The 55361-nt window shown below is 71.9% G+C and carries 57 protein-coding genes and 2 pseudogenes (1 of these 59 only partly in view); 22 read left to right on the top strand and 37 right to left on the bottom strand.

Going from position 1 to position 55361, the window contains the following annotated elements:
• Positions 1-1180, bottom strand: partial view of an ATP-dependent Clp protease ATP-binding subunit gene (locus ABZ818_RS15255; protein WP_141359575.1) — the beginning only. It extends 1346 nt beyond the left edge of the window; the window shows 1180 of its 2526 coding nt (coding positions 1-1180); it begins with the start codon at positions 1178-1180; its stop codon lies off the left edge, out of view.
• Between the two features lie 554 nt (positions 1181-1734).
• Here ABZ818_RS15255 and ABZ818_RS15250 point away from each other — a divergent pair.
• Positions 1735-2313, top strand: a pseudogene (locus tag ABZ818_RS15250) (SCO3374 family protein); the annotation flags it as partial.
• On the opposite strand, the gene ABZ818_RS15245 reads toward ABZ818_RS15250, so the two are convergent.
• From ABZ818_RS15245 to ABZ818_RS15200, 10 genes are all read right to left on the bottom strand, one after another.
• On the bottom strand, positions 2292-2627 hold the full coding sequence (locus tag ABZ818_RS15245) for an Lsr2 family protein (RefSeq protein ID WP_141359577.1): 336 nt from the start codon (positions 2625-2627) through the stop codon (positions 2292-2294). The pseudogene ABZ818_RS15250 and the gene ABZ818_RS15245 overlap by 22 nt on opposite strands.
• 217 nt (positions 2628-2844) lie before the next feature.
• On the bottom strand, positions 2845-3378 hold the full coding sequence (locus ABZ818_RS15240) for an amino-acid N-acetyltransferase (protein WP_361414316.1): 534 nt from the start codon (positions 3376-3378) through the stop codon (positions 2845-2847).
• A gap of 9 nt (positions 3379-3387) precedes the next feature.
• Positions 3388-3888 (bottom strand): BlaI/MecI/CopY family transcriptional regulator, encoded by a 501-nt coding sequence (locus tag ABZ818_RS15235; RefSeq protein ID WP_361414314.1) that lies wholly within the window; start codon positions 3886-3888, stop codon positions 3388-3390.
• Positions 3889-4014: 126 nt separating this feature from the next.
• The gene (locus ABZ818_RS15230; RefSeq protein ID WP_361414312.1) at positions 4015-4203 is read right to left on the bottom strand and encodes a hypothetical protein; all 189 of its coding nucleotides are present in this window, start codon (positions 4201-4203) and stop codon (positions 4015-4017) included.
• A 53-nt stretch (positions 4204-4256) separates the two neighbouring features.
• Positions 4257-5039 carry a hypothetical protein gene (locus tag ABZ818_RS15225; protein ID WP_361414310.1) on the bottom strand — a complete coding sequence of 261 codons (783 nt, stop codon included), beginning with the start codon at positions 5037-5039 and terminating at the stop codon, positions 4257-4259.
• Between the two features lie 76 nt (positions 5040-5115).
• The gene (locus ABZ818_RS15220; RefSeq protein ID WP_361414308.1) at positions 5116-5913 is read right to left on the bottom strand and encodes a type III pantothenate kinase; all 798 of its coding nucleotides are present in this window, start codon (positions 5911-5913) and stop codon (positions 5116-5118) included.
• Positions 5914-5918: 5 nt separating this feature from the next.
• The gene (nadC, locus tag ABZ818_RS15215) at positions 5919-6896 is read right to left on the bottom strand and encodes a carboxylating nicotinate-nucleotide diphosphorylase (RefSeq protein ID WP_361414306.1); all 978 of its coding nucleotides are present in this window, start codon (positions 6894-6896) and stop codon (positions 5919-5921) included.
• 5 nt (positions 6897-6901) lie between these two features.
• Complete coding sequence (locus ABZ818_RS15210) at positions 6902-8632, bottom strand: L-aspartate oxidase (protein ID WP_361414304.1); 1731 nt, start codon at positions 8630-8632, stop codon at positions 6902-6904.
• Positions 8629-9639, bottom strand: coding sequence for a pantoate--beta-alanine ligase (gene panC, locus ABZ818_RS15205; RefSeq protein ID WP_361414345.1), 1011 nt, complete (start codon positions 9637-9639; stop codon positions 8629-8631). The genes ABZ818_RS15210 and panC overlap by 4 nt, the downstream gene beginning before the upstream one ends.
• A gap of 8 nt (positions 9640-9647) precedes the next feature.
• Positions 9648-10580, bottom strand: coding sequence for a DUF2520 domain-containing protein (locus ABZ818_RS15200; RefSeq protein ID WP_225076894.1), 933 nt, complete (start codon positions 10578-10580; stop codon positions 9648-9650).
• 193 nt (positions 10581-10773) lie between these two features.
• Between ABZ818_RS15200 and ABZ818_RS15195 the strand changes: the two genes are divergently transcribed.
• Complete coding sequence (locus ABZ818_RS15195) at positions 10774-11979, top strand: aminotransferase class I/II-fold pyridoxal phosphate-dependent enzyme (RefSeq protein ID WP_361414301.1); 1206 nt, start codon at positions 10774-10776, stop codon at positions 11977-11979.
• A gap of 310 nt (positions 11980-12289) precedes the next feature.
• The gene (locus tag ABZ818_RS15190) at positions 12290-13396 is read left to right on the top strand and encodes a DUF5937 family protein (protein WP_361414299.1); all 1107 of its coding nucleotides are present in this window, start codon (positions 12290-12292) and stop codon (positions 13394-13396) included.
• A gap of 221 nt (positions 13397-13617) precedes the next feature.
• Here the strand turns inward: ABZ818_RS15190 and ABZ818_RS15185 are convergent, their stop codons facing one another.
• The 3 genes from ABZ818_RS15185 to ABZ818_RS15175 form a co-directional block, all read right to left on the bottom strand.
• Complete coding sequence (locus ABZ818_RS15185) at positions 13618-14286, bottom strand: AAA family ATPase (RefSeq protein WP_361414297.1); 669 nt, start codon at positions 14284-14286, stop codon at positions 13618-13620.
• Positions 14287-14318: 32 nt separating this feature from the next.
• Complete coding sequence (locus ABZ818_RS15180; RefSeq protein WP_361414295.1) at positions 14319-14990, bottom strand: response regulator transcription factor; 672 nt, start codon at positions 14988-14990, stop codon at positions 14319-14321.
• 97 nt (positions 14991-15087) lie between these two features.
• Positions 15088-16293, bottom strand: coding sequence for a sensor histidine kinase (locus ABZ818_RS15175; protein WP_361414293.1), 1206 nt, complete (start codon positions 16291-16293; stop codon positions 15088-15090).
• A 267-nt stretch (positions 16294-16560) separates the two neighbouring features.
• On the opposite strand from ABZ818_RS15175, the gene ABZ818_RS15170 reads away from it, so the two are divergent.
• Entirely contained in the window at positions 16561-17541 is a 981-nt protein-coding gene (locus tag ABZ818_RS15170; RefSeq protein ID WP_361414343.1) for an SAM-dependent methyltransferase, read from the top strand.
• On the opposite strand, the gene ABZ818_RS15165 is transcribed toward ABZ818_RS15170, so the two are convergent.
• Complete coding sequence (locus tag ABZ818_RS15165) at positions 17506-18657, bottom strand: NADH-quinone oxidoreductase subunit D (protein ID WP_361414291.1); 1152 nt, start codon at positions 18655-18657, stop codon at positions 17506-17508. The genes ABZ818_RS15170 and ABZ818_RS15165 overlap by 36 nt on opposite strands.
• A 31-nt stretch (positions 18658-18688) precedes the next feature.
• Between ABZ818_RS15165 and ABZ818_RS15160 the strand changes: the two genes are divergently transcribed.
• Positions 18689-19195, top strand: coding sequence for a PH domain-containing protein (locus ABZ818_RS15160; RefSeq protein ID WP_361414289.1), 507 nt, complete (start codon positions 18689-18691; stop codon positions 19193-19195).
• Positions 19196-19293: 98 nt separating this feature from the next.
• Entirely contained in the window at positions 19294-20631 is a 1338-nt protein-coding gene (locus ABZ818_RS15155; RefSeq protein WP_361414341.1) for a PH domain-containing protein, read from the top strand.
• A 97-nt stretch (positions 20632-20728) separates the two neighbouring features.
• On the opposite strand, the gene ABZ818_RS15150 is transcribed toward ABZ818_RS15155, so the two are convergent.
• Together ABZ818_RS15150 and ABZ818_RS15145 are read right to left on the bottom strand one after the other, a co-directional pair.
• Complete coding sequence (locus tag ABZ818_RS15150; RefSeq protein ID WP_361414287.1) at positions 20729-22114, bottom strand: hypothetical protein; 1386 nt, start codon at positions 22112-22114, stop codon at positions 20729-20731.
• Positions 22115-22298: 184 nt separating this feature from the next.
• Positions 22299-23426 carry an alpha/beta hydrolase-fold protein gene (locus tag ABZ818_RS15145; RefSeq protein WP_361414285.1) on the bottom strand — a complete coding sequence of 376 codons (1128 nt, stop codon included), beginning with the start codon at positions 23424-23426 and terminating at the stop codon, positions 22299-22301.
• A 228-nt stretch (positions 23427-23654) separates the two neighbouring features.
• Between ABZ818_RS15145 and ABZ818_RS15140 the strand changes: the two genes are divergently transcribed.
• From ABZ818_RS15140 to ABZ818_RS15115, 6 genes are all read left to right on the top strand, one after another.
• On the top strand, positions 23655-25466 hold the full coding sequence (locus ABZ818_RS15140) for a phosphatidylglycerol lysyltransferase domain-containing protein (RefSeq protein ID WP_361414283.1): 1812 nt from the start codon (positions 23655-23657) through the stop codon (positions 25464-25466).
• Between the two features lie 101 nt (positions 25467-25567).
• Positions 25568-26524: a dihydropteroate synthase gene (gene folP / locus ABZ818_RS15135; protein ID WP_361414281.1), complete on the top strand. Its 957-nt coding sequence runs from the start codon at positions 25568-25570 to the stop codon at positions 26522-26524.
• The gene (locus tag ABZ818_RS15130) at positions 26521-27024 is read left to right on the top strand and encodes a nuclear transport factor 2 family protein (RefSeq protein ID WP_361414279.1); all 504 of its coding nucleotides are present in this window, start codon (positions 26521-26523) and stop codon (positions 27022-27024) included. The genes folP and ABZ818_RS15130 overlap by 4 nt, the downstream gene beginning before the upstream one ends.
• 248 nt (positions 27025-27272) lie before the next feature.
• Complete coding sequence (gene folB / locus ABZ818_RS15125) at positions 27273-27632, top strand: dihydroneopterin aldolase (RefSeq protein WP_141359598.1); 360 nt, start codon at positions 27273-27275, stop codon at positions 27630-27632.
• Positions 27629-28240, top strand: a complete 612-nt coding sequence (folK, locus tag ABZ818_RS15120; RefSeq protein WP_361414277.1) for a 2-amino-4-hydroxy-6-hydroxymethyldihydropteridine diphosphokinase — start codon at positions 27629-27631, stop codon at positions 28238-28240. Before folB ends, folK begins: the two co-directional genes overlap by 4 nt.
• A gap of 65 nt (positions 28241-28305) precedes the next feature.
• The gene (locus ABZ818_RS15115) at positions 28306-28794 is read left to right on the top strand and encodes a DUF3180 domain-containing protein (protein WP_361414275.1); all 489 of its coding nucleotides are present in this window, start codon (positions 28306-28308) and stop codon (positions 28792-28794) included.
• Positions 28795-28848: 54 nt separating this feature from the next.
• Here the strand turns inward: ABZ818_RS15115 and folE are convergent, their stop codons facing one another.
• From folE to dacB, 6 genes are all read right to left on the bottom strand, one after another.
• Entirely contained in the window at positions 28849-29454 is a 606-nt protein-coding gene (folE, locus tag ABZ818_RS15110; RefSeq protein WP_361414273.1) for a GTP cyclohydrolase I FolE, read from the bottom strand.
• Positions 29455-29574: 120 nt separating this feature from the next.
• The gene (gene ftsH, locus ABZ818_RS15105; protein WP_361414271.1) at positions 29575-31614 is read right to left on the bottom strand and encodes an ATP-dependent zinc metalloprotease FtsH; all 2040 of its coding nucleotides are present in this window, start codon (positions 31612-31614) and stop codon (positions 29575-29577) included.
• Between the two features lie 185 nt (positions 31615-31799).
• Positions 31800-32360, bottom strand: coding sequence for a hypoxanthine phosphoribosyltransferase (hpt, locus tag ABZ818_RS15100; protein ID WP_361414339.1), 561 nt, complete (start codon positions 32358-32360; stop codon positions 31800-31802).
• A gap of 76 nt (positions 32361-32436) precedes the next feature.
• On the bottom strand, positions 32437-33630 hold the full coding sequence (gene tilS, locus ABZ818_RS15095) for a tRNA lysidine(34) synthetase TilS (protein ID WP_361414269.1): 1194 nt from the start codon (positions 33628-33630) through the stop codon (positions 32437-32439).
• 202 nt (positions 33631-33832) lie between these two features.
• Entirely contained in the window at positions 33833-34981 is a 1149-nt protein-coding gene (locus ABZ818_RS15090; protein WP_361414267.1) for a zinc-dependent metalloprotease, read from the bottom strand.
• A gap of 102 nt (positions 34982-35083) precedes the next feature.
• Positions 35084-36700 (bottom strand): D-alanyl-D-alanine carboxypeptidase/D-alanyl-D-alanine-endopeptidase, encoded by a 1617-nt coding sequence (dacB, locus tag ABZ818_RS15085; protein WP_361414265.1) that lies wholly within the window; start codon positions 36698-36700, stop codon positions 35084-35086.
• A 79-nt stretch (positions 36701-36779) separates the two neighbouring features.
• Between dacB and ABZ818_RS15080 the strand changes: the two genes are divergently transcribed.
• Both ABZ818_RS15080 and ABZ818_RS15075 read left to right on the top strand, forming a co-directional pair.
• Entirely contained in the window at positions 36780-37271 is a 492-nt protein-coding gene (locus ABZ818_RS15080) for an inorganic diphosphatase (protein WP_141366388.1), read from the top strand.
• A 120-nt stretch (positions 37272-37391) separates the two neighbouring features.
• Complete coding sequence (locus ABZ818_RS15075; protein ID WP_361414263.1) at positions 37392-39131, top strand: threonine/serine exporter family protein; 1740 nt, start codon at positions 37392-37394, stop codon at positions 39129-39131.
• Positions 39132-39154: 23 nt separating this feature from the next.
• On the opposite strand, the gene ABZ818_RS15070 is transcribed toward ABZ818_RS15075, so the two are convergent.
• On the bottom strand, positions 39155-40117 hold the full coding sequence (locus tag ABZ818_RS15070; protein ID WP_361414261.1) for a VTT domain-containing protein: 963 nt from the start codon (positions 40115-40117) through the stop codon (positions 39155-39157).
• Positions 40118-40278: 161 nt separating this feature from the next.
• Between ABZ818_RS15070 and ABZ818_RS15065 the strand changes: the two genes are divergently transcribed.
• Positions 40279-40644, top strand: a complete 366-nt coding sequence (locus ABZ818_RS15065) for a YbjQ family protein (RefSeq protein ID WP_361414259.1) — start codon at positions 40279-40281, stop codon at positions 40642-40644.
• Between the two features lie 41 nt (positions 40645-40685).
• On the opposite strand, the gene ABZ818_RS15060 is transcribed toward ABZ818_RS15065, so the two are convergent.
• Positions 40686-41447, bottom strand: a complete 762-nt coding sequence (locus tag ABZ818_RS15060; RefSeq protein ID WP_361414257.1) for a MerR family transcriptional regulator — start codon at positions 41445-41447, stop codon at positions 40686-40688.
• Between the two features lie 109 nt (positions 41448-41556).
• On the opposite strand from ABZ818_RS15060, the pseudogene ABZ818_RS15055 reads away from it, so the two are divergent.
• Positions 41557-42787: pseudogene (locus ABZ818_RS15055) on the top strand (ion channel protein).
• Positions 42788-42931: 144 nt separating this feature from the next.
• Positions 42932-44344 (top strand): glutamate decarboxylase, encoded by a 1413-nt coding sequence (locus tag ABZ818_RS15050; RefSeq protein WP_361414255.1) that lies wholly within the window; start codon positions 42932-42934, stop codon positions 44342-44344.
• Positions 44345-44370: 26 nt separating this feature from the next.
• On the opposite strand, the gene ABZ818_RS15045 is transcribed toward ABZ818_RS15050, so the two are convergent.
• From ABZ818_RS15045 to ABZ818_RS15035, 3 genes are all read right to left on the bottom strand, one after another.
• The gene (locus ABZ818_RS15045) at positions 44371-45012 is read right to left on the bottom strand and encodes a PadR family transcriptional regulator (RefSeq protein ID WP_361414253.1); all 642 of its coding nucleotides are present in this window, start codon (positions 45010-45012) and stop codon (positions 44371-44373) included.
• A 242-nt stretch (positions 45013-45254) separates the two neighbouring features.
• Entirely contained in the window at positions 45255-46715 is a 1461-nt protein-coding gene (locus ABZ818_RS15040; RefSeq protein WP_361414251.1) for an aldehyde dehydrogenase family protein, read from the bottom strand.
• 147 nt (positions 46716-46862) lie between these two features.
• Positions 46863-47687, bottom strand: a complete 825-nt coding sequence (locus ABZ818_RS15035) for a helix-turn-helix transcriptional regulator (protein ID WP_361414337.1) — start codon at positions 47685-47687, stop codon at positions 46863-46865.
• 354 nt (positions 47688-48041) lie between these two features.
• On the opposite strand from ABZ818_RS15035, the gene ABZ818_RS15030 reads away from it, so the two are divergent.
• Positions 48042-48518 carry an ATP-binding protein gene (locus tag ABZ818_RS15030; RefSeq protein ID WP_361414249.1) on the top strand — a complete coding sequence of 159 codons (477 nt, stop codon included), beginning with the start codon at positions 48042-48044 and terminating at the stop codon, positions 48516-48518.
• A 94-nt stretch (positions 48519-48612) separates the two neighbouring features.
• Here the strand turns inward: ABZ818_RS15030 and ABZ818_RS15025 are convergent, their stop codons facing one another.
• The 8 genes from ABZ818_RS15025 to rpmG form a co-directional block, all read right to left on the bottom strand.
• On the bottom strand, positions 48613-48831 hold the full coding sequence (locus ABZ818_RS15025; RefSeq protein ID WP_361414335.1) for a DUF397 domain-containing protein: 219 nt from the start codon (positions 48829-48831) through the stop codon (positions 48613-48615).
• A gap of 195 nt (positions 48832-49026) precedes the next feature.
• On the bottom strand, positions 49027-49491 hold the full coding sequence (locus ABZ818_RS15020; RefSeq protein WP_361414247.1) for an SRPBCC domain-containing protein: 465 nt from the start codon (positions 49489-49491) through the stop codon (positions 49027-49029).
• A gap of 68 nt (positions 49492-49559) precedes the next feature.
• A complete protein-coding gene (locus tag ABZ818_RS15015; RefSeq protein ID WP_361414245.1) occupies positions 49560-49907 on the bottom strand; it encodes a metalloregulator ArsR/SmtB family transcription factor in 348 nt (115 codons plus the stop codon).
• Between the two features lie 28 nt (positions 49908-49935).
• Entirely contained in the window at positions 49936-50310 is a 375-nt protein-coding gene (locus ABZ818_RS15010; protein ID WP_361414243.1) for a VOC family protein, read from the bottom strand.
• Positions 50311-50393: 83 nt separating this feature from the next.
• Positions 50394-50627 (bottom strand): 30S ribosomal protein S18, encoded by a 234-nt coding sequence (rpsR, locus tag ABZ818_RS15005; protein WP_361414241.1) that lies wholly within the window; start codon positions 50625-50627, stop codon positions 50394-50396.
• A 4-nt stretch (positions 50628-50631) separates the two neighbouring features.
• Positions 50632-51816 carry a GTP-binding protein gene (locus tag ABZ818_RS15000; protein WP_361414239.1) on the bottom strand — a complete coding sequence of 395 codons (1185 nt, stop codon included), beginning with the start codon at positions 51814-51816 and terminating at the stop codon, positions 50632-50634.
• On the bottom strand, positions 51813-52067 hold the full coding sequence (locus ABZ818_RS14995; protein ID WP_141359621.1) for a type B 50S ribosomal protein L31: 255 nt from the start codon (positions 52065-52067) through the stop codon (positions 51813-51815). Before ABZ818_RS14995 ends, ABZ818_RS15000 begins: the two co-directional genes overlap by 4 nt.
• A gap of 8 nt (positions 52068-52075) precedes the next feature.
• On the bottom strand, positions 52076-52240 hold the full coding sequence (gene rpmG, locus ABZ818_RS14990) for a 50S ribosomal protein L33 (protein ID WP_122616828.1): 165 nt from the start codon (positions 52238-52240) through the stop codon (positions 52076-52078).
• A 62-nt stretch (positions 52241-52302) separates the two neighbouring features.
• Here rpmG and rpmB point away from each other — a divergent pair, with 62 nt between their 5' ends.
• The 4 genes from rpmB (at position 52303) to ABZ818_RS14970 (ending at position 54140) form a co-directional block, all read left to right on the top strand.
• Complete coding sequence (gene rpmB / locus ABZ818_RS14985) at positions 52303-52539, top strand: 50S ribosomal protein L28 (protein WP_361414237.1); 237 nt, start codon at positions 52303-52305, stop codon at positions 52537-52539.
• Between the two features lie 69 nt (positions 52540-52608).
• Positions 52609-52914, top strand: a complete 306-nt coding sequence (gene rpsN, locus ABZ818_RS14980) for a 30S ribosomal protein S14 (RefSeq protein ID WP_361414333.1) — start codon at positions 52609-52611, stop codon at positions 52912-52914.
• Between the two features lie 75 nt (positions 52915-52989).
• A complete protein-coding gene (locus tag ABZ818_RS14975) occupies positions 52990-53517 on the top strand; it encodes a hypothetical protein (RefSeq protein ID WP_361414235.1) in 528 nt (175 codons plus the stop codon).
• 89 nt (positions 53518-53606) lie between these two features.
• On the top strand, positions 53607-54140 hold the full coding sequence (locus tag ABZ818_RS14970; protein WP_361414233.1) for a DUF4232 domain-containing protein: 534 nt from the start codon (positions 53607-53609) through the stop codon (positions 54138-54140).
• Positions 54141-54150: 10 nt separating this feature from the next.
• Here the strand turns inward: ABZ818_RS14970 and ABZ818_RS14965 are convergent, their stop codons facing one another.
• Positions 54151-55266 carry a DUF2786 domain-containing protein gene (locus ABZ818_RS14965; RefSeq protein ID WP_361414231.1) on the bottom strand — a complete coding sequence of 372 codons (1116 nt, stop codon included), beginning with the start codon at positions 55264-55266 and terminating at the stop codon, positions 54151-54153.
• Positions 55267-55361: the final 95 nt, after the last annotated feature.

Here is a 55361-nt window from a genome sequence, read left to right as displayed (position 1 = left end):
TGTCCGGCAGGAAGCGGTCCGAGATGTACCGGTCGGCCAGGGTGGCGGCTTGGACCAGCGCCTCGTCGGTGATGGAGACGCGGTGGTGCGCCTCGTACCGGTCGCGCAGGCCCTTGAGGATCTCGATCGTGTGCGGCAGGGACGGCTCGGCGACCTGGATGGGCTGGAAGCGGCGCTCCAGGGCCGCGTCCTTCTCCAGGTGCTTGCGGTACTCGTCCAGGGTGGTGGCACCGATGGTCTGCAGCTCACCACGGGCCAGCATCGGCTTGAGGATGCTCGCCGCGTCGATGGCGCCCTCGGCGGCACCGGCACCGACCAGCGTGTGCAGCTCGTCGATGAACAGGATGATGTCGCCGCGGGTGCGGATCTCCTTGAGCACCTTCTTCAGGCGCTCCTCGAAGTCACCGCGGTAGCGGGAGCCGGCGACCAGGGCACCGAGGTCCAGGGTGTAGAGGTGCTTGTCCTTGAGGGTCTCGGGCACCTCGCCCTTGACGATGGCCTGGGCGAGGCCCTCGACGACGGCGGTCTTGCCGACGCCGGGCTCACCGATCAGCACCGGGTTGTTCTTGGTACGGCGGGACAGCACCTGCATGACCCGCTCGATCTCCTTCTCGCGCCCGATGACCGGGTCGAGCTTGGACTCGCGAGCGGCCTGCGTGAGGTTCCGGCCGAACTGGTCGAGGACCAGGGACGTCGAGGGGGTGCCCTCGGCAGGGCCGCCGGCGGTGGCGGTCTCCTTGCCCTGGTAACCGGAGAGCAGCTGGATCACCTGCTGCCGCACCCGGTTGAGGTCTGCGCCCAGCTTGACCAGGACCTGGGCGGCGACGCCCTCGCCCTCGCGGATCAGGCCGAGCAGGATGTGCTCCGTGCCGATGTAGTTGTGGCCCAGCTGAAGGGCCTCCCGAAGCGACAGCTCCAGGACCTTCTTGGCACGGGGGGTGAAGGGGATGTGGCCGGAGGGCGCCTGCTGGCCCTGGCCGATGATCTCCTCCACCTGCTGGCGGACCGCCTCGAGCGAAATCCCGAGGCTCTCAAGGGCCTTGGCGGCGACACCCTCACCCTCGTGGATCAGGCCCAGGAGGATGTGCTCAGTGCCGATGTAGTTGTGGTTGAGCATCCGGGCTTCTTCCTGAGCCAGGACGACAACCCGCCGCGCGCGGTCGGTGAACCTCTCGAACATCGTTAATCGCTCCTCAGAGCGGTCAGGCAGTGGGGGGAACTTCCCCTCCCTGTCCTTCCGCAGCTTAGTCCCGCAAGCGGGGACCGCTCATTCCAACTGCCGACACCGGACCGAGAACCAACACTGCCTCCTGACCCCGAACGCCGACATCTGCTCCAACCCGATGGTGCGAGACGATGTTCCCGCAGGCCAGGCAGTTACCCCAGTCGCCAGTACGCCGATGGCGAACGTGAGACTCCGCTGCCCGGGTGCCGCCTGCGTGTCGCCCCCTCCCACTAGGCATCTCTTACCCGCACCAACCGACCATGCATGCCGCGTGACCGGGTTCCCTCAGCTATGGGCGAACAACCTTGCGCCCTTTCCCGCCCCCGTACGCCCTTCTTGCCCACGACATTTCGCACACACGCTGATACCGAGCGTAACTCCAACGCGTTTCGGGCGGTTTCTCAGGCATGGTCGGCAGCCCTTCCACGGTCCCCGTTCCGGTCCCCGCTCCTCGTCGGGCGCCGGCCCCTGGTGACGGGGGGCGGCTGTCGCGGCGCCGGCGGTACTGGCGCCACTGGTACGAGAACGAACTGGGCTGGGCCACGGTGCCCGGGGCACCGGTACGACTTGTGGTGGGCCGCCGCTTCGACGTCCTGGACGTGCCCGCCGAGGCCGGGCGTGCGGCGCTGCGCCATCTGGGGCCCGGCTCTCCGGTGGCCCTGCGGGGGGACCGGATGCGGCTGCTGATGGCGGCGGGCAGCGCGGAGGAGCTGCCGGGGCTGCTGGAGTGGCTGGAGTGGGGCCCGTCGGTGCTGGGCCTGGACCTGGTGGCCCTGGGCGCGGGTGCGCTGATGGACGCGCCGCCGCCTCCGGGCGCCGGTCCGCTGGGGCCGCGGCCGGTCAGCCCCGGCCGCTCCGGTTCACAGGGGGCCGCCGTGTGGCTGCGGCCCCCAGGGTCTGGGTGCGAGGCCTCGCTGCCGACGCTGTCGGCCGTGGGGGGCGGTGGGGGCACCCCCGATCTCGTACGCCTGGTGGACACGGTGGCGACACACGTCCACCGGATCCGGCTGCGGCGCGCGTGCGCCCAGCCGTTCCCGTTCCACGAGGGCCCGGTACAGGCCCCTGATCAGCCGTTGGCCTTCTCGTAGGCCTCGCGAATGGACGCGGGGACCCGGCCGCGGTCGTTGACCTCGTAGCCGTTCTCCTTCGCCCAGGCGCGGATCTGCGCGGTGTCCTGGCTGCCGCCGGAAGCGGCACGCGCCTTTCCGCGTCCGCCCGAAGCACGGCCCCCGGTACGCCGGCCGCTCTTGAGGTACGGCTCGAGAAGACCACGGAGCTTGTCCGCATTGGCGGTGGTGAGATCGATCTCGTACGTCTTGCCGTCCAACGCGAACGTCACGGTCTCGTCCGCCTCGCCGCCGTCGAGGTCGTCGACAAGAAGGACCTGAACCTTCTGTGCCACCGGATTTCCTTTCATCGATAACGTGAGGACCGGGGATGGTCGGTGTCCGCCGATTCGCCGTCCCCTGTTATATGCAGTGCAGCAGTACGTCGGAAAGCAAACCGCTTTTGCGGGAAAAACACAAACCCCTGGGAGAGACCAGGCACTCACCTCGTCCGGAAACATGCGCGTTTCGGACATAGGGAACGCGGGCATGCCCGGCCGGGCGGAATGTCGATCACAGATGCAGAAGCATCCGGCTGTTGCCCAGGGTGTTCGGTTTCACTCGTTCGAGACCGAGGAACTCCGCGACGCCCTCGTCATAGGAACGCAGCAGCTCCGCGTAGACATCGGCGTCGACCGGCGTCTCGCCGATCTCCACGAAGCCGTGCTTGGTGAAGAAGTCCACTTCGAAGGTCAGGCAGAATACGCGGCGAACGCCGAGCCCGCGTGCCGTCTCGACCAACTTCTCCAGCAGCCGATGTCCGACCCCGGCGCCCTTCAGGCCGGGCTTCACCGCGAGAGTGCGCACTTCCGCCAGGTCTTCCCACATCACGTGCAGTGCGCCGCAGCCGACGACCTCGGCGTTGTCTTCCTGTTCGGCGACCCAGAACTCCTGGATGTCCTCGTAAAGCGTCACCGTGGCTTTGTCGAGCAGGATGCGCCCGCGAACGTAGGCGTCCAGCAGTCGGCGCACTGCGGGGACATCGCCGGTCCGGGCCCGTCGGACGGTGATGGCTTTTGCGGTCTCTTCGGGGCGTTCTACGGACATGAGCGGACGCTATCGCCCGTGGCCGTCCCGTGCCGAGCCGGGGTTCTCGTCACGGGTTTCCGGTGCTCGGGCGGTATCCGGGGCTTGGACGGTATCCGGGACTTCACCGGCGACTTCGGGGGTGCCGGATCCCCCGATGGCGCCTTCGGTGGTGCCTTCGACGATGCGCACGGCATCCCGCAGGGCCTGCCGCTGTTCGTCGCTCATCATCCCGAAGAAGGCGACGAGAGCGGCGGCGGCGTTGTCGCTCTGGGACCAGGCGTCGTTCATCAGTGCGGCGGCGTAGGCGGCACGGGTGGAGACGGCCTCATATCGATAGGCCCGGCCCTCGGCTTCGCGGCGCACCCAGCCCTTGTGATGGAGATTGTCCAAAACGGTCATCACCGTGGTGTACGCGATGGACCTCTCGCGCTGAAGGTCTTCCAGGACCTCTCGAACGGTCACCGGGCGGTTCCACTTCCACACCCGCGTCATGACCGCGTCTTCGAGTTCTCCCAGGGGCCGAGGCACAACTCAGCACCTTAGTGGGAGAAACCGGCAATGGCGTGCCGAACATACGCCTTTGGCGCCAAACGCGAACAAAAAGGATGTACGGCCCCATGGTGAGGTGTCCTCACGCGGGGGCCGTGCGTCGCTTCAGGCGTCGGTGGGCGCGCCGGCTCCGGAGGCCCGGGAGTCGCTCTGTGCGCGCGCGATGGCGGCGTCCACGGCCGCGTCCTCCTTGGCCTTGGCGGCCCCGCCCTGGGTCTTCACGATCACCCTGACCAGAGCGATGAAGAACGCGGCCATGACGACCGGGGGAACGAGTGCGGAGACGTAGTCCATGGATCCAGAGTAGCCACGGCGGCGGGACGAACAGGGGCAGGGTGGCCCGAGCGTCACACCATCGCGAGGCACTGCTGCGGCTTCCCGGAGGCCGGGCCCGGCTTCCGCCGCGGGAAGACCTCGCCCGGCGTGGGCACGGGCCGCCGAACGGGCTTCGGCGCGGGCGCCGTCCCGGGCTGCGCGGGGGCAGGCCGCTCCCCCGGCTTCGCGGCGGGCTTCTGGGCGGGCTTCTCGTCCCCGCCGTCCTCTTGCTGCACCCCCCGGCCGTCCGGCAGACCGCCCATGCGCGCCTGAAGCACGCCGCGGGAGGCCGTGACGGCCGTCGGGGCGCCTCCGCCGGGAAAGAGGGGGCCGATCGGGTGCACGGGGGCGGTCCGGGCAGCCGGGGCCGGCGGTTCGACGGGGGCCGGGCGGGCGGCCGGGACCGGGTGCGCGGAGGCCGACTCGCGAGGGGGCGCCACGGGCGGGGTGAGCGTCCGGCAGCGGTCCAGGAGGGCCGCGGCGGCCGGGGCGCCGCGCAGGGCGCCCAGGGCGGCCAGGTCGTCGGCCGTGGGCCGGTGGCCCGCATCCAGACAGTCGGCGAGGAGCGCGAGGTAGCCGGCGGCCGCGCCGGGGAGGGCGGCGCGGTACCGGGCGAGGTCGGCCACCAGGAACGCGCGCAGCCGGACACCCTCGTGCATCGCCTCGTCGAGTGACTCGGCGAGCCGGCGGCACTCCTGCACGTCTTCGGCGCTGGCGGGACGGGGCTGAAGGGCGAGGGCGAGGGCGCGGCGGAGCACAGGCAGCTCCTCCGCGCCGAACGCCATGCCGCCGCGGGTTCCGTATGGCGTAGGCATAGGCCGACGATACGCGCTAATCAGACAAATTCGACATAAGGCGCGAGTGTGGCGTGTGAGGGTGTCGCCGTCCCGCTCAGAGGCGCGAGACGTTCCGCTCGTAGACCAGCCGCAGCCCGATGAGGGTCAGCCACGGCTCGTGCTCGTCGATCAGCGAGGACTCGCCGAGCACCATCGGCGCCAGCCCGCCCGTCGCGATCACCGTCACGTCGTCCGGATCGTCGGCCAGCTCCCGGGCCATCCGGCTGACCACGCCGTCGACCTGCCCGGCGAACCCGTAGATGATGCCGGCCTGCATCGCCTCGACCGTGTTCTTGCCGATCACGCTGCGCGGCCGGGCCACCTCGATCTTCCGCAGCTGCGCCGCCCTGACGCCCAGCGCCTCGACGGAGATCTCGATACCGGGCGCGATGACCCCGCCGACGTACTCCCCGCGTGCGCTGATGGCGTCGAAGGTCGTCGCCGTACCGAAGTCGACGACGATCGCCGGACCGCCGTACAGCTCGTTCGCCGCCACCGCGTTGATGATGCGGTCGGCGCCGACCTCCTTGGGGTTGTCGAAGAGGATCGGCACGCCCGTCTTGACGCCGGGCTCGACGAGCACGGCGGGCACGTCGCCGTAGTGGCGCCGCGTCACCTCGCGCAGTTCCTGGAGCACCGACGGCACGGTCGCGCAGATCGCGATGCCGTCGATGCCCTCGCCCAGTTCGTCGCCGAGCAGCGGGTGCATGCCCATCAGGCCCTGAAGCAGCACCGCCAGCTCGTCGGCCGTGCGGCGCGCGTCGGTGGAGATGCGCCAGTGCTCGACGATGTCCTCCCCGTCGAACAGGCCCAGCACGGTGTGCGTGTTGCCGACGTCGATCGTCAGGAGCATGGCCGTCACTCCGCCTCGCGCAGGTCCAGGCCGATGTCCAGGATCGGCGAGGAGTGGGTCAGGGCCCCGACGGCCAGGAAGTCGACGCCGGTCTCGGCGTACGCCCCGGCGTTCCCCAGGGTCAGCCGGCCGGACGCCTCCAGCAGGGCCCGGCCGTCGACGATGGCCACGGCCTCCTCGCACTCGCCGGGCGTGAAGTTGTCCAGCAGGATCAGATCGGCGCCGGCGTCCACGACCTCGCGCAGCTGGTGCAGGGTGTCGACCTCGACCTCGATCGGCACCTCCGGGAAGGCCTCCCGTACGGCCTTGAAGGCCTGCCCCACGCCGCCGGCCGCCACCACGTGGTTGTCCTTGACCAGGGCGGCGTCCGACAGCGACATGCGGTGGTTCACGCCGCCGCCGCACCGGACGGCGAACTTCTCCAGCGACCTGAGGCCCGGCGTGGTCTTGCGGGTGTCGCGCACGCGCGCCTTGGTGCCCTCCAGGGCGTCCGCCCAGGCGCGCGTGGCGGTCGCGATGCCGGACAGGCGGCACAGCAGGTTGAGCGCGCTGCGCTCGCCGGTCAGCAGGTCACGCGTGCGCGTGGTGACCGACAGCAGCTTCTGCCCGGCCTCGACGCGGTCGCCGTCCTCGACGTGCCGCTCGACCTCGAACTCGTCCGTGCAGACCACCGAGAGCACCGCCTCGGCGACCCTGAGGCCGGCCACCACGCCCGCCTCGCGCGCGGTGAAGTCGCCCGTGGCCACGGCATCCTCGGGGATGGTCGCGACCGTCGTCACGTCCACGCCGTGGTCCAGGTCCTCCTGGATGGCGACGTTGGCGATGTCCTCGACCTCCAGGGGGTCGAGTCCGGCGTCCGCCAGGAGCTGGGCGAGCGCGGGGTCGAGCCCGCACTCCAGGTACTCCTCGTCGGCGTCCGCGCCGCAGGCACAGCCGTCGCCGCAGCCGCCGCTCGGGGCGAGGGGAAGGTCTTCGCTGCTCACTTGTGTCACTGCTCCAGAGGACGCGGGGCCGGGGCCCCGGGGCGGGTCGGGGGGAACTCTGCGGTGTCCGTGGTGTGCACGGCAGGTGTGCCGTCGGGGTTCAGCCGTACGACGATGTGGCGACGCCAGTGGGAGTCGTCCCGCTCGGCGCGGTCCTCGCGCCAGTGGCAGCCGCGGGTCTCCTCGCGCAGCCGGGCGGCGGCGACCAGGACGCCGGACACGCACATGAGGTTCGTGGCCTCCCAGGTGTCGACGCCCGGTTCGGCGGTCTTGCCGTTCTCCTCCAGGGCCGAGCGGGCCTCCGCGTGCAGCAGCTCCAGCCGGCCGGCGGCCCGGGCCAGCGACGCGGCGGACCGCAGCACGCCCGCTCCCTCGGTCATGATCCGCTGGATCGCGAACCGGGTCTCGGGGGCGAGCAGGGGGCGGGAGGGCCGCTCGGCGTACGGGACGGGTTCCGGCACGCGCGCGTGCAGGCCGTCCTCCGACCGCTCCCGAGCGATGTCGGCGGCGATGCGCTCGGCGTAGACCAGGCCCTCCAGGAGGGAGTTGGAGGCGAGGCGGTTGGCGCCGTGCACGCCGGTGCAGGCCACCTCACCGCACGCGTACAGGCCCGGCACGGTCGTCCGGCCGTGGGAGTCGGTGCGGACGCCTCCGGAGGCGTAGTGGGCGGCCGGCGCGACCGGGACGCGCTCGGTGACCGGGTCGATGCCGTGGGCGCGGCAGGCGGCCAGGATCGTCGGGAAGCGGTGCTCCCACATGTCGGCGCCGAAGTGCCGGGCGTCGAGGAACATGTGCTCGGTGCCCTGCTCCCGCATCCGCCGCATGATGCCCTTGGCGACGATGTCCCGGGGCGCGAGTTCGGCCAGTTCGTGCTGCCCGGTCATGAAGCGCACGCCGTCGCCGTCGACCAGGTGGGCGCCCTCGCCGCGCACCGCCTCGGAGACGAGGGGCTGCTGGCCCTCGGCGTCCGCGCCGAGGAAGAGCACTGTCGGGTGGAACTGCACGAACTCCAGGTCGGAGACCTCGGCGCCCGCGCGCAGGGCGAGCGCCACGCCGTCGCCGGTGGAGACGGACGGGTTCGTGGTCGCGGAGAAGACCTGGCCCATGCCGCCGGTCGCGAGGACCACCGCGGGCGCGTGCACGGCGCCCACGCCGTCGTGCTGGCCCTCGCCCATGACGTGCAGGGTCACGCCCGCGGTGCGGCCCTCGGCGTCCGTGAGCAGGTCCAGGACGAGCGCGTTCTCGACGGTGTGCACGCCACGCGCGCGTACCGCCTCGACGAGGGCGCGGGAGATCTCCGCGCCGGTCGCGTCACCGCCCGCGTGCGCGATGCGGCGGCGGTGGTGACCGCCCTCGCGGGTGAGCTGGATGCCGCCCTCGCCGTCGGTGTCGAAGTGCGCGCCGGTGGAGATCAGCCGGCGTACGGCGTCGGGGCCCTCGGTGACGAGGATCCGTACGGCCTCCTCGTCGCACAGGCCGGCGCCCGCCACCAGGGTGTCGTCCAGGTGCTGCTCGGGGGTGTCGCCCTCGCCGAGGGCCGCGGCGATGCCGCCCTGGGCCCAGCGGGTGGAGCCGTCGTCGAGGCGGGCCTTGGTGACGACGACGGTCCTCAGGCCGGCCGCCTCGCAGCGCAGCGCGGCGGTGAGGCCGGCGACGCCGGAGCCGACGACCACGACGTCCGCCGCGATGGACCAGCCGGGCGCGGGCGCGTGCAGTCGTATGCCGGTGCTGGTCACGAGGCGGCTCCCAGGGTGCCGAAGGTGAGCGGGAGGTTGTCGATCAGCCGGGTCGCCCCGACCCGCGCGGCGACGGCGAGGACGGCCTCGCCGGTGAAGTCGTCGCCGATCTCGGTGAAGTCGGACGGGTCGACCAGGGCCAGGTAGTCGAGTTGCAGCGGCGGGTCGAAGCGCGCGGCCTCGTCCAGGACCAGCTGGGCGGCAGCGCGGACGGCCGCGGCGGCGCCCGGGGAGGCCTTGGCGACGGCCGCGGCGTCGGCCGCCGCACGGGACTCCCCGAGGGCGCTCAGGGCCTCGGCACGCGCACGCGTGGAGGGCACTTCACGGGCCCGCGCGCGCAGCGCCTCCTGGGCGGCGTGCCGGTCGCGGCCCGCGAACAGGGCCTGGGAGAGGGCCAGGGCGGTGTACCGCTCCTGCGGAGAGAGGTAGCGGTTGCGGCTGGACAGGGCCAGTCCGTCGTCCTCACGCACGGTCGGTACGGCGACGATCTCCACCCCCATGTCGAGGTCGCGCACCATGCGGCGGATCAGGGCGAGCTGCTGGGCGTCCTTCTGCCCGTACAGGGCCACGTCGGGGCGGGTGAGGTGCAGCAGCTTGGCGACGACGGTGAGCATGCCGTCGAAGTGCCCGGGCCGGCTGGCGCCCTCCAGGCGTTCGCCCATGGGGCCTGCGGTGATCCTGACCTGCGGCTCGCCGTCCGGGTAGATCTCTTCGGCGGACGGCGCGAACACGGCGTCGGCGCCCGCCTGCTCGGCCACCTTGAGGTCGGCCTCCAGGGTGCGCGGGTAGCGGTCGAGGTCCTCGCCCGCGCCGAACTGGAGCGGGTTGACGAAGACGGTGACGATCACGAAGCCCTTGCGGCCGACGCACTCACGGGCCGCGCGGATCAGGGCGGCGTGGCCCTCGTGCAGGGCGCCCATGGTCATGACGACGGCGGTGCGTCCCTGGACCGCGTAGTGGTCGCGCACGTACTCCAGATCGTCCACCGTGGGGGCGAGTTCGAACATGCGACGGCTCATCGGTCTTCCCCGTTCTCGGGCAGGTTCGTGCCACCGGCGAGTACCCCCAGCAGGTCCTCGGCCAGCTCGGGCTTGAGCAGGCCGTGGGCGAGCGCGCGGTCGGCGGTGGCACGGGCCATCGCCAGATAGCCGGCGACGGTCTGCGGGGCGTGCCGGCGCAGTTCGGCGACATGGGCGGCGACCGTGCCGGCGTCCCCTCGCGCGACCGGTCCGGTCAGGGCCGCGTCGCCGGAGCGCAGGGCGTTGTCCAGGGCGGCGCCGAGCAGCGGGCCGAGCATCCGGTCGGGGGCCTCGACGCCGGCCTCGCGCAGCAGTTCCATGGACTGGGCGACCAGCGTGACCAGGTGGTTGGCGCCGAGCGCGAGTGCCGCGTGGTACAGCGGGCGCATCTCCTCGGCGATCCACTCCGGCTCGCCGCCCATCTCGATGACCAGGGCCTCGGCGGCCAGCCGCAGCTCCTCGGGGGCGGTGACGCCGAAGGAGCAGCCGGCCAGCCGCTGCACGTCCACGGGCGTGCCGGTGAAGGTCATCGCGGGATGCAGGGCCAGCGGCAGCGCGCCCGCGCGCAGGGCGGGGTCCAGCACCTTCGCGCCGTACCGCCCGGAGGTGTGCACGAGCAGCTGCCCGGGCCGTACGGCGCCGGTCTCGGCAAGGCCCGCGACCAGTCCGGGAAGGGTGTCGTCGGGGACGGTCAGCAGCACCAGGTCGGACCGCTCGAGCACGTCGGCGGGCGGCACCACGGGCACGTCGGGGAGCATCAGCCCGGCACGCCGCCTGGAGGTGTCGGAGACCGCGGAGACTGCCACCGGACGGTGCCCGGCCAGTTGGAGGGACGCGGCGAGGGCGGGGCCCACCCGGCCGGCGCCGACGACGCCGACGGTGAGCCGCGCGGGGCGGTCCCTGGGGTCTGGTTGTTGGCTACTACTCACGCGACGGTGACCTTCCCGTTCCAGTCCGCTCGGGGTACCGGACGATTTCTCGTCATGTTAACGCGATCGGTTCCGAGGGCGGCCGGTCGTCCACAGGCTGTGGGTCGGCCCACAGTGCCGCGGGCGGGAAACGACGGGCCGCGGGCGGGAATGCGGGTACCCGCCGCCTCCCGGACGCGCGATGATCCGGGACATGAGTGATACGGCGGAGCAGGACGCACGGGACGTACGGCTCGAAGAGCGGGTCCCGGACGGGGAGCGGCACAAGCGGCTCCGGGAACGGCGCGCGGCCGCGTGCCGGAGCGCGGAGCGCGTGCTGGCGCGCCCCGGGTTCCTGGGGACACTTCGGGAGCGGCTGGCGCTGCTGGACGGTGCGCGGGAGGTGTACGACCTCGACGAGGCGTCGGACATGTACGGCAACGGGGTCGTCGAGGCCCTGGAGGAGAAGGTCGCCGGCCTGCTCGGCAAGGAGGCCGCCGCCTTCTTCCCGACCGGCACGATGGCCCAGCAGGTGGCCCTGCGCTGCTGGGCGGGCCGCACCGGCGACCCGGCGGTCGCGCTGCACGCGCTGGCCCATCCCGAGGTGCACGAGCGGCACGCCTTCAGCCAGGTCGCCGGGCTGCGGCCGGTGCGGGTGACGAGCGAGCCCCGCCAGCCGACCGCCGAGGAGGTGCGCAGCCTCGACGAGCCCTTCGGGACGCTGATGCTCGAACTGCCCCTCAGGGACGCCGGGTTCCTGCTGCCCACGTGGGAGGAGCTCCTCGAGCTCGTGGACGCGGCACGCGAGCGGGACGCGGTGGTGCACTTCGACGGCGCGCGCCTGTGGGAGTCCACCGTGCACTTCGGCCGGCCGCTGGAGGAGATCGCGGACCTGGCCGACAGCGTGTACGTGTCGTTCTACAAGTCCCTCGCCGGTTACGGCGGCGCCGCGCTCGCCGGACCGCGGGAGCTGATGGAGGAGGCCAAGGCCTGGCGGCACCGGTACGGCGGCACCGTCTTCCAGCAGTTCCCGACGGCGCTGTCGGCACTGGCCGGACTGGAGCGGGAGCTGCCCCGGCTGCCGGAGTACGTGCGGCACGCGCGCGTGGTGGCCGCCGCGCTGCGCGAGGGGTTCGCCGCGGCGGGGCTGCCCTGGAGCCACGTCCACCCGGCCGAGCCGCACACGCACGAGTTCCAGGTCTGGCTGCCGTACGAGGCCGAGGCGGTCGCCCGGGCCGCGATCCGGACCGCGGAGGAAACGGGCACGATGCTCTTCACCAGCGGCTGGGACGCCCCGGCCCCCCGCCTGGCCCGCACCGAGGTCTCCGTCCGGGCCGAGGGCCTGGCCTGGACCGCGGCCGACGTACGAGCAGCGGTCGCCGACTTCACCGCCCGCCTCCCCAAGCAGCCCGACGAGTAACCCACCGACCCCACCGAGCCGCATCCACCCACGGTCTTGACGACCACCCGGACCACCACGGGGAACGCCGCCAGTGCCTCGGCTCGCGCACCAATTGCCGCTCGCGCCGGCCACGGGCATCGGGCGCGGCACGGACGGCGACCCCGGCGCGGGGCCGGGTTGGGCCCGGGGGCGGGGTTGGGCCCGGGCGGCGGGCCGGGCGCGGCACGGGCGGCGGGCCTGGGCGGGCCGTTGCGCTCGCCGGTTGGGCCCGGGCCGGTTCTGGGTGGTGGGCGGCGGTGTTGTCAGTGGGGGCGGGCACCATGGGGGCATGAGCGTGCGGATCGATATCGCGGGGCTGCGGCCGGAGAGGGTCGCTGTCGTGCCCGCGCCCCTGGCCGAGCTCTGCATGGCGCTGCACGCGCTGTCGGAACCGGGACACCACCCCGGTCTGCAGGGCTGGGTCACCGGCGTCACCGCCCGGCTCGACTCGCACCTGGCCGACCGGATGTGCGAGGCGGACTTCCTGTGGCGGACGACGTTCTCCGACCTCTTCCTGCCGTGCGCGGGCGTGCCCGGCGGCTCCACGCTCCCGGGCGCGACGCTCGCCGACGAGCTGGACATCCTCGACGAGCTGTCCGACGAGCAGTTCGTGGACGCCGCCCTGGAGTTCACCTGCGCCCTGCCGTACGGCCTGCCGGGTCCGGGACCGCTCGCCGACGCCGGTCTTCGACGCCGCGCCGTGGAGCTGGCCGCCGCGCGCGGGCCGCAGCAGGTGCGCTTCACCGAGCGGCTGCTGACCGACCCGCCGCGCATCAGGGCCTGGCTGCGGCAGTTCCTCGAGGACTGCGACGAGGCGTTCTTCGCGCAGACCTGGTCCCGGCTGCGCCACCGGCTCGCGGCCGACACCCGGCACAAGACGGAGCTGCTGCGCCGCAAGGGCCTGGCCGAGGCCCTTGCGGCGGTGTCCCCGGCGGTGGCGCTCGACGAGGCGGCCAGCCGGATCACCGTCGACAAGCTGGGCGAGGGCCGCACGGCCACGGCGGAGGGCGGCCTGCTCCTCGTGCCGACGAGCCTGGGCTGGCCCCACCTGATGGTGCTGCACCGGTACGGCTGGCAGCCGGTGCTGCACTACCCGGTCGGCTCCCCGGAGCTCGCCGCCCCGCCCTCGGTGGAGCAGCTGACCCTGCGGATGACCGCCCTGTCCCACCCGGTGCGGATGCGGCTGTGCCGCAGCCTGGCCCGCAGCGCGTTCACCACCAGCGAGCTGGCCCAGGTGCACGGCATGACCGCGCCGGAGATATCCCGGCACCTGAGCCTGCTGAAGAAGGCGGGTCTGGTCACCACCCGGCGCCGGGGGCGGTACGTGCTGCACCAGCTGGACGTCGCGACGGTCGCCCGGCTGGGCAGCGACTTCCTCGAAGGCGTGCTCCGCTAGTGCTGTGACCGGAAAGGTTTGCCGGAAAGCTCGCGGCGCCCGGTGCTGGGGGTACCTCCCACGCCGTTCAGGCTGTGGGGGAGCATCGCAAGGCGGAGCGTCACCCGCGTACTGGATGTACTCGGGTGATGCGACAACGCGGCGTGGGGGTACCCCCGGCCGAAGGCTGAGGGAGTGCCGTGCCGGGCGTCGCGAGCCGGCGAACCTTTCCGGTCGCAGCACTAGTCACCGGAGCCGGGGTCGGGCGTGCGGCGGGGTCCGTCGAACCGGATGTGCCGGACGCCGACCTTCGCCTGCCGCAGCCGTGTCCGCAGCGGGCCCTCGGTGTTGGGCCGCAGCGTGAGGCCAGCCAGGACGGCGATCCGGTCCGCGGTCTTCGGCACGGTCGAGTGGTCGGTCCACAGGTGCTCGGCGAACTCCGGCTCGCGCAGCCGCTCGAGGCAGCCGTCGAGCTGCTGAACGGCCCAGCTCTCCCGGCCCAGAGCGGAGCTCTTCCCGGCGACATACCCGACGAGGTGCCCGAACCCGCGCTCCCGCAGCCGCTTCAGAACGGTCTCGCGTTCCGCGAGGAGTGCGAAGTGCCGTACGTCGTGGCCCAGTTCGCGCAGCCGCCCGACGGTCTCGGCGAACTGGCCGGAGTCCGTGACGGTCATGGGGGCGATCACGACCCCCTCGTGCCGGGTGAGGGCCAGGTCCAGGACTTCCACCACCCCTTGCCGCCAGGCCGCCAAGTCCCTGAAGTCCGTGCGCAGTTCGGGTGGCAGCATGCGGCGCAGGCCGAACCCGGCATGCTCGGGATCGCAGACGACGCTGCCGGGCAGACGGCGCTGGATCTCGTGTGCGGTCTGTGTCTTGCCGCCCCCGAAGGGGCCGTTGATCCACAGGAGCATGCGCAGACCCTACCGACGGCCGCGTACGCCGTTCAGCCGTGTCCGCCGGCCCGGACGAGTCCCGTCTCGTAGGCCAGGACCACCACCTGCACCCGATCCCTCAGCCCCAGCTTGGTCAGGATGCGGCCCACGTGGGTCTTCACCGTCGCCTCGGACAGCACCAGCCGGGCGGCGATCTCGCCGTTCGACATGCCCTGCGCGACCAGGACCATGACCTCGCGCTCGCGCTCGGTGAGCCGCTGGAGCTCCTTGTGCTGGGGCTTCTTGCCGGCCGTCGGCAGCATCGGGGCGAACCGGTCGAGCAGCCGGCGGGTGGTGGAGGGCGCGACGACGGCGTCACCGCTGTGCACGGAGCGGATCGCGGCGAGCAGGTCGCCGGGCGGCACGTCCTTGAGCATGAACCCGGAGGCGCCCGCCTTCAGCCCGGAGAAGGCGTACTCGTCGAGGTCGAAGGTGGTCAGGATGAGCACCTTCGGCGGGTCGGGCTCGGAGCAGATGCGGCGGGTGGCCTCCACACCGTCCAGCTTGGGCATGCGCACGTCCATCAGCACCACGTCGACGGCGGTGGCGCGCAGCACCTGGAGGGCCTCGACGCCGTCGCCCGCCTCCGCGACGACCTCCATGTCCGGCTGGGCGGCGAGCACCATCCGGAATCCGGTGCGCAGCAGCACCTGGTCGTCCACGAGCATCACGCGGATCGTCATCGGGGTCCTCTTCCGTTCGTCATCGGCGGTTCGGGTCCGTTCGTCATCGGCAGATCGGGCGGGTGTGTGACAGGTGCCGGCGGGGTGCGCGCCGGCGTCAGTGCACCGGTTTGAGCGGCAGCAGGGCGCTGATGCGGAAGCCTCCGCCGGGGCGCGGACCCGCGTCCAGGGTGCCGCCCACCATGCCGACGCGTTCGCGCATGCCGATCAGGCCGTGCCCCTCGCCGTCGGCGCCGCCCTCCTCGTACAGCTCGTGCGGCGCGCCCTTGCCGTCGTCCTCGACGAGCAGTCCGAGGCCGTCGTCGAAGTAGACCAGGCGCACGCTCGCGCCCGTGTTCGGCCCGCCGTGCTTGCGGGTGTTGGTGAGGGCCTCCTGCACGATGCGGTACGCGGTGAGCTCGACCCCGCTGGGCAGCGGGCGCGGGGTGCCCTCGATCCTGAAGTCGACGGGCAGTCCGGAGCCCCGGCACTGCTCGACGAGGTCCTCGATCTGGTCGACGTCGGGCTGCGGCACGTACTCGCCGCTCTCCTGGTGTTCGCCGGTGCGCAGCACGCCCAGCAGGCGGCGCATCTCGGCGAGGGCCTGGCGGCCGGTGGAGGAGATCGTCTCCAGGGCCTTCTTGGCCTGGTCGGGCGCGGCGTCCAGGACGTAGGCGGCGCCGTCGGCCTGCACCACCATCACCGACACGTTGTGCGCGACCACGTCGTGCAGCTCGCGCGCGATCCGGGCGCGCTCGGCGGCGACCGCGACCTTGGACTGCGCCTCGCGTTCCTTCTCCAGACGGGCGGCGCGCTCCTCCAGTTGCGCGAAGTAGGCGCGGCGGGTGCGCATGGAGTCGCCGAGCACCCAGGCGAGGGCGAACGGCACCGTCTGGAAGACGGTTATCGCGACGTTGCCCAGGGCGCTCGCATCGTGCTGCGGCCAGCGCATCTGCGCGAGGGTCGCCGCGCACAGCCCGCCGACCAGGGCGAACCGGGAGGCCCAGCGGGCGCCTATCGCGGAGACCGTGTAGATGATCACCAGCATGGCGAAGTTGGCGACCATCGTCTCGACGTCCAGGACGAGCTGCGCCACACCCGCCGCGCCCGCCAGCACCAGCATCTTCTCCGGCACCCGGCGGCGCAGTGCGACGACCACGCACAGCACGGAGGACAGCGCGAGGGCCGCGCCGATCGAACCGTGGTGGCCGGGCGCCCCGTTGATGCTCGACACGCTCACGCCGGAAAGCCCGAGGAGGATGAGGGCCCAGGAGCCGTCCACCCACATCGGGTGCCTGCGGAGGAAGTCATAGAGGCGCTGCACGTAACCCAGAGTAGGGAAGCGGCACAGGTGCGGGGTCAGCCGAAGGGCCGATCCGTACGGGCCCCTCGTACTCCCCAAGGTGGAGGCAGTGATCACTTGTTGCGCCTCACTCCGCCGGACGGACCCTAGTCTGTCGGGGTGGCGGACGACACGGCGGACAGCACCGCGCGCACCACGGCCGACAGCACCCGGCGCACCACGGCGCAGAGCGCGGCGGAGGGCCGGGCCGAGGAGTGGCGCGGCTGGCGGGCGGCGACCGAGGAGGCCCTGTACGGGCCGGACGGCTTCTACCGGCGGCCCGAGGGCCCGGCCGGTCACTTCCGTACGTCCGTGCACGCCTCGCCGCTGTTCGCGGTGGCCGTGGCGCGGCTGCTGTGCCAGGTCGACCGGGCGCTGGGCCGCCCGGCGGCGCTCGACTTCGTCGACATGGCGGCCGGGCGGGGCGAGCTGGCCGCGGGCGTGCTCGCCGCGCTGCCTGCGGACGTGGCGGCACGCACGCGCGTGCACGCGGTCGAGATCGCCGCCCGGCCGGAGGGCCTGGACGACCGGATCGCATGGTCGGGGCAGGCCCCACGGGGGATCACCGGGCTGCTGTTCGCCAACGAGTGGCTGGACAACGTGCCGCTGGAGGTCGCCGAGGTGGGCTCCGCGGGCGTGCCCCGGCGGGTCCTGGTCCGGCGGGACGGCGCGGAACGGCTCGGGGAGCCGGTGTCGGGGGCGCAGGCGCGGTGGCTGGCCCGGTGGTGGCCGCTGCCCGCCGAGCAGGGCCTGCGCGCGGAGATCGGGCTGCCCCGCGACGCCGCCTGGGCCGACGCGGTCTCGCACGTCGAACGGGGCCTCGCGGTCGCCGTCGACTACGCGCACACGGCCGGCGCGCGACCGCCCTTCGGAACGCTCACCGGCTTCCGGGAGGGCCGGGAGACGGCGCCCGTACCCGACGGGTCGTGCGACATCACGGCGCACGTCGCGCTGGACGCGTGCGCCGCGTGCGCGCCTCCGGGCGCCCGGCTGCTGACCCAGCGCGAGGCCCTGCACGCCCTGGGAGTCACCGGCGCACGCCCCCCGCTCGCTCTCGCCTCCACGCGCCCCTCGGAGTACGTACGCGCCCTCGCGCGCGCCGGGGAGGCCGCCGAACTCACCGCGGCGGGCGGGCTCGGCGACTTCGGCTGGCTGGTGCAGCCCGTCGGCCTCGCGGAGGCGGACGTGGCGGCCCTACTTGTCGATGTCCCCGACCACGAAGAACATTGACCCCAGGATGGCCACCATGTCCGCCACGAGCGTGCCCGGCAGCAGTTCGGTGAGCGCCTGGATGTTGTTGTACGACGCCGAGCGCAGCTTCAGCCGGTACGGGGTCTTCTCACCCTTGCTGACCAGGTAGTAGCCGTTGATCCCGAGCGGGTTCTCGGTCCACGCGTACGTGTGCCCCTCGGGTGCCTTGAGGACCTTCGGCAGCCGCTGGTTGATCGGGCCGGGCGGCAGCTCGGCCAGCCGGTCCAGACAGGCGTCGGCGATGTCCAGCGCGTTGTGGGTCTGCTCCAGCAGGCACTCGAAGCGGGCCAGGCAGTCGCCCTCCTGCCGGGTGACCACCTTCAGGGTGTCCTGCACCTGTTCGTACGCCAGGTACGGCTCGTCGCGGCGCAGGTCGAAGTCGACGCCGGAGGCGCGCGCGATGGGACCGCTCACGCCGTAGGCGTGCACGACCCGCGGCGAGAGGACGCCCACGCCCCGGGTGCGGCCCCGGAAGATCTCGTTGCCGAGCACCAGGTCGTCGAAGACGTCCATGCGCGAGCGCACGGCGGCCACCGCGGCACGCGCGCGCGTGGCCCAGCCGGCCGGCAGGTCCTCCTTCAGGCCGCCGACCCGGTTGAACATGTAGTGCATCCGGCCGCCGGAGACCTCCTCCATGACGTTCTGGAGGACCTCGCGCTCCCGGAACGCGTAGAAGACCGGGGTGATGCCGCCCAGCTCCAGCGGGTAGGAGCCGAGGAACATCAGGTGGTTGAGCACCCGGTTCAGCTCGGCGAGCAGAGTACGCGTCCACACCGCGCGCGCGGGCACCTCCATGCCGAGCATCCGCTCCACGGCGAGGACGACGCCCAGCTCGTTCGAGAAGGCCGACAGCCAGTCGTGGCGGTTGGCCAGCATGACGATCTGGCGGTAGTCCCGTGCCTCGAACAGCTTCTCCGCACCGCGGTGCATATAGCCGATCACCGGCTCGGCGCGCATGATGCGCTCGCCGTCCAGCACCAGCTTCAGCCGCAGAACACCGTGCGTGGACGGGTGCTGAGGCCCGATGTTGAGCACCATGTCGGTGCTCTCCGCGGCGCCGCCGATCCCGACCGTGGTCTCCGTCGTGGGAGTCATGGACACAGTCTCTCGTACGTACGCTTGCCCCATGGAAACGGGGATCCCGGAGGACGAACGGGCGGCGGCCGAGGGCGAGCCGGCGTGGAGGGCGCTGCCGCGCGGCCTGCTGCGAATGCGCCGGCTGCTGCTGGTGGTGTGGATGGGCCTGTTCGCCCTGGCCGCGGGGCTGCTGCCGGGCCTGCTGGCCGGTCCCGCCTGGTCGGCGTTCGCACTGCTGCCGCTGGCGGTGATGGCGTGGGGCTGGGTGCTGCTCGGCCGCAACTGGCGCTCGTGGCGCTACACCGAGCGCGCCGACGACCTGCTGATCAGCCGGGGCGTGCTGTGGCGCGGGGAGACCGTCGTGCCCTACGGGCGGATGCAGCTGGTCGAGGTCACCTCCGGGCCCGTCGAGCGGCACTTCGGGCTGGCCACCGTGCAGCTGCACACGGCCGCCGCCGCGACCGACGCGACCATCCCCGGCCTCGACCCGGCCGAGGCGGAACGGCTGCGCGACCGGCTCACCGAACTCGGCGAGGCACGATCGGCGGGGCTGTGACGGCGGCGGAGGACGAAGAGGCCATACGCGAAGAGGCCGTACGCGGAGAAGCCCTGCGCGGAGAAGCCGTACCCGATGAGGCCGTGAGCGACGGGGACATGTCGGAGAAAGCGGTGAGCGACGCGGCCGTACGCGACGGGCGGCCCGTGACCGAGCGGCGGCTGCATCCCGTCACGCCCCTGAGACGGGCGTGGGCGCCGGTCGCCGTGCTCACGGGCTGGGCCGTGCACGACCCCGACCAGGCACAGCGGCATCTGACACGGCTGACGACCACCACGCTGCTGATCGGGCTCGCGGTCGTCATACCCGTGGCCGCCCTCTACGGCTTCCTGTCCTGGTGGTTCACGAACTTCGCGGTGACCGGCGCCGAACTGCGCATCCGTACCGGGCTGTTCTTCCGCCGCACCGCGCACATCCGGCTGGAGCGGATCCAGGCCGTCGACGTCACCCGGCCGCTGCTCGCACGGATCGCGGGCGTGGCCAAGCTGAAAATCGACGTCATAGGGACGGACAAGAAGGACGAACTCGCCTTCCTCGGCGAGGAGGAGGCCCGGACGCTGCGCGCCGAACTGCTCGCGCGCGCGGCCGGGTTCGCGCCCGAGACGGCACACGAGGTCGGCGAGGCACCCGCGCAAAAGGTGGTCCGCGTACCCGGGCGCGTGATCGCCGTCTCGCTGCTGCTGACCGGCGCGACCTGGGGATCGCTGGTCGCCGCGGTCGTCGTACCGCCGCTGCTGTGGCTGGCCACCCACAGCCTGTGGACGGTGCTCGCCGCCGTCCTGCCGCTGCTCGGCAGCGCCGTGGCGAACAGCGCGGGGCGCTTCGCCGCCGAGTACGACTGGCTGGTGAGCGAATCGCCCGACGGGCTGCGGATCGACCGGGGACTGCTGGACCGCACGCACGAGACGGTGCCGCCGGGGCGGGTGCAGACCGTGCGGATCGTGGAACCGCTGCTGTGGCGGTGGCGCGGCTGGGTGCGGGTCGAGCTGGACGTCGCCGGGTCGTCGAACTCCGTGCTGCTGCCGGTCGCTCCGCGGGAGGTCGCCGAGTCGGTGATCGCCCGGGTCCTGCCCGGGGTGACGGTGCCGCAGGCCGCCGACCTGCTCCGGCCGCCGCGGCGCGCCCGGTGGTGCGCGCCGGTGTGGTGGCGCGGGCACGGGATCGCCGTCACCGACGCGGTGTTCGCCGCGCGGCACGGACTGCTGCGGCGCCGGCTCGCGCTGGTGCCGCACGCGAAGGTGCAGAGCGTACGGCTGCGGCAGGGGCCCTGGCAGCGCATGTGGGGCCTCGCCGGCGTGCACGTGGACAACGGGGCCGACAAGACCGTGACGGCCCGCCTGCGGGACGCGCAGGAGGCGGCCCGGCTGCTGCGGGCCCAGGCGGAGAGGTCGCGCACGGGACGCCGGAGCGCAGGACCGGACCGGTGGATGACCTGACCGGTGGACGACGGGCCCGGTGGATGACATGAGTGCGACGCCGGGCGGGCGCCCGGCGTCGCGGTGTGACGTGGTGTGGCGTGACGGGAAGCGACCGTCAGGAGGCCGCGGTGCGCAGCCCCGGAAGGTCGATCCGCTCCGTCTCGTCGTGGGCCGTCAGGTCGATGATCTGACGGCCGGCGGCCGGCGCGTCGGCGTCGGCCGGCTTGTACTGGGACTCGGCCTCCGCCTTGTGCAGGGCGAGCGCCTCCTGGCCCACGACATCGGCGAGGTCGTCGTTCCGGACGGTGCCAGGCTCGGTGTCCGCCGCGTCCTTCTTCGTGCCGAAGAAGTCGAATCCGCCCTCGACCAGCGGGCGTCGCACGGGCGCGGCCGGTACGACGGCCACCGCGGTCGGCACGGTGAAGTGCCCGGAGGGCAGTTGCGGCGCGGCCTTGGCCGGCTCGATCGCCGCGGCGGAGGGGGCCGGTGCGGCCTGCTCGCCCGGATCGGCGGCGGTGGACCGGTCGGCGGGTCCGGCGGGTTCGACGGCTTCGGCCACGCCGGTCGCCTCGGCGGGGTCACTCGGGCCGGCCGTCCCGGTCGCCTCGACCGTCTCGGCCGTCTCGGCCGTCTCGGCCGTCTCGGTCGTCTCGGTCGTCTGGGCCGTCTCGGTCGTGGCGGCCGCGTGGTCGGGCGTCCCGCCCGTCCCGGCCTCCCACGCGGGATCCGGGTCGGCGTCGCCGTCCGCCGTCACGGCCGTTTCCCGCACCGGGTCGGCCTCCGACGCCGTGTCAGCTTCCTCGGAGGAGCCCGCCTTCGCGGCCTCGTCCGTCCGCGCCGCCCGGGCGCCGCCCTTGCCCAACCGCGACAGCGCGGCCTCGGCACGCAGGTACAGCTCGGACCCCTCCGGGGAGAACACGGCGGCGGCCGCGGACCCCGGCTTCTTCTCGGTGGGCCCGGTCACGGGGGCCGCGGACTCGTGCGTCTCCGTGACCGCGGCGTCCGGAGCGGCCGTCGGCGCGGCGGGCAGCGCGAGCATCTCGGAGCCGGTCTCGATCTCCAGCAGGCGGCGGCCCTCCAGCGCGCTCGCGCGCTCGGTCTCCGCCGTGGCGTACCGCCGCAGCAGCGACGCGTGCTCGTTGCGCAGCCCCGCGAGCTCCGTGCGCTTGGCGCGCAGCTTCTGCTCGAGGCGGCCGCGCAGTTCGCGCGACTCCTCGAGGTCGGTCTCGAGTTCGGCGACTCGTTCCTCGAATCGCCACTCGTCGCTCGCACGCGCGCGCGTGAGGTCGGCTACCCGCCGTCCGGCCTGCGCGTCCCAGCGGCGCATGACGAACGCGCCGAGAACAGCGGTCACCGCGGCGGTCCCGGCGAGCAACCGCAGCACCACCGCGTCCGTGAACGCCCAGGGACCAAGGGCGCAGACGACAGCGACGCCGGCGATCGCCGAGGAAGGCAACAGCCTGTGCAGGGGTGGGGAATGGCGGTGACGTCCACGTGGCATGGCCAGAAACTTACCGCGCGTACGCGAATCATGCCGGGCCGCCCCGCAAAAAGACAGCCATAACGAAACCTTCATGCGTCAGAGGGAGTTCCGGCCGCGTTTTCCTCCGCTTCTTCCCTCGCCTTCCGTTGCTCCGGCCCGCTCGTCTTCCTTCACTTCCGCCGCCGTTTCAACAAGATCATTTTCAGCGGTCGCCGAGCAGGCCGCTCATCCACTGCAGCGTCGCCGGGATCTCGCGCCGCCAGGTGTTGAAGTTGTGGCCGCCGCTGTCGAGGATGATGGACGCGATCCGCGTCCTGTTCGTCGCCTTCACCGCGTCGATGAACCTGAGCGTCGACCTGTAGTTGGTCTCGCCGAGCTTGCTGCTGGTGACGAGCAGCGAAGTGTCGGGCGCCTTCAGGTGCTTGATGCTCCACATCAGATCGGCACGGTTCCGCAGATTCCTGTCCCCTTGAAAAAGATCACCTGTGGTCGGGTCGGTGGGCGCCTTGTAGTACGGGGACAGGCCCGCGCCCGCGGCATACACCTCGGGATGGTGCAGGGCGAGTTTCAGCGCGCAGTAACCGCCCGTGGAGTCGCCGACGATGCCCCAGCTGCCCGGTTTCTTTCCGACCCGGTAGTGCGCGAGAACCGCGTCCGGCAGATCCTTGGCGAAGAACGACTCGGTCTGCGGGCCGCCCGGGACGTCCACGCACTCCGTGTCACGCGGCGGCGCCACCGAGGGCCGCAGCATCACCAGGATCATCGGCTGCATCCGCCCGGTCCTTGCGAGTTCCTGCGCGGTGTGCGGGTAGCGCAGCTTGGTGACCAGCGACTGCGCGGTGCCCGGGTAGCCGGTGAGGACCACGGCCGCCGGGAAGGTACGGGTCTGGTACTGCGGCTGGAAGTACTCCGGGGGCAGGTAGACGAACGCGGGCGCGGCGAGGTGTGTCGTGCGGCCCACGATGCTGACCTTCTGGATCTGGCCGGAGACGTCCGGCCGGTCGCCGTTGCCCAGCCGCACCTGCTGGGTCCCGATCACCTGGAGGGGTCCGCCGGTGCGGCCGTGTGCCGAGTTGTCCATGACAACTCCGGGCGCGTTCTCCTGCCCGAACAGATCCGCCCAACTGGCGTAGAAGCCGAATGCCTGGTTGGCGGCGAGTCCGACGCAGGCGAAGACCGCCGCCTGCGTGGCCAGCAGGATGCCGGCGCGTCCGGTCACCGCGCGCCAGGTACCGCGGGCCAGACGCGGCCAGAACCACACCGTGCCGACGAACAGCAGCACGGCGCAGAGGATCGCCAGTGCCAGCACTTTGTTGCTCATGAGACCCATGGGCTTTTCCCGCCTGCGCTTCCCGCCCAGGGCTCGCCGACGCTTCCTCGCGAGGGCTTGCCCCGGGCTTTCCCTGCCCTTTGACCCGACTTTCCGTTGGGGAGTGAACCTCTCTCCCCGAGACACCGTCCTAGAGGGCGCAATGTCGCCGGATGCCCGGATCGGCACCGGATTCAAGGTCTCTCGCAGAACTAGTGGGATGCGATGTCTGTCAGGGTAGATGGGGAAATGTCGGACGGGGTTCCGGACCGATCGAGCAGGATGCGGCGCATACTCCGCGGCCCGCGCCCCGAGGCCGTCCCCGTACTGGTCGGCAGGGCCTGCGCGGTCGTCGGTCTCCTGGACATCGCCGCGGGGGTCTTCCCGCGCTTCCGGCACAGCCGCATGCACGCCCTGGCCGAGGTGCTGCCGGGCTCGTTCGGCCCGTTCGCCGCGGCGCTCTCGCTCAGCGTGGGCGTGCTGTTGCTGCTGCTCGCACACGGCCTGAAACGGCGCAAGCGCCGGGCCTGGCGCGCGGCCGTGGTCCTGCTGCCGGCCGGTGCGGCGGCGGAGTTCGTCTACCGGCACTCGATCGTCGGGGTGGTCATCTCGCTGGCGCTGCTCGCGCCACTGCTGATCCACCGCGGCGAGTTCGCCGCGCTGCCGGACCCGCGCAGCCGCTGGCGGGCGCTGGCCAACTTCGTCCTGATGAGCGCCGGCTCGCTGGCCCTGGGCATGGTCATCGTCAGCGTGCACACGCACCGCATGGTCGGCGACCCCAGCGTGGCGGACCGGCTGACCCACGTCGTCTACGGCCTGATCGGCTTCGAGGGTCCGGTGGACTACCAGGGCAACACCTCCTGGACGGTCGCCTTCTCCCTCGGCGCTCTCGGCTGGCTCACCGCCGTCACCACCGCCTACCTGGCCTTCCGGCCCGAGCACCCGGCAGCGCGTCTGACCGAGGAGGACGAGACCCGGCTGCGCGAGCTGCTGGCCCGGCACGGCGGCCGCGACTCCCTGGGCCACTTCGCGCTGCGCCGCGACAAGGCGGTCGTGTTCTCCCCCAGCGGCAAGGCGGCGGTGACGTACCGCGTCGTCTCCGGCGTGATGCTCGCCAGCGGCGACCCCATCGGCGACGTCGAGGCCTGGCCGGGCGCCATCGAGCGCTTCATGGACGAGGCCAAGGCCCACTCCTGGACGCCCGCCGTGATGGGCTGCTCCGAGACCGGCGGCGAGGTGTGGACCCGGGAGACCGGTCTGGACGCACTGGAACTGGGCGACGAGGCGGTGGTCGACGTCGCGGATTTCTCGCTCGCCGGACGCGCGATGCGCAACGTCCGCCAGATGGTCAAGCGCATCGAGCGAGCCGGCTACGAAACCCGGGTGCGGCGCATCCGTGACCTCGGCGGCACCGAGCTGGAGCGCATCCGGCGGGCCGCCGAGGACTGGCGCGGCACCGACACCGAACGCGGCTTCTCCATGGCGCTCGGCCGGATCGGCGACCCGGCCGACGGCGAGTGCCTCATCGCCACCGCCCACAAGCAGGACGAGGAGCCGGGCGAGTACGGCGATCTGAAGGCGATCCTGCACTTCGTGCCGTGGGGCGAGGACGGCGTGTCCCTGGACCTGATGCGGCGCGACCGCTCGGCCGACCCCGGCATGAACGAACTGCTGATCGTGGCGGCGCTCCAGGCCGCCCCCAAGCTCGGCATCACCCGCATATCCCTGAACTTCGCGATGTTCCGCTCGGCGCTGGCGCGGGGCGAGAAGATCGGCGCGGGCCCGGTGCTGCGCGCCTGGCGCGGGCTGCTGGTCTTCCTCTCCCGCTGGTTCCAGATCGAGTCGCTGTACAAGTTCAACGCCAAGTTCCAGCCCCGCTGGGAGCCGCGGTTCGTCGTCTACCGCGCCTCCTCGGACCTGCCCCGCATCGGCTTCGCCGCCATGCAGGCCGAGGGCTTCGTCGACCTCGCCCTGCCGCTGCCGCGCTTCCTGCGCCGCCGCTCCGCCACGCAGAGCCCCTGCGCGCACTCGGTGGCGGAAGGGGACGTGCGCGCGGCATGACCCCGGACCGGCCCGGGCGGACCTCCCACCCCCTCCAGCACAGGGAGGTTCCGTCCGGGCCACAGCACGAGGCGGCCGGGGACGGGGCCTACGCTGAACGTATGAGCAACTTCAGCGGGCGCGGCCGCGTGGCGGGCCTTCCGACGTGGGGCCGGTGCGCGGTCATGGGGGTCGTGAACGTGACCCCCGACTCCTTCTCCGACGGAGGCCGCTGGTTCGACACGACCACCGCCGTCAAGCACGGCCTGGACCTGGTCGCCCAGGGCGCGGACCTGATCGACGTCGGCGGCGAGTCCACCCGGCCCGGCGCCACCCGCGTCGACGAGGGCGAGGAGCTGCGGCGGGTCATCCCCGTGGTGCGCGGCCTCGCCGCCGAGGGCGTCACGATCTCCGTCGACACCATGCGCGCCCGCGTCGCCGAGCAGGCCCTCGCGGCCGGCGCCGCCCTCGTCAACGACGTCAGCGGCGGCCTCGCGGACCCCGCCATGATCCCAGTGGTCGCGGACGCCGGCGCCCCCTTCGTCGTGATGCACTGGCGCGGCTTCCTGGAGGGCGGCAACGTCCGCGGGGTGTACGAGGACGTCGTCTCCGAGGTCGTCGACGAACTGCACGCGCGCGTGGAGGCCGTCCTGGAGGGCGGGATCGCCGCCGACCGCGTCGTCGTCGACCCCGGTCTCGGCTTCTCCAAGGAGGCCGGGCACGACCTCACGCTCCTGGCCCACCTCGACCGCCTGCGCGGGCTCGGCCACCCCGTGCTGGTCGCCGCCTCCCGCAAGCGGTTCCTCGGGCGGGTGCTGGCCGGCCCGGAGGGCGCGCCCCCGCCCGCGCGCGAGCGCGACGCCGCCACCGCCGCCGTCTCCGCCCTCGCCGCGCACGCCGGCGCCTGGGCCGTGCGCGTCCACGAGGTCCGCGCGACGGCGGACGCGGTACGCGTCGCCCGCGCCGTGGAAGAGGCACGCACCCCCGCGAGCGCACCGGAGGACCGCGCGCACCCCTCCGATGACGGGCAGGCGGACGGCAGACGTGGTGCGCACGGCCCCGCCGAAGGAGAGCGGTGAGCGCGCCCCACACCGACGTCGAACAGGTGGAGGCCGCCAACACCGCTTACTACGAGGCTGTGGAGCGGGGCGACTTCGAGGAGTTGTCCGCGCTCTGGCTCACCCCCTCCGACCTGGGCGTCGACGAGGAGTACCACGACCCGGCCGACACCGGCGTGATCTCGTGCGTGCACCCCGGCTGGCCGGTGCTCACCGGACGCGGGGAGGTGCTGCGCTCCTACGCGCTGATCATGGCGAACACCGACTACATCCAGTTCTTCCTGACCGACGTCCACGTCTCGGTGACCGGTGACACCGCCCTGGTGACCTGCACCGAGAACATCCTCAGCGGCGGCCCCGCCCCCGCCGCCGGCGGCGAACTCGGCCCGCTGGTGGGACAACTCGTCGTCGCCACCAACGTGTTCCGTCGCACCGGTCCCGGCTGGAAACTCTGGTCGCACCACGCCTCTCCCGTTCTGGCCGAAAACGACGGTGCCGAGGACGACGACACGCCCGCCTGAGTGGGTAGGCGCTGGAGCAGGAACGCGGAGTGGCCGGAATCACGGACTTCGGGAAAAGGGCCGCCCACCGGTCCGTGAGCAACCGGGTTCTCCAGGGGAAACGCACGGTGAAACCTGCCGGGCCCGGACGCCCCCGCCTCCCCGTGGCCCGGCTCCGTCAGTGCCCGCGGGTAGATTCGTGCCAGGCCGGTGTGCCGCCCGCACGCGGCAGGGACCGGTCGCCGCCGACGATTGCAGGAGTGATTCGCGTGGATCGTGTCGCGCTGCGCGGCCTGAGGGCCCGCGGGCACCACGGTGTGTTCCCCAAGGAACGCGAGGAGGGCCAGACCTTCCTCGTGGACATCGTCCTGGGAGTCGACACCCGGCCGGCCGCGGCCGACGACGACCTGGCGAAGACCGTGCACTACGGCATCGTGGCCGAGGAGGTCGTGGCCGTGGTGGAGGGCGAGCCCGTGAACCTCATCGAGACGCTCGCCGAGCGCATCGCCCAGGTCTGTCTGAAGCACGACGGGGTCCTGGAGGTCGAGGTCTGCGTCCACAAGCCGGACGCCCCGATCACCGTTCCCTTCGACGACGTGACCGTCACCATCACCCGGAGCCGAGTATGAACGCGCCTTTCACCAAAGGGCCCACCGACCCGACCGTCCAGCCGGTGCCCGCCTCGGTCGTCGAGAAGGTCGACGCCGCGGACACCACGCTGCAGAACCCCAAGCGAGCCGTGATCTCGATCGGCTCCAACCTCGGCAACCGCCTGGAGACCCTCCAGGGGGCCGTCGACGCCCTGGAGGACACGCCCGGCGTCCGCGTCAAGGCCGTCTCCCCCGTCTACGAGACGGAGCCGTGGGGCGTCGAGCCCGGCAGCCAGCCGTCGTACCTCAACGCGGTGGTGATCCTCAAGACCACGCTGCCGCCGTCCTCGCTGCTGGAGCGCGCCCACGCCGTCGAGGAGGCCTTCAGCCGGGTCCGCGACGAGCGCTGGGGACCGCGCACCCTCGACGTCGACATCGTCGCCTACGCGGAGACCGTCTCCGACGATCCGCTCCTCACGCTCCCTCACCCTCGCGCCCACGAACGCGCCTTCGTCCTCGCCCCGTGGTACGACGTGGACCCGGACGCACAGCTTCCGGGCCGGGGCGCGGTGGCCGATCTGCTGACCGCGCTCACCCGGGAGGGCGTCGAGCCCCGGGCGGACCTGGAACTCCGGCTGCCCGAGTAGTCGTTAAGGTCAGGGCGACGCAAGGTCTGCGACCGGCCTCGGTCCGGGGGAGCTGAAGGGACACCGTGAGAGAGCTGCATATCAGGGTGCTGGCAGGCGTGTTCGTCGTCGCCGGAGTGCTGTCCTGGGCGGGCGCCCGGCTGTGGAACGCGGTGGGGACGCTCCCCGGCGTCCCGCTGGCCGCCCCCATCGTCCTCGCCCTGATCGCCGTGGTCCTTCTGTCCACGGCGCTCTCCCTGCGGGCCCGGCTGAAGGCCCAGCGCGAGCGCCGGCCCGGCGCCAAGGGCGTCGACCCCATGATGGCCGCCCGCGCGGTCGTCTTCGGTCAGGCCAGCGCCCTGGTCGCCGCCCTCGTCGCCGGCATGTACGGCGGCGCGGGCGTCGCCCTGCTGGAATTCCTCGACATCCCGGCCCGCCGCGACCAGGCCGTCTACGCCGGCTTCTCGGTCCTCGCCGGCATCGCGGTGATAGCGGCCGCCCTGTTCCTCGAACGGGTCTGCAAACTCCCGGAGGACGACGACCAGAACCCGCCGGGGGCGGAACCGACCGCTTGAGCCCTGCGGGCGGCGTACGCGGGTGAGCGGGCGGGCGCGTGCGCTCCGTCCGCGTCAGCGCGCCATGATGAGGCTCATCGCCTCGTTCCGCGTCGCCGCGTCCCGCAACTGACCGCGCACCGCCGAGGTGATGGTCTTCGCGCCGGGCTTGCGGATGCCCCGCATCGACATGCACATGTGCTCGCACTCCACCACGACGATCACCCCGCGCGGCTCCAGGATCTCCATCAGCGAGTCCGCGATCTGGGTGGTGAGCCGTTCCTGCACCTGCGGGCGGCGGGCGTAGACGTCCACGAGCCGGGCCAGCTTCGAAAGACCCGTGATCTTCCCGCTGGTGGACGGGATGTAGCCGACGTGCGCGACACCGCGGAACGGTACGAGGTGGTGCTCGCAGGTCGAGAACACCTCGATGTCCTTGACCAGCACCATCTCGTCGTGCCCCAGGTCGAACGTCGTCGTCAGCACGTCCTCGGGCTGCTGCCACAGTCCCGCGAATATCTCCTTGTACGCCCGGGCCACCCGTGCCGGAGTCTCCCGCAGGCCTTCACGGTCCGGGTCCTCGCCGACCGCGATGAGGAGTTCGCGTACGGCGTTCTCGGCGCGCTTCTCGTCGAACTCACCGAGGGAGCCCTCGCCGTCCAGCGTCACGGGGTCGGTCATGTGAAGCCTCGTTCCTGTGTGTCTGATCTGCGGACATGCGAAATGCCGCGCCCCCCAGGCTAGAACCTGGGGGGCGCGGCATACATTCCGGGGCCATCGGGCGTCCGGAGCGGGCTCCGGTCAGTTGTCCGGACGGTCCTCCGGCACCTGCTCCGTGGCCGGGGCGGGTTCCGTCGCCGTGGACTTGACGGTGCTGATCGCCGCCGTCGAGCCGTTGGCCCCGTTCGTCAGCGCGAGCTCCTTCGGGGAGAGCACCGGCGGGCGGGTGGACGGGGTGCGGCGGGAGGATCCGGTCCAGGCGGGCCGAGGCGGCCGCTTGACGATCGGGGCGAAGATCTCGGCGATCTCCTCCTTGCCCAGGGTCTCCTTCTCCAGGAGGGCCAGGACGAGGTTGTCGAGGACGTCGCGGTTCTCGACCAGGATCTCCCAGGCCTCGTTGTGCGCGTTCTCGATGAGCTTCTTGACTTCCTCGTCCACCAGCGCGGCGACCTCTTCCGAGTAGTCGCGCTGGTGAGCCATCTCACGTCCGAGGAACGGCTCGGTGTTGTCGCCGCCGAACTTGATCGCACCGAGACGCTCGGTCATGCCGTACTGGGTGACCATCGCGCGGGCCGTGGTGGTGGCCTTCTCGATGTCGTTCGCCGCGCCCGTGGTCGGGTCGTGGAAGACCAGTTCCTCGGCCGCGCGACCGCCCAGCATGTAGGCGAGCTGGTCCAGCATCTCGTTGCGGGTCGTGGAGTACTTGTCCTCGTCGGGCAGGACCATCGTGTAGCCGAGGGCCCGGCCGCGGGACAGGATCGTGATCTTGTGGACCGGGTCGGAGTTCGGCGAGGCCGCCGCGACCAGGGCGTGACCGCCCTCGTGGTACGCGGTGATCTTCTTCTCCTTGTCCGACATGATCCGGGTCCGCTTCTGCGGGCCGGCGACCACGCGGTCGATCGCCTCGTCCAGCATGTGGTTGTCGACCAGCTTCTTGTCGCTGCGGGCCGTGAGCAGCGCGGCCTCGTTCAGGACGTTGGACAGATCGGCACCCGTGAAGCCGGGGGTGCGGCGGGCGACGGCGGACAGGTCGACGTCGGGCGCGACCGGCTTGCCCTTCTGGTGGACCTTCAGGATCTCCAGACGGCCCTGCATGTCGGGGCGGTCCACGGCGATCTGGCGGTCGAACCGGCCCGGACGCAGCAGCGCCGGGTCGAGGATGTCGGGCCGGTTGGTGGCCGCGATCAGGATCACGCCGCCCTTGACGTCGAAGCCGTCCATCTCGACCAGCAGCTGGTTCAGCGTCTGCTCGCGCTCGTCGTGACCGCCGCCGAGGCCGGCGCCGCGGTGACGGCCGACCGCGTCGATCTCGTCGACGAAGACGATCGCCGGCGCGTTCGCCTTGGCCTGCTCGAACAGGTCGCGGACCCGGGAGGCACCGACGCCGACGAACATCTCGACGAAGTCGGAACCGGAGATCGAGTAGAACGGGACGCCGGCCTCACCCGCGACGGCACGCGCCAGCAGGGTCTTGCCGGTTCCGGGCGGGCCGTAGAGCAGCACGCCCTTGGGGATCTTCGCCCCGACGGCCTGAAACTTGGCCGGCTCCTGGAGGAACTCCTTGATCTCGTGGAGCTCCTCGACGGCCTCGTCCGCGCCCGCCACGTCCGAGAACGTCGTCTTCGGGGTGTCCTTGGTGATGAGCTTGGCCTTCGACTTGCCGAAGTTCATCACCCGGGAGCCGCCGCCCTGCATCTGGTTCATCAGGAACAGGAAGACGACCACGATGAGAACGAAGGGGAGCAGGGAGAGCAGGATGCCGACGAAGGGGCTCTGCTTCGACGGCGAGACCGTGTAGCCCTTCGGGATCTGCTTGTCCTGGTACTTGGTCTGCAGCGTGTTGGCGATGGTCACGCCCTGGTCGCCGATGTAGCTCGCCTGGATCTTCGAGCTGCCGTCGACCTTCTGGCCGTCCTTGAGCTCGACCTTGATGGTCTGCTCGTCGCCCGTGGTCAGCTTGGCCTGCTGGACCCTGTTGTCATTGATCGCTGCTACGACCTTGCCCGTGTCCACCGTCTTGTAGCCGCCGGACTGACCGACGACATTCATCAACACGACCACGGCAAGGACGGCCAGCACGATCCACATGACCGGCCCACGGAAGTATCGCTTCACGTCCATCCATACGGAGCGGTGCCGCCCCGTCCCTCCTGCCACAGTGAGTTTGATAAGACAGTTCTTCTGACGGTACCCCAGCATGGGGGCTCGAAGCCGCTCTGTAGGGCGGACGTACCCGTCTGCTTGCTCCAACGGCTTCGGTGCCGCCGGGGTTCCCGATCACGTACCGCGCTTGAGCCCCTGGGGAGTCAGCCGCCGTAGACGTGGGGAGCGAGCGTACCGACGAACGGCAGGTTCCGGTACTTCTCGGCGTAGTCCAGGCCATAGCCGACGACGAACTCGCTGGGGATGTCGAAACCGACCCACTCCACGTCGATGGCGACCTTCGCGGCCTCGGGCTTGCGCAGCAGCGTGCACACCTTCAGGGAGGCGGGCTCCCGGGAGCCGAGGTTGGAGATCAGCCAGGAGAGGGTCAGGCCGGAGTCGATGATGTCCTCGACGATCAGGACGTGCCTGCCCTTGATGTCGGTATCGAGGTCCTTGAGGATGCGCACGACGCCGGAGGACTGGGTGCCCGCGCCGTACGAGGACACGGCCATCCAGTCCATGGTGACGGGGGTGGACAGTGCCCGGGCGAGGTCCGCCATGACCATCACCGCGCCCTTGAGGACGCCGACGATCAGCAGGTCCTTGCCCGCGTACTCCGCGTCGATCTTCGCGGCCAGCTCGGCCAGCTTCGCGTCGATCTCTTCCTTGGTGATGAGTACCTTCTCGAGGTCGGCACCCATGTCTTTCGCGTCCACCCGCATCACTTTCGGTCGTCTCACCGGCGTTGACGGTCCTCCTCCGGACTCCGCGTCAGCGGGCCGGCCGAAGGGTCCCGATTCAGCCTTGCCGAATCACCAGTCTGCCACCCTGCCGCTGGGCGACCACCCTGCCGGGCAGGTTGATGGCCTTCTGACCGCGCCAACCGGTGATCAGCCGGTCGACTTCCTCGATGTGCCGGGCGAACAGCGAACCGGCCGGAGCACCGGCGTCGATGGCGGCACGGCGCAGGATGCGGCGGCGTACGGCGGGGGGCAGGGCGTACAGCTTGGCGCACTCCAGGAGGCCGGCGTCGTCGCGGACGGTGGCCTCGGCCTGGCCGGCCCAGGCGTCGAGGGCGTCGGCGTCGTCGCGAGAGAGCTGGGCGGTGCGCGCGAGGGCCTCCACGATGCCCTTGCCGAGGGCCTTCTCCAGGGCCGGGAGGCCCTCGTGGCGCAGCCGGGAGCGGGTGTAGGACGGGTCGGTGTTGTGCGGGTCGTCCCAGACGGGCAGGGACTGGACCATGCAGCCCTTGCGGGCGGTCTGCCGGTCGATGTCCAGGAAGGGGCGGCGGTAACGGCCGCCGGCCCCCGAGACCGCGGCCATTCCCGACAGGGAGCGGATACCGGAGCCGCGGGCGAGGCCGAGGAGCACCGTCTCGGCCTGGTCGTCGCGCGTGTGGCCGAGCAGGACGGCGTGGGCGCCGTGGCGTTCGGCGGCGGCGTCGAGGGCGGCGTAGCGGGCGTCGCGGGCGGCGGCTTCGGGCCCGCCCCCGCGGCCGACGGTGACGGAGACGGCCTCGACCGGGTCCAGGCCCAGTCCGCGCAGCCGCTGGGCGACCTCCTCGGCGCGCAGGTCGGAGTCGGCTTGCAGGCCGTGGTCGACGGTGACGCCGCCGGCCCGGATGCCGAGTCTGGGAGCCTCGAAGGCGAGGGCGGAGGCGAGCGCCATGGAGTCGGCGCCGCCGGAGCAGGCCACGAGCACGAGCGGCGACGGCGGACGCTCGTGGGGGGCCGGTGTGTCCTGGGCGGCAGGCGAGGCCGATGCGGCCTGTGGGGCCGGCGAGCCGTGGGAGGTCTGCGGGGCGGTCGCCCGGGCGGGGCCCGGCGTCGGCGCGCCGTGCGGGGGCTGCCCGGGAAGCCGCGCGGGCAGGGGGCCCGACCGGGCGGGCGCGGGCGCCTGCGCAGGGTGGGGTGAAAGCTGTTCGTCGAGGATGTCGTGGAGGACGCGGCGTACCGCCAGGCGTATCGCCGCGACCGCAGGATGGGGACCCATGTCCGGTTCCCTTCACGGAGTCTTCGGGGGTGAGCCCGATATCGGTCACTCAGAGTGCGTCGATGGTGACAGAAACAGGCCGTTCCCCGAGCATTGCACGCCTACGCATGGCTCACGGTCCCTCGGACGAGTGATTGAAGTGGCGTTCGCCTGCCGTGGGCCGGATTCAGCGGCGCGCTTTTCCCGGCCCTCGCACTTGCGGTCACGGTTCGGCCCTGCGGTGCACCCGTGCGATCCAGTCCGCCGGCTTGGAGATCTCCGCCTTGGTGGGGAGGGTGTTGGGCGAGGTCCACACCCGGTTGAAGCCGTCCATGCCGACCTGCTCGACGACCGCGCGCACGAAGCGCTCGCCGTCGCGGTACTGCCGCAGCTTGGCATCCAGGCCGAGCAGCTTGCGCAGGGCCATGTCCAGGCGGGAGGCGCCCTTGGCGCGGCGCTGCTGGAACTTCTCGCGGATCTCCGCCACGGTCGGTACGACGTCCGGGCCGACGCCGTCCATCACGTAGTCGGCGTGGCCCTCCAGGAGGGACATCACGGCGGTGAGGCGGCCGAGGATCTCGCGCTGGGCCGGGGTCTGGACCATCTCGACCAGGGAGTGGCCGCCGTCGTCCTCCTCGCCCTCGGGGCGGCCGCCGGCCAGCGACTGGGCGGCCTCGCGGATGCGCTCCAGGAGCGCCATGGGGTCGACGTCCGTCTCCGCGAGGAAGGACTGGATCTCGCCCTCGAGGTGGTCGCGCAGCCAGGGCACGGCGGTGAACTGCGTACGGTGCGTCTCCTCGTGCAGGCACACCCACAGGCGGAAGTCGTGGGGATCGACGTCGAGTTCGCGCTCGACGTGGACGATGTTGGGGGCGACGAGCAGCAGCCGGCCGCCGCCACCGGGCGAGTCGGGGGGCCCGCCGGCCGGCAGGTCGCGGGTGGCGGGGGCGAAGGTCTCGTACTGGCCTAGGACGCGGGAGGCGAGGAAGGACAGCAGCATCCCGAGTTCCACGCCGGTGACCTTGCCGCCGACGGCGCCGAGGACCGCGCCGCCGGGGGTGCCGCCGCGCCGCTCCTGCATCTTGTCCAGGAGCGGTTTGAGGATCTCGCGGAACCCGGCGACGTTCGCCCGCACCCAGCCGGGGCGGTCGACCACGAGTACGGGGGTGTCGTGGGCCTCGTGGGTGCCCAGGCGGGTGAACCCGCGGACGTGCCCCTCGGACGCCTTGGCGTGCCGGCGCAGTTCGGCGACGACGGCCCGGGCCTCGTCCCGGCTCACCTCGGGACCCGGCCGTACCAGCCGGGTCGCGGTCGCGACCGCGAGATTCCAGTCGACCATCCCGGGAGTTGCAGCACCACCGATGCTCGTCATGTGTCAACGGTACGTGAGCACTGCCGCTGGGGGCAGGCCATGGCGCTGGGTGGGGGTGCCCTTTGTGGATCCGGGGGCCGGAGCGGCGGTGGCGGGCGGGTCTCAGCCGCAGGCGCAGGTGGCCAGGGTCGTGACCGCGTGGTCGAGGGCCGACTGGGCAGCTTCCGGGCCGGTGGTGTTCTCCGCGAGGAAGGCGAAGGCCAGCAGGTGGCCGTTGTGGGCGACGACCGTGCCCGCGAGGGTGTTGACGCCCGTCAGCGTGCCCGTCTTCGCCCGTACGAGCCCGGCCGCGCCGTCCGCGTAGCGGCTGGTCAGGGTGCCGGTGAAGCCGGCGACCGGGAGGCCGGTGAGGACCGGGCGGAGGCCGGGATCGGCCGGATCGGCGGCCTTGGCCAGCAGGGCCGTGAGCAGGTCCGCGGTGAGCCGGTCGGCGCGGTTGAGCCCGCTGCCGTCGTGGAAGTCGGCGCCCGTCAGGGGCATGCCGAGCTTCCTCAGCTGGGTGGCGATCGCGGCAGCGCCCCCGTCGAAGTCCGGCCGCCCGCCCGTCGCGGCGGCCGTCTGGCGGGCCAGGGCCTCGGCGATGTCGTTGTCGCTGTTGGTGAGCATCCGTTCGACCAGGCTCGACAGCGGGGGCGAGGAGACGGCGGCCACGGTCTCCGCGCGGCCGGACGCCTTGGCGGGGCCGGCGACCGTGGTCCGGATTCCGTGTCCGGAGAGCAGGTCGGCAAAGGCGCGGGCGGCGTCCGCCGCCGGGTCGGCCACGCGCGGAGCCGGGCCGCTGGTCGAGCCGTCGGTGCGGGCCTCGTCGGTCATCAGGGCGCTGACCGGGGCGAGGTTGTCGTTCACGCCGATGGGGTGCAGGAGGGGACCGGCGTACAGGGTGGTGTCGTGGGAGAGCGTCACCTCGGTCACGCCCCGCTTGGTCAGCGCGGTCGCCGTGTTGGCGGCGAGGGTGCGCAGGCTCGCCAGGTTCCCGGCGTCCTTGCGGGCGGTGAGCGTGGGGTCGCCGCCCCCGATCAGGACGAGCTTCCCGGTGCCGGGCTCCAGGGCGGCGCGGGTGGTGAGCCGGTGGTCGGAGCCGAGGGCGGACAGCGCGGCGACGGCGGTGGCGATCTTGGTGGTGGAGGCGGGGACGAGCGGGTCGCCGGCGCTCTGGCCGTAGAGCCGCTCGCCGCTGGTGACGTCGACGACGGCCGCGGCGTGGTGGGTGCCGAGGGCGGAGTCCCCCAGCAGCGGGTCCAGGGCGGCCGCGACGGCCGAGGCGTCCGACGCGGGCCGCGCCGGGTCGCCGGAGCCGCCGAGGCCCACGAGCACCGGCACGGCGCTGGGCGCGGGCTTCGCCCCGCCGTCGGACCCAGACCCGGACGCGTCGGATGTACGGGACGGATCCGGCATACCGGTCCGGTGGCCGTGATCTGCGCCACCCGTGCGCCCCAGTGCCGCGGCCCGGCCCCGCTCGGCCGTACGCTGGCCGGAGGAGTCCCAGGGCCCGGCGGCGGTCACCACACCGGCGGCGAGCGCCAGCCCGGCCGTGGCGGCACCCGCGGTGTACTGCCAGGTCATCGGCTTCGCGAGCCGCGACCCGGCGGCCCCCGTGAGCCGTGCGACCGGCGGTTTCACGGCCTGCGCGGCCCGTACGAGCCGCGGCCGTGCGGCCCGTGCGAGACGGGCCAGGCGCGGTCTCGCGGCCCGCCAGGCTCTCAGCTCCGGCACGACCACCAGCCCCTTTCGCGATCACACACCTGCGTGAGGGACACTTAATCACCAGAACTATGTGCTGATCATGGAGGAGCCACCGGTGGAGTTCGACGTCACGATCGAGATCCCGAAGGGTTCGCGGAACAAGTACGAGGTGGACCACGAGACCGGTCGTATCCGCCTGGACCGTCGACTCTTCACCTCGACCAGCTACCCGGCCGACTACGGCTTCGTCGAGAACACCCTCGGCGAGGACGGCGATCCGCTGGACGCGCTGGTCATCCTGGACGAGCCGACTTTCCCCGGCTGCCTCATCAAGTGCCGCGCGATCGGCATGTTCCGGATGACCGACGAGGCCGGCGGCGACGACAAGCTGCTGTGCGTGCCGGCGTCCGACCCGCGGGTGGAGCACCTCCGGGACATCCACCACGTGTCGGAGTTCGACCGCCTGGAGATCCAGCACTTCTTCGAGGTCTACAAGGACCTGGAGCCCGGCAAGTCCGTCGAGGGCGCCGACTGGGTGGGCCGCACCGACGCCGAGGCGGAGATCGAGCGTTCCATCAAGCGTTTCCAGGAGCACGGCGGTCACTGAGCCCCGCGCGTCCCACGGGCCGCACCATCCCCACGGGGGCGGTGCGGCCGTTCGCGTACCTGTACGTCCGTCTGCGCATACTGAGCCTGACGGAAGGTTTCGTTCAGGGAGCATTACTCAGTGACGGACGCGGAGGACCGCAAGCCGCAGTCGGACGAGGCGCGGAGTGCGTTCAGAGTTCCCGCCGGGCCCTCGGTGACCCAGGCGACCCAGGTGATTCCGGCCGTACCGGCGGCCGACGCGGAGTCGTCCACGACATCCGAGTTCGCCGTGCCCGAGGGGCTGGCGACGCTCAGGACGGGGACCGAGTCGGAGGCCACGTCCGAGTTCGCCGTGCCGGACGGGCTCGACGTCACGTCGCCGCCGGCCGCGGAGCCGGAGGGGTCCGCGTTCAGCACGCCGAAGACCTACAGCGCCCGCCAGGCCCCGCCCGCCTTCACCCCGGCGGGCGGCATCCCGGCGATCGACCTGCACAAGGACGTCCCCTGGCAGGACCGGATGCGCACCATGCTGCGCATGCCGGTGGCCGAGCGGCCGGCGCCCGAACCGGTGCAGAAGGCGGACGAGGGCGGCCCGGCCGTCCCGCGCGTGCTCGACCTGACCCTGCGTATCGGCGAGCTGCTGCTCGCGGGCGGTGAGGGCGCCGAGGACGTGGAGGCGGCGATGTTCGCGGTCTGCCGCTCCTACGGCCTGGACCGCTGCGAGCCGACCGTCACCTTCACCCTGCTGTCGATCTCCCACCAGCCGTCCCTGGTCGACGACCCCGTGACGGCGTCGAGGACGGTACGCCGCCGGGGCACCGACTACACGCGTCTGGCGGCCGTCTTCCGGCTCGTCGACGACCTGAGCGATCCGGAGAACCACCTCTCCCTGGAGGAGGCCTACCGGCGGCTGGCGGAGATCCGCCGCAACCGGCACCCCTACCCCGGCTGGGCGCTGACCGCGGCCGCCGGGCTGCTCGCCGGCACGGCCTCCGTCCTGGTCGGCGGTGACCTGATCGTCTTCGTGGCCGCGGCGCTCGGCGCGATGCTCGGCGACCGGCTGGCGTGGCTGTGCGCCGGGCGCGGGCTGCCGGAGTTCTACCAGTTCACGGTCGCCGCGATGCCGCCGGCCGCGCTCGGCGTCGCGCTCACCGTGGCGCACGTCGACGTGAAGGCGGCCGCCGTCATCACCGGTGGACTGTTCGCGCTGCTGCCGGGGCGGGCGCTGGTGGCGGGCGTGCAGGACGGGCTGACCGGCTTCTACATCACCGCCTCCGCGCGCCTGCTGGAGGTCATGTACTTCTTCGTCGGCATCGTCACCGGCGTCCTGCTGGTCCTGTACTTCGGTGTGAAGCTGGGCGCCGCGCTCGATCCGGACGCCGCGCTCGCCATGAGCCGACGGCCGGTGCTCCAGATCGTCGCCGCGATGCTGCTGTCGCTGACCTTCGCCGTGCTGCTGCAGCAGGAGCGGTCCACCGTGCTGCTGGTGACGCTCAACGGCGGTGTCGCCTGGTCGGTGTACGGCGCCATGCACGACGTCTGCAACATCTCCCCGGTGGCGTCCACGGCCGTGGCGGCGGGCCTGGTGGGCCTGTTCGGGCAGTTGCTGTCCCGCTACCGGTTCGCCTCCGCGCTGCCGTACACGACCGCCGCGATCGGGCCGCTGCTACCGGGTTCGGCGACGTACTTCGGCCTGCTGTCGATCGCGCAGAACCACGTCGACAAGGGACTGGTGTCGCTGGCCAAGGCGGTGTCGCTCGCCATGGCCATCGCGATCGGGGTGAATCTCGGCTCGGAGATCTCCCGGCTGTTCCTCAGGATGCCGGGCGCCGCCTCCGCCGCGGGGCGCCGGGCCGCGAAGCGGACCCGCGGGTTCTGACCCGCGGATCCGGCCGGCACGCCCTACGGGGCGCGGTAGTAGCCGCCGTTGTCCGGGTACTGCGGGTTCTGGTCGTAGTCGCCCTGCTGCTCGCCGTAGGACTGCTGCGGGTACGGCTGCTGCTGTGGATACGGCTGCTGCTGCGGGTACGGCTGCGCGTACTGCTGGCCGTAGCCGTACTGCTGCTGCTCCTGCTCCTGCTGGGGGGCGTGGTTCCGGTCGCCGTACTGGTGCGGGGGCTCGTGGTGCGGCGGCTCGATGCGGCGCAGGCGGGTCGTGGCGTCGTCCACGACCGGCTGCTGGAACTGCTGCTGGTACGGGGCGGCGAACTGCTGGTCGGGGGCGGCCGGCTCCTCGGGGGCGTTCTTGGCCTTGGAGCGGGCGCGCAGGAACTCGATGATGATCGGGACCACCGAGACGAGGACGATCAGGATGAGGATCGCCTCGATGTTGTTCTTGACGAAGCCGATGTTGCCCAGCCAGGAGCCGAGGAGCGTCACACCCGCGCCCCACAGCACACCGCCGATGATGTTGAAGATCAGGAACGAGCGGTACCGCATGCCGCTGACGCCCGCGATGATCGGCGTGAACGTGCGCACGATGGGCACGAAGCGGGCCAGGACCAGGGACTTCGGGCCGTACTTCTCGAAGAACTCGTGCGCCTTGGTGACGTTCTCCTGCTTGAACAGTCGCGAGTCGGGCCGGTTGAAGAGCGACGGCCCGACCTTCTTGCCGAACATGTAGCCCGCCTGGTCGCCCAGGATCGCGGCGAGGCAGATCAGGCCGATGGCACCCCACAGCGGGAAGTCCAGCTGCTTGGACGTGATCAGCAGACCGCAGGTGAACAGCAGCGAGTCACCCGGCAGGAAGAAGCCGATGAGCAGACCCGACTCGGCGAAGACGATGAGGAGCAGGCCCCAGATGCCGAACGAGTTGAGCAGGTGGTTCGGATCCAGCCAACTCGGGCCGAGGGCAAGCGTCGTCACGGTTCCGGACTCCTGAGGGGGATGGGGTGTACGGCGTCGAGGTGTCGAGGCGGGGCCTCGTGCGGTGCCGCACAAAGCTACCAACGCAAGGTATACGCCCGAGGTTCCACGGGTGCCCTGGGGATGGCGCTGCGCGGTCCGCTCACGCCAAGCTGTGCGCCATGAACATCGATGAATTCGGCGGCGGCCAGGAGCCCCAGCCGGACGTGCTGGTCGTGACCACGAACGACGTACCCGGTCACCGGGTGGAGAAGGTCATCGGCGAGGTCTTCGGGCTGACGGTCCGCTCCCGGCATCTGGGCAGCCAGATCGGAGCGGGTCTGAAGTCGATGATCGGCGGTGAGCTGAAGGGGCTCACCAAGACGCTGGTGCAGACCCGCAACCAGGCCATGGAGCGGCTCGTCGAGCAGGCACGCGCGCGGGGCGCCAACGCGGTGCTGGCCTTCCGCTTCGACGTGACCGAGGCGGCGGACGTCGGCACGGAGGTGTGCGCCTACGGCACGGCCGTGGTCCTGGCCCGGGAGTGACCGGCGGGGGCCCGGGTGCCGGGACCCGGGCCCCCGGGCTCCTACGCGGTGTGCCGCTCGGCGTTGGCGAGGATCGCCTCGCGCAGGTACGCGGCCAGGCCCGGCCGGATCTTCTCGTAGGTCGCGGTGAAGCGCGGGTCGGCGACGTACATCTGCGCCAGGCAGGTGTGCATCTCGTGCCCGCAGTCGTAGTAGCTGCCGGAGATGAACCGGCGGTGTTCCTCGGCCACGTCCATGGCGGCCTCGGAGCCGGCCGGCGTGCCCGCGTCGAGCAGCGCCGCCATGCGCCGGTGGATCGCGTCCTGCTCCTCGGTGAGCCGCTTCCAGTCCTCCTTGGTGTACGAGGCGGTACGGCGCTGGGACTGCCGGTAGGCCTCCGTGTCGCCCCAGCGCTGCCGGACCTCGTCGGCGTACTGCTCGGGGTCGTGGTCGCCGAAGACCTCGAACCGCTCCTCCGGCGTGAGATCGATGCCCATCCTGCGTGCCTCCATGGCCTTCTCCACGGCCGCGGCCATCTTCTTCAGCTTCTCGATCCGGGCGGTCAGCAGCTCGTGCCGGCGGCGCAGGTGCGCGCCGGGGTCCGCCTCCGGGTCGTCGAGCAGGGCCGCGACCTCCTCGAGCGGGAAGCCGAGCTCCCGGTAGAACAGGATCTGCTGCAACCGGTCGAGATCCGCGTCGCCGTAGCGCCGGTGACCCGCGTGGCTGCGCTCGCCCGGGACGAGCAGGCCGATGTCGTCGTAGTGGTGCAGGGTGCGCACCGTCACTCCGGCGAATCCGGCGACCTGTCCCACGGAGTAGCTCACTTCCGCTCCTTTCTCGGTACGCGGTCCACGGTGGCTCCTCACGCCACGTGAGGTGCAAGCGTGTTTCGCTCCGGATGTTGTGTCGCTTTCGTCCGCTTATCGTGAGCCCGTGGCCCAGGACACCGCACAGCAGGCACCGACCGCCCCGGCGACCCCGGCCCGCGCCCTGCTGCCGCTGCTCCTGCCCGCACTGGCCGTCGGGGTCGGCTCCAGTCTGCTGTTCCTGCTGGTGAGCGGGCTGGCGGAGCAGTTACAGGCGGTTTTGTGGGAAAGCCTGCCCGATGCCCTGGGCATCGGGCGCTACTCGGTGGTGTGGATGCTGGTCGCACGCGGGCCCGGACCCGGTGACGCTGGGCCTGACGGCCGCCCCGGTGGCGCCGGGCGTGCTGCCGGGGCTGCTGGTGGCCGCCATGCTGATGCTGGCCGGCGGGCCGAGTCTCGGCCCCGAGCACCCCATCATCATGGCGAACGTGGCGCTGGCGTTGGCGCTGGGCCGCCGGCTGCTGCCCCGGCTGCCGGGCGCGCTGTGGCCGGTGCTGGCGGAGGCGGCGACGATCGGCGCCCTGTTCGGCACCCCGGTGGCCGCCGCGCTCGTCATCTCCGAGGCGCTGGCCGGGCGGCCGACGAAGGGAGCACTGTGGGACAGCCTCTTCGCGCCGCTGGCCGCCGGGACCGCGGGCGCCATGACGACCGCGCTGGTCTCCCGCCCCACCTTCGACCTGGGCCTTCCTCCCCTCGGCCGGCCGCACGGGGGCGACCTCCTGGCCGCGCTGGTGATCGCCTCCGCGGCCGCGCTGCTCGGCCTGCTCGCCGTGTACGCCTTCCCATACGTCCACCGCGCCTTCTCCCGGCTCGGGCACCCGATGCTGGCGCTTCCCGCCGGTGGGCTCGTCCTCGGCCTGCTGGCGGCGCTGGGCGGTCCCCTCACGCTCTTCAAGGGGCTGTCGGAGGTCGCGGAGCTGACCCGCGACCCCGGCGCCTGGACGGCGGGGCAGTTCGCGACCATGACCGTGGTGAAGCTGGCCGCGCTGCTCGTCGCCGCGTCCTGCGGGTTCCGCGGCGGGCGGATCTTCCCGTCCGTGTTCGTCGGCGCCGCGTTCGGGCTGACCGCGCACGCCCTCGTGCCCGCCGTGCCCGAGTCGCTCGGCGTGGCGGCGGGCGTACTGGGCATGCTCCTGGCCGTCACCCGGCAGGGCTGGGTGAGCCTGTTCACGGCCGCGGTCCTCGTGTCCTCTCCGACCATTCTCGCCCTGCTGTGCGCCGCCTCGCTGCCGGCCTGGCTGCTGGTGACCGGCAGACCGCTGATGCAGCTCGGGAAGGACGGCAAGGCGATCCGCTGACCGGCCCTCGCGCCCCGCGCACACGACGGCTCCCCCGACTCCGCTCCCCCGCTCCCGGCCCCTCGAACACCCCGGCCCCTGGAACCCATCACCCCTGAAACCCATCGATCGCCTCGATCCCGTCGATCCCGTAGGAGACAGCCCATGCCGCTGCACCAAGGACACGAGAAGCCCGACGAGCGCCCCCTGTCCGTCAACCCCTTCTACGGGGAGGCGAATCCGGCCGTCGAGATGGCCGAGGCACCGCCCAAGCACCGGCTCGCCGACGCGCCCCTGCCGCCCTCGACGGCGTACCAGCTCGTGCACGACGAGCTGATGCTGGACGGCAACTCCCGGCTGAACCTGGCCACGTTCGTCTCGACCTGGATGGAGCCGCAGGCCGGTGTCCTGATGAACGAGTGCCGCGACAAGAACATGATCGACAAGGACGAGTACCCGCGCACCGCCGAACTGGAGCGGCGCTGTGTGGCGATGCTCGCCGACCTGTGGAACGCGCCGGATCCCTCGGCCGCCGTGGGCTGTTCGACAACCGGGTCGAGCGAGGCGTGCATGCTCGCCGGGATGGCGCTCAAGCGGCGCTGGGCGCAGCGCAACGCCGATCGCTACCCCGGCCGGGACGCGCGCCCGAACCTCGTCATGGGCGTCAACGTCCAGGTGTGCTGGGAGAAGTTCTGCAACTTCTGGGAGGTCGAGGCCCGCCAGGTGCCCATGGAGGGCGACCGCTACCACCTCGACCCGCGGGCCGCCGCCGAGCTGTGCGACGAGAACACCATCGGGGTCGTCGGCATCCTGGGCTCCACCTTCGACGGCTCCTACGAGCCGATCGCCGACCTGTGCGCGGCCCTGGACGCCCTCCAGGAGCGCACGGGGCTGGACATCCCGGTGCACGTCGACGGCGCCTCGGGCGGCATGATCGCGCCCTTCCTCGACGAGGACCTGGTCTGGGACTTCCGGCTCCCGAGGGTGGCCTCGATCAACACCTCGGGGCACAAGTACGGGCTGGTGTACCCGGGCGTCGGCTGGGCACTGTGGCGGGACCGGGAGGCGCTGCCCGAGGAACTGGTCTTCCGGGTCAACTACCTGGGCGGCGACATGCCGACCTTCGCGCTGAACTTCTCCCGGCCCGGCGCGCAGGTGGTCGCCCAGTACTACTCGTTCCTGCGGCTGGGCCGCGAGGGCTACCGGATGGTGCAGCAGAGCACCCGGAACGTGGCCCGCCACCTCGCCGAACGGATCGAGGCGCTCGGCGACTTCCGGCTGCTGACCCGCGGCGACCAGTTGCCGGTGTTCGCCCTCACCACGGCGCCGGAGGTGCAGGCCTTCGACGTGTTCGACGTCTCCCGACGGCTGCGCGAGAACGGCTGGCTGGTGCCCGCGTACACCTTCCCGCCGAACCGGGAGGACCTGTCCGTCCTGCGCGTGGTCTGCCGGAACGGGTTCTCGGCGGACCTCGCCGAACTCTTCCTCGAGGACCTGAAGCGTCTGCTGCCCGAACTGCGCCGCCAGCCGCACCCGCTGATCCGGGACAAGAACGCGGCCACCGGCTTCCACCACTAGGGCCTCTCGTTTGGATCACGCCGGGCTCAGCGGTCGTCCTCCGGATGGCGCTCGCCCGTCGCGTACGGGTTGCGCTCCCCCTCGGCCAGGACGCCGACGAACGGTTCGCCCTCGCCGGCGAAGGTGTAGGCGCCGCGTTCCAGGCGGCCGATCAGTCCTCGGGTCCACGCGGCGTCGGAGTCGGCCGTGTGGACCCACAGGTTCATGATCTCGCCGATGTGGCCGAGTTGTTCGGGGCCGTCCTCGGGGACGTAGTGCTCGGTGACGGACGTCCGCCACTGCTCGATCCGCCGGATCCGCTCCTCCAGCAGGGCGATCGCCTCGGCCCTGGGCAGGTCCACGAGGAAGCCGATGGCCGCGGACTGGACGTCCGCCTTCTGGCCGTAGGAGACCAGGGCTTCCCGCAGCAGCCGGAAGTACTCCTCGGTGCCGGCGTCGGTGATCTCGTACTCCGTGCGGGGCGGGCCGCCGGCCGTGGACGGGGCGGTCTCGTGCGCCTGCAGCAGCCCTTGCCCGGCCATCTGCTTCAGGGCGTGGTAGATCGAGCCGGGCTTGGCGTTGGACCACTCGTGCGCGCCCCAGTACTCCAGGTCGCCCCGCACCTGGTAACCGTGGGCCCGCCCGTGCTGACGGACGGCGCCCAGCACGAGGAGACGGATCGCTGACATGGGCTCCAGGTTAGGGCTAGTGCTGTGACCGGAAAGGTTTGCCGGGAAGCTCGCGGCGTCCGGTGCTGGGGGTACCTCCCACGCCGTTCAGGCTGTGGGGGAGCATCGCAAGGCGGAGCGTCGCCCGCGTACTGGATGTACTCGGGTGATGCGACCACGCGGCGTGGGGGTACCCCCCGGCCGAAGGCTGGGGGAGTGCCGTGCCGGGCGTCGCGAGCCGGTGAACCTTTCCGGTCACAGCACTAGAAGGGGAACCCGCTCCGGCCGTGCTGTACCGAGATCCACTTCAGTGTGGTGAAGGCGTCCGGGGTCGTCTCGCCGTTCAGGCGGCCGACGCCGGAGTGCTTCTCACCGCCGAAGGGGACGAGCGGCTCGTCGTGGACGGTGCCGTCGTTCACGTGGAACATGCCGGTGTCGATCTGCCTGGCGAAGGCCACGCCCCGCTCGACGTCCGCCGTGTGGACGGCGCCGCTGAGGCCGTACGGGGTGTCGTTGACGATCCGGACCGCCTCCTCCTCGCCGTCGAACGGGATGACGAAGGCGACCGGGCCGAAGACCTCCTGGCGGAGCAGGGAGGAGTCGGCGGGCAGGTCCGTCAGGACCGACGGCTCGACGAGGTTGTCGGTGGTGGTGCCGCGCAGCAGGGCCGTGGCCCCCTCGGCGATCGCCTGCTCGACGGCGCCCGACACCGCGTTCGCCTGGGTGGAGTTGATCACCGGGCCGATGACGGTCTCCGGATCGCGCGGGTCGCCGACCTTCAGCGACCTCACCTTGGCGACGAACTTCGCGGTGAACTCCTCGGCCACCGAGCGGTCCACCATGATCCGGTTGGCGGCCATGCAGACCTGGCCCTGGTGGACGTACCGGCTGAAGACGGCCGCGTCGACCGCGTAGTCGAGGTCGGCGTCGTCCAGGACCACGACCGCGCTGTTGCCGCCGAGTTCCAGGACCGAGCGCTTGAAGTGGGAGGCGCAGACGGTGGCGACGTGCCGGCCGACCTTGTCTGAGCCGGTGAAGGAGATGACCTTGGGGACGGGGTGCTCGATGAACGCGTCGCCGATCTCGGCGATGTCCGTGATGACGACGTTGAGCAGACCGCCCGGCAGACCCGCGTCCTCGAAGATCTTCGCGACCAGGGAGCCTCCGGTGACCGGGGTGTTCTGGTGCGGCTTGAGTACCACGCCGTTGCCGAGGGCGAGCGCCGGGGCGACCGACTTCAGTGACAGCAGGAACGGGAAGTTGAAGGGGCTGATGACGCCCACGACACCGACCGGCACCCGGTAGACGCGGTTCTCCTTGCCGTCGACCGGGGACGGCAGGATCTTGCCGTCGGGGCGCAGCGCCAGGTGGATCGACTCGCGCAGGAACTCCTTGGCGAGGTGCAGCTCGAAAGCGGCCTTCAGACGGGTGCCGCCGAGCTCCGCGATGATCACGTCGGCGATCTCCGACTCCCGCTCCTCGACCAGCCGCAGCGCCTTCTCGAAGACGGCCCGGCGGGCGTAGGCGTTGGTCGCGGCCCACTCCTTCTGGGCGCGGGCGGCCGCGCGGTAGGCCTGATCCACCTCGTCGACCGTGGCTATGGTGATCGAGGCCAGCTTCTCCCCGTCGTACGGGTTGAAGTCGATGATGTCCCAGGAGCCGGTCCCGGGGCGCCACTCGCCGTCGATGTACTGCTGGGCCAGGTCGGTGAAGTAGGACGACATGTGCTCCCTCGATCCCCTGCTGTCGAGACGGTCGAAGCAGTCGGAGCCCGATCAACCCCCGATCACTTCTCCACGGTCTGATCACGCGTCATCGTACTTGCGACCGAACGGAGTTGGGATCCCCTACAGGTTTCCGAGGGGTTGTCCCTAGGTGAGCTGGAGCAGCCCGCGGAGCAGGTCGCGGCTCTCGTCGAGGCCGGGTCCGTCGTGCTGGATCTCCTCCAGCGTCCTCTCGTACTGGGCGACGTCCTCGGGCTTGTCCAGGTAGAGGGCGCTGGTGAGCTGCTCCAGGTAGACCACGTCCGACAGGTCGGACTCGGGGAAGCTGAGGATGGTGAAGGCGCCGGACTCGCCGGCGTGCCCGCCGAAGCTGAACGGCATGACCTGAAGCCGTACGTTGGGCTGCTCCGAGATCTCGATCAGGTGCTGCAACTGCCCGCGCATCACGTCGCGGTCGCCGTAGGGCCGGCGCAGGGCGGCCTCGTCGAGGACGATGTGGAGGTCGGGCGCGTTCTCCGAGACGAGGTGCTTCTGCCGCTCCATGCGCAGCGCCACCCGTCGCTCCACGTCGGCCTCGCTCGCGCCCTGCATACCGCGCCGGACCACCGCCCGCGCGTACGCCTCGGTCTGCAGCAACCCGTGCACGAACTGCACCTCGTAGACGCGGATCAGCGACGCCGCGCCCTCCAGTCCCACATAGGTGGGGAACCAGCTGGGCAGGACGTCGGAGTAACTGTGCCACCAGCCGGCGACGTTGGCCTCCTTGGCGAGGGAGAGCAGCGAGGTGCGCTCGGCCTCGTCCGTGATGCCGTACAGGGTCAATAGGTCTTCCACGTCTCGGGTCTTGAAGCTCACCCGGCCCAACTCCATCCGGCTGATCTTCGATTCCGAGGCGCGGATCGAGTACCCGGCCGCCTCGCGCGTGATCCCCCGCGCTTCGCGCAGCCGCCTGAGTTGCGAGCCGAGCAGCATGCGCCGCACCACCGATCCGGGCTCTCCCGCGCTCACGTTCGCCAGCCTCCCCAACCGTCTTCAAGGCCCGCAGTCTGCCACTAATTCACTCCGAGCTGTACTCGCGTGATTACGGAAACGGAAAGAGATCGAGGAATCCGCACGGCGACAGCCGGGCAGGAGACCGGCGGATGACGAGAAGATGGCGGAAAAAATGGCCAGTAAGCGGTACGGGAAGGTCCAATTCGGTCTCGTGCACGTGCATCTGCCCTTGCATCTGCTGTACGCATCCGAAACCATGGTCGTGCGCCACCGCTGCATCGCAACGACCGCGGATTACCGGGAGTGCCTCGCATGGGGACGAATGGATCGACCATGCTCGAGCCGTTACGGCAGGGCCTTCCCCCGCTGGATCCCGCGGCCGTGTCCAGCGCCGCCTCCTGCGCACTGCCCGCCCGCTACGAAGCGGTGCGTGAGGCAAGGCAGTTCACCCGCACGACGCTCGACCGGTGGGAGCTGGGCGACCGGTTCGACGACGTCTGCCTGGTGGCCTCCGAGCTGGTCACCAACGCCCTGCGGCACGGCCTGCCGGCGTCGTCGGCGCACTCGTGCGACCACGATTCGCCCGTGCGGCTGCACCTGCTGCAGTGGACCGGGCGACTGGTGTGCGCGGTGCGCGACCCCAGCCGGGAGAGCCCGGTCGCCCGTGAGACGGACGACTTCTCGGCGGAGTCGGGCCGCGGCCTCTTCCTGGTCGACTCCTTCAGCGACAGCTGGGGCTGGCACCCACTGACCGGCACCCTGGACGGCAAGGTGGTCTGGGCGCTCTTCCGGCTGCCACCCGCCGAATGACGAACCGGGGCCCTTTTCGACGCCACGGTTCTACGCGCGTTACCCCGTGTCGCGCACCGATCGCACCGAGTCGCGCACCTGCTTCGAGGCCACGTCAGCCCGCTATCAGGTGGTCGAACTCCCCGTCCTTGGCGCCCAGCAGCATCGCCTCGATCTCCGCGCGCGTGTAGACGAGTGCGGGACCGTCGGGGAAGCGGGAGTTGCGCACCGCCACGTCTCCGCCCGGCAGCCGCGCGAACTCCACGCAGGAGCCCTGCGAGTTGCTGTGCCGGCTCTTCTGCCAGGCCACTCCGTGCAGCCGTGCGGCCGCCATGCCGTTGTACACGTCGCCCCCGTACCCGCCCTCAACGTCGTGGTCCACAGGTCGCTCCCCGGTGGTGCACTGGCTGGTGTGGCCATTGATGCATCGGTCAACTGATCGGGATCATAGCCCTGTTTCAACATGCAGATGCATGAGCAGATGCACGTGCACGGGGAGTGGTTCAGCGGTTACAGTCCTGACTCCGCCTCACCCGAGCCGCTCGAGCGTCTGCCCCAGAACGCGCAGGACATGCGAGCGCCAACCCCCGTCCATGATCTTCCGCGCCATCATCTGTGCCGGGTCGTCCGGATCGAATCCGTCGTGCACCAGGAAGAGACGCGTACCGCGGCCTTCCTGTTCCAACGTCCATGTGAGCGTCCAGTCCGCGGGGTTGGCCGGATCGGCGTCCCTCCAGCGGACGGACAGCATGCGCTCGGCGTCGTAGGCGAGAACCTCCACGTCGACGACGCCGGAGAAGTTGGAGTTGGGCCGCGGGACGGAGGTCATCCGGTAGCGGTGGCCGACCTGAAGGCGGAAGTCCGCGGCACCCGGCATCTGCCACTGCGCGAGCAGCGAGGGCTCGGTGAGGGCCCGCCAGACCTTGGCCGGCGGGTGCGGGTAGAACTGGTCGACGCGGATCGTGGTGAGGTAGTCGTCGTGGTCGGTGCTCATGTGCGGTCGTGCCTGTGTGGTCGTCATGGGGGCCGGTGCCCCGGTGCGGTCACCGCAAGGATCGGGGCTCAGGTGCGGTCGTCGTCGGGCATACGGTCCAGCAGCGCGCCGAGTTCCTTCATCCGGCCGCGCCAGAACCGCTCGTACGGGTGGAGCCAGTCCTGCACCTCGGCCAGCGGGGCCGCCTCCAGGCGGTAGATGCGCTGCCGTCCGGAGCGCTGCTCGGAGACGAGGCCGGCCTCCCGGAGCACCTTGAGGTGTTCCGAGAGGCTGGGGCGGCGCATGGCGAAGCGGTCGGCCAGGTCCTGGACGGGCTGGGGTCCCTCCTCGCGCAGCAGCCGCAGCACCTCGCGGCGGGTGGCGTTGGCGAGCGCAGCGAAGACGCGGTCCTCCGCGGCGGTACCCGCCCCCTTCATAGGGTGCTCGTCCCGTTCATGGCGCCGGTCAGAAACCTTCCTTCTCGGTCAGCAGCATCAGACCGTTGCCGTCGGGGTCCGTGAAGGAGGCCATGCGGCCCCAGGGCAGCTCGTCCGGGCCCTGCACGGAGACCCCCGCCTGCGCGAGCCGCGCGCAGTCGGCGTCGACATCGGTCGTGACCAACATGATCCCCCGAGCCGATCCGGGCTCGAAACCCCCCATCCCCGGCCCGGAGAGCGTGAAGACCGTCTGCGCGCCGGCGGGTGCCACCTGGAGCCAGCGGCCCTGGGGCAGGTCCCGGTCGGCGACGGTCTCGAAGCCGAGGACATCCGTGTAGAAGCGCAGCGCGCGGTCCTGGTCGCCGACGGGGAGGGTGACGAAGGAGGCGTGAGTGATGTTCATGCGAACGAGATTAGGTAGGAGATTCCCTACGTGTCAACCGTAGGGAATCTCCTACCTATTGCCCGTGTGCGCCGCGGACCGGGTCAGCGTCCGGAGTACGGCAGCAGCGCCATCTCCCGCGCGTTCTTGATCGCCCGCGCCAGCAGCCGCTGCTGCTGGGCCGTGACCCGGGTGACCCGGCGGCTGCGGATCTTGCCGCGGTCGGATACGAACCTCCGCAGCAGATCGGTGTCCTTGTAGTCGATGTACGAGATCCCGGCCTGTTCCAACGGGTTGGGGCGGGCCTTGGCGAGCTTGCGGTCGCTCTTGCGGGGCATCGGGTCAGACCTCCAGGAGGGTGTCGAAGGCGGACGCCAGGCCCCTCCAGGCCTCGCGCCCGGCGGCGTACTCGGCGTCGGTCAGCAGGCAGGACTCCAGCAGCCGTTCGAGGCCGTCGCGGTCGAGGCCGGGGGACGTGAAGACGAGGTGCTGGCAGCGGTCGCCATGCTCCGGGTGCCAGTCCAGTGCGGCGGCGGCCCGGCGCACCGGCGGGACCAGGTCCCAGGCCGCGTCCGGCAGGGCGGCGAGCCACGGGCCCGCGCCCTCCACGCACAGCGCGCCGCCGGCGGCGTCCCAGTGGAGGAGCGTGTCGGGCCGGTCGGCCAGCCAGAACCGGCCCCGGCTGCGCGCGGCGGCGCAGGTCAGGTCCTCCAGTGCCGCGTACAGCCGCTCCGGATGGAAGGGGCGGTGGCGGCGCCAGACCAGCGTCGAGACACCGTGCGCGTCGGCCTCTGCGGGCAGCAGCGCGCACGCCGGGTGCTGGGCCGCCGCGGCCGCCTCGACGTCGAATCCGGCGAGGGCGGCGCGGACCAGCTCCGAACGCGGGGCGGTCTCCCGCGCACGTGCCGGGGCGGGGGTGGCGCCCGCCGGGTCGCCGTGGCCGATCGGGACCCGGCGGGCCGTCGGGTGCAGTTGTGCCAGCAGTTCGCGGTCCTCGTCGTCGGCCTCCGGGGAGTCGGCGACGGCGAGCACGGGCGCGTACTCCAGCTGCCGGGCGAAGGTGTCGGCGACGGTCCGCTGGTCGGTGGCGGCCGCGGCGAGCCCGCCGTCGGCCAGATCGTCGCCGTTGCCGAGGTACGGCAGGACGAGGGCCGGGTCGACGGCGGTGACCACACCGGTGACCGTGAGCCCGCCGGCCACCACCACCTCGGCCATCGCCTTGGGCTCCACGGAGTCCCACAGCTCGACCACCGCGAGCGGGGCGTGCCCGGCGGCGGCGATCCCGCGCAGCTCCGGCACCAGGTCCTCGCGCAGCGCGCAGCACGCGCAGTCGTTGACCAGGGGCGTCTCGCCGCGGGACAGCGCTCCGGAGGCGTCCCGGACGGTCCGCACGACCGTGCCCGCAGAGGCCGTCGCCAGGTCGTGGTGGAGCGCGACACTGCCGGGCACCTCGGCGAGGAGCCTCGCGACGGCCGCCTTCCGGGCGTCGGCGTGCAGCCCACCGACGATCACCACCGACAGGCTCACGCCCCACCCCGCTTCCCGTACCGGCGCTCGAAGCGCTCCACGCGCCCGGCGGTGTCCAGGACGCGGGCGGTGCCGGTGTAGAAGGGGTGGCTGACGTTCGAGATCTCGACGTCGACGACGGGGTAGGTGTGGCCATCCTCCCACTCGATCGTCTTCTCGCTGGTCATCGTCGAGCGGGTGAGGAACGCGTGGTTCGCGGCACGGTCACGGAAGACGACGGGACCGTAGGCCGGGTGGATTCCGTTGCGCACGGCGGGCCTCAGCGCTCCTCTCGGAAGTCGACGTGCCGGCCGGCGACCGGGTCGTACTTGCGCAGGGTCAGCCGGTCCGGGTCGTTGCGGCGGTTCTTGCGGGTGACGTAGGTGAAGCCGGTCCCTGCGGTGGACCGGAGTTTGACGACCGGGCGGAGTTCGTTGCGTGCCATGCCGCCATGCTACTGAAAATGAATTCCATTTACATCACCGATCGAGGAGAGGTGCGTCACCCGTGTCCGCCCACTGCATGCTGACCGGCGCCCGGCCCGGCTTCGGCAACCACATCTCGCACTCCCACCGGCGGACCTCCCGCCGCTTCGACCCGAACATCCAGACCAAGCGCTACTGGCTGCCGGGCGAGGGCCGCCACGTGCGGCTGCGGCTGAGCGCGAAGGCGGTCAAAACCGTCGACACGATCGGCGTCGAGGCAGCCGTGGCGCGCATCCGCGCGCGCGGGGTGAGGGTCTGAGAAACCCGAGTCACCCGAGGAACCTGAAGAACCCCGAGGAACCTGAGGAACGAAGAACAGGGAGACGCCATCGCGAAGAAGAGCAAGATCGCGAAGAACGAGAAGCGGCGGCAGATCGTCGAGCGGTACGCCGCCCGCCGGGCCGAGCTGAAGGAGATCATCCGCAGGCCGTCCTCGACACCGGACGAACGGCTCGCCGCCGAGCGGGAGTTGCGCGGGCAGCCGCGGGACGCGAGCGCCCCGCGCGTGCGCAACCGCGACCAGACCGACGGCCGGCCGCGCGGTTACCTGCGCACCTTCGGCCTGTCCCGGGTGAGCCTGCGGGAGCAGGCGCACGCCGGGCATCTGCCCGGGGTCCGAAAGGCCTCCTGGTAGGGATCGGTCCTGATAGCTTGCTGCGGTCGTACCGGCCGCCGGGCGGCCGACCGGTCAGAGCTTGGGGGCTTTCCGATGACTGCGGCGACCAGGGCGGCCAAGGCGGCGGCGACCGGGACGGGCGCGGCGACGCGGATCGCGGCCGCGGTCCTGCTCGGCGCGCTCGCCCTCACCGGGTGCGACAGCGGCGGCTCCGGCGCCACGGACAAAACATCCGCCACTCCCGGCGTGAGCGCGACCGCGAGCGACGATGACGGCGGCGGCGCGGCCGGTACGGGCGGTCCGGCCGCCAAGGGGGATGGCGTGGAGGGAAGTTGGCTCGCCACCACCGGTGGCAAGGCCGTGGTCCTGATCGTCACCGGCAGGCAGGCCGCGCTCTTCTCGACCGACCGGACCATCTGCACCGGAACGGCGGTCGAGGAGGGCGCGAGGCATGTGATCCACCTCGACGCGTGCAAGTCCCGTACGACCGGCACGGTCGACTCCGTCAACAAGACCACGCTCCGCGTTACCTGGGAGGGTGGTCTCGGCACCGAGACGTACACCCGGTCGGCGGGCGGGGCACTACCGTCGGGCCTGCCGACGGCGAGCCTGGGCTCCTGACGCGCGGAGCCGATCGCGGGGCGGGCAACCGCGCCGCCTGCTCGTGCGTGATGATCCTCGGGCATCGTCACGATCCAAGGGACCAGTTCATGCGCGCCATTCCGATTCCGCTCACCGTCACCGCCCTCGCCGCGGCCCTCCTGCTCACCGCCTGCGACAGCGGGGGCAGCGGCACCGGCTCCGGGGACAAGAAAACCGGCAGCACGGCCTGCCGGATCAGCGAGGTCGGGGTTCAGGTCGGTCCGGCCAACGCCGCACCCGCCGCCGGGGACACGGGCAATGTGCCCGTCACCGTCACCAACCGGGGTGCGCGGTGCACCCTGGAGGGCTTCCCGGGCGTCACCCTGTCCGGCGGCAACGTCACGGCGACCGTCCCGCAGGACACGTCCGGCAAGCCGCAGAAGCTCACTCTCGCCAAGGACGACACGGCGTCCTTCACTCTCACCTACGTGCGAGGCAAGGAGGCCGACGCCAAGAGCCTCGCGGTGACATCACTGAAGCTCAGCCTGCCCGGAGCGTCCGACAGCCAGGATTTCCCGTGGTCCTACGGCCCGGTCCAGGGCAGGAAGAACGTGGGCGACCCGGACGCGTCGGTGACCGCCCTCCAGCAAGCCGGCGACTGACCGGCGCCGTTCACGCGGGTGGCGCGGCACGCCCGCCGAGTGGCGGGCGGGACTTCACCTGGGCCCGGTCCGCCGCCCGGGCGCCCTCCCTCCACCCCGCCGTGTCGCTCACCCCTCGCAGCCGGGTGGTGGTCGTCTCCGGGAACAAGCGGTCCACGCGGTCGGTGACCGCGATGTCCCGGCTCGCCAGGACGGGCAGCAGGTCCGCGGTCACCTGGGTCTCGGCGGCGGCCTCCAGGCGGGCGCCGGCGCGGTGGGCGTAGGCGGCGAGGAAGGACTGCCGGAAGGTCTTGGTCCGCTTGCGCCCGCCCGCCCGCTGGGCGGCCTCCGCCCTGGTCATCGCCGTCGTGGCCTGGACCAGTAGGGAGGCGTAGAGCAGCTCGACCGCTTCCAGGTCGGCCTCGAAGCCGACGACGGTGGAGAACGCGAGGGCCTCGTTCCACACGGCGCGGCAGCGGTTCGCGGTGGCGACGGCGTCCAGCAGCACGGCCTTGGCCTGCTCGTACGGCGGCTCGACACCGATCCGGCAGGCGCCGGGTGCGTCGGGCGACGGGGCGCGGGCGGCGAGCAGCGCCTCGTCGACACTGTGCCGCGCCATCAGTTCCTGCGCCTTCGCGCTCAGCGCCTCCGCCTCCTCCGGATACCCGGTCGCCTCCGCCTTGGCGAGCAGCGCCCGGATCCGGGTGAGCATGCGGGACTCGGCCCGGGGCGCGGGCTCGTCCAGAGGTTCGAGCGCGGGGAGCCGCAGCAGCAGGCGGTAGAGCTCCAGGACGGCGGTGGCATACGAGAAACGGTCGGCGCGGGGCGGTTCCCCGGGCGGCAGTCCGTCGAGCTGGGCGGCCCAGCGCGGGCCGCGCGGCCGGTCGTCGGCCGCCTGTGCGCGGACGAGCGCCGCGAGCAGCCGCACATGGACCTCGTCGAGCTCCCGCCGCACGATCCGGGCGACATCGGCGGGCTGCCAGCCGCGCTGCCACGTCGTCGCCACGAACTCCCGCCCGCGCCGGGAGAGTTCGGCGTCCGCCGCGGGGTCGGCCGCCAGCAGGGAGGCGCCGGCGTCGAGGGCGTCGTCGGAGGGTGCATACAGGGCGGCCCGGAAGGCCCGGTCGACGGTGCTGGACGTACTCACCGCTCGATCGTGCCATGAGGCACGCGCGACTCTGTCCACACCCTGTGGACAAACCCGCCGCAGGGCATTCCATGGGTGTCAACTTCGGGTTGACA

Origin of the sequence: Streptomyces sp. NPDC047453 (assembly GCF_040643155.1) — a bacterium.
Lineage (GTDB): Bacteria > Actinomycetota > Actinomycetes > Streptomycetales > Streptomycetaceae > Streptomyces.
Note: the sequence above shows the minus strand (reverse complement) of the source record. Positions and strands in the feature narration are given on the sequence as shown.

Bases quoted from the DNA above. Each gene is read 5' to 3' on its own strand.
- ABZ818_RS15160 (WP_361414289.1), top strand. From the start codon at position 18,689: ATGGAAACGGGGATCCCGGAGGACGAACGGGCGGCGGCCGAGGGCGAG.
- ABZ818_RS15180 (WP_361414295.1), bottom strand. From the start codon at position 14,990: ATGACGATCCGCGTGATGCTCGTGGACGACCAGGTGCTGCTGCGCACC.
- ABZ818_RS15050 (WP_361414255.1), top strand. From the start codon at position 42,932: ATGCCGCTGCACCAAGGACACGAGAAGCCCGACGAGCGCCCCCTGTCC.
- ABZ818_RS15165 (WP_361414291.1), bottom strand. From the start codon at position 18,657: ATGACTCCCACGACGGAGACCACGGTCGGGATCGGCGGCGCCGCGGAG.
- ABZ818_RS15045 (WP_361414253.1), bottom strand. From the start codon at position 45,012: ATGTCAGCGATCCGTCTCCTCGTGCTGGGCGCCGTCCGTCAGCACGGG.
- hpt (WP_361414339.1), bottom strand. From the start codon at position 32,360: ATGCGGGTGGACGCGAAAGACATGGGTGCCGACCTCGAGAAGGTACTC.
- ABZ818_RS15145 (WP_361414285.1), bottom strand. From the start codon at position 23,426: ATGGGTCTCATGAGCAACAAAGTGCTGGCACTGGCGATCCTCTGCGCC.
- ABZ818_RS15025 (WP_361414335.1), bottom strand. From the start codon at position 48,831: ATGGCGGCCGCACGGCTGCACGGAGTGGCCTGGCAGAAGAGCCGGCAC.
- rpsR (WP_361414241.1), bottom strand. From the start codon at position 50,627: ATGCCCCGCAAGAGCGACCGCAAGCTCGCCAAGGCCCGCCCCAACCCG.
- ABZ818_RS15220 (WP_361414308.1), bottom strand. From the start codon at position 5,913: ATGCTCCTGACGATCGACGTCGGCAACACGCACACCGTGCTGGGCCTG.
- ABZ818_RS15150 (WP_361414287.1), bottom strand. From the start codon at position 22,114: ATGCCACGTGGACGTCACCGCCATTCCCCACCCCTGCACAGGCTGTTG.
- ABZ818_RS15010 (WP_361414243.1), bottom strand. From the start codon at position 50,310: ATGAACATCACTCACGCCTCCTTCGTCACCCTCCCCGTCGGCGACCAG.
- ABZ818_RS14970 (WP_361414233.1), top strand. From the start codon at position 53,607: ATGCGCGCCATTCCGATTCCGCTCACCGTCACCGCCCTCGCCGCGGCC.
- folP (WP_361414281.1), top strand. From the start codon at position 25,568: ATGAGCAACTTCAGCGGGCGCGGCCGCGTGGCGGGCCTTCCGACGTGG.
- ABZ818_RS15230 (WP_361414312.1), bottom strand. From the start codon at position 4,203: ATGGACTACGTCTCCGCACTCGTTCCCCCGGTCGTCATGGCCGCGTTC.
- ABZ818_RS15090 (WP_361414267.1), bottom strand. From the start codon at position 34,981: ATGACGAGCATCGGTGGTGCTGCAACTCCCGGGATGGTCGACTGGAAT.
- ABZ818_RS15225 (WP_361414310.1), bottom strand. From the start codon at position 5,039: ATGCCTACGCCATACGGAACCCGCGGCGGCATGGCGTTCGGCGCGGAG.
- ABZ818_RS15065 (WP_361414259.1), top strand. From the start codon at position 40,279: ATGAACATCGATGAATTCGGCGGCGGCCAGGAGCCCCAGCCGGACGTG.
- ABZ818_RS14975 (WP_361414235.1), top strand. From the start codon at position 52,990: ATGACTGCGGCGACCAGGGCGGCCAAGGCGGCGGCGACCGGGACGGGC.
- ABZ818_RS15035 (WP_361414337.1), bottom strand. From the start codon at position 47,687: ATGCTGCTCGGCTCGCAACTCAGGCGGCTGCGCGAAGCGCGGGGGATC.
- ABZ818_RS15185 (WP_361414297.1), bottom strand. From the start codon at position 14,286: ATGCTCCTGTGGATCAACGGCCCCTTCGGGGGCGGCAAGACACAGACC.
- tilS (WP_361414269.1), bottom strand. From the start codon at position 33,630: ATGGGTCCCCATCCTGCGGTCGCGGCGATACGCCTGGCGGTACGCCGC.
- ABZ818_RS15030 (WP_361414249.1), top strand. From the start codon at position 48,042: ATGCTCGAGCCGTTACGGCAGGGCCTTCCCCCGCTGGATCCCGCGGCC.
- ABZ818_RS15140 (WP_361414283.1), top strand. From the start codon at position 23,655: ATGTCGGACGGGGTTCCGGACCGATCGAGCAGGATGCGGCGCATACTC.
- ABZ818_RS15190 (WP_361414299.1), top strand. From the start codon at position 12,290: ATGAGCGTGCGGATCGATATCGCGGGGCTGCGGCCGGAGAGGGTCGCT.
- ABZ818_RS15195 (WP_361414301.1), top strand. From the start codon at position 10,774: ATGAGTGATACGGCGGAGCAGGACGCACGGGACGTACGGCTCGAAGAG.
- ftsH (WP_361414271.1), bottom strand. From the start codon at position 31,614: ATGGACGTGAAGCGATACTTCCGTGGGCCGGTCATGTGGATCGTGCTG.
- ABZ818_RS15040 (WP_361414251.1), bottom strand. From the start codon at position 46,715: ATGTCGTCCTACTTCACCGACCTGGCCCAGCAGTACATCGACGGCGAG.
- ABZ818_RS15155 (WP_361414341.1), top strand. From the start codon at position 19,294: ATGTCGGAGAAAGCGGTGAGCGACGCGGCCGTACGCGACGGGCGGCCC.
- folK (WP_361414277.1), top strand. From the start codon at position 27,629: ATGAACGCGCCTTTCACCAAAGGGCCCACCGACCCGACCGTCCAGCCG.
- ABZ818_RS15020 (WP_361414247.1), bottom strand. From the start codon at position 49,491: ATGAGCACCGACCACGACGACTACCTCACCACGATCCGCGTCGACCAG.
- rpmG (WP_122616828.1), bottom strand. From the start codon at position 52,240: ATGGCACGCAACGAACTCCGCCCGGTCGTCAAACTCCGGTCCACCGCA.
- ABZ818_RS15240 (WP_361414316.1), bottom strand. From the start codon at position 3,378: ATGTCCGTAGAACGCCCCGAAGAGACCGCAAAAGCCATCACCGTCCGA.
- ABZ818_RS15015 (WP_361414245.1), bottom strand. From the start codon at position 49,907: ATGAAGGGGGCGGGTACCGCCGCGGAGGACCGCGTCTTCGCTGCGCTC.
- panC (WP_361414345.1), bottom strand. From the start codon at position 9,639: ATGTTCGAACTCGCCCCCACGGTGGACGATCTGGAGTACGTGCGCGAC.
- folE (WP_361414273.1), bottom strand. From the start codon at position 29,454: ATGACCGACCCCGTGACGCTGGACGGCGAGGGCTCCCTCGGTGAGTTC.